The sequence below is a fragment of the Acidobacteriota bacterium genome (assembly GCA_040752915.1).
Lineage (GTDB): Bacteria > Acidobacteriota > UBA4820 > UBA4820 > DSQY01 > JBFLVU01.
The window spans coordinates 1-56,753 of record JBFMHB010000008.1; the positions used below are offsets into that span (position 1 = coordinate 1).

The following is a 56,753-nucleotide window of genomic DNA, read 5'->3' on the forward strand; positions in this document are numbered from 1 at the left end:
GGGGAAGACCACCCTGGTCCTGCAGATTCTCGGGCATCTGGCCCTCGAGCGGGACGTCCTCTACGCGACGGGAGAGGAATCGCTGGAGCAAGTGGCTTCCAGGGCCTCCCGCCTGGGGGTGAGGGCCCCCCGGCTTCACCTGCTGGCCGAAACCTCGGTGGAGGGGGTGCTGGAGGAGGCGGACCGTCTCGCCCCCGCGGTCCTCGGGGTGGACTCCATCCAGACGGCCGCCACCGCCGGCCTGGCCTCGGCCCCCGGGTCCCTTTCCCAGGTGAGGGATTCGGCGGCGCGCCTGATCGAGGCGGGCAAACAGCGGGGAATGCCGGTCCTTCTGGTGGGCCACATCACCAAGGAGGGGCTCATCGCGGGTCCCAAGGCCCTCGAGCACATGGTGGACGCCGTGCTCTACCTGGAAGGAGAACGCTACCGGCACCTCAAGGTGCTGCGGGCCCAGAAGAACCGGTTCGGGGCCACCTCGGAGCTGGCCCTCCTGGAGATGACGGCCTCCGGGCTGGTCGCCGTCGAAAACCCCTCCGCGGCGCTCCTGGCGGACCGGCCCCTGGGCGTCGCGGGGACGGTCATCGGGGTGGCGGTCCAGGGGACGCGGCCCCTTCTCGTGGAGATCCAGGCGCTGACCTCCGCGTCGGCCTTCGGGCTTTCCAAGAGGATGAGCGCGGGCCTCGATCGAAACCGCGTCCAGCTGCTATCGGCCGTGCTCGAACGCGCCCTCCACATCACCCTGGGGGACCGGGACCTCTTCGTCAACGTGGTGGGCGGCATCGAACTCGAGGAGCCGGCCCTCGATCTTCCCCTCTGCCTCGCCGTGGCCTCCGCGTTCTTCGGCAAGCCCCTTCCCCAAGACCTCGCGGCCTTTGGGGAAGTGGGGCTCGCGGGGGAGGTCCGGGGGGTGGGCTCCGTTTCCGAACGGGTCCGGGAGGCCTCGGCCTTGGGATTCTCCCGGGGGATCCTCCCGGCATCGGACCTGGAACGGCTGAAAGAGAAGGTTCCCGGCTCGAAACTCCACCCCGTCCGAAGCCTCGCCGAGGCCGCCGAGATCCTTTTTCCCTGACGGGCGGTCCCGCTCGGTCCCTTAGTTGGAGGGAGACGGGGGCTGAGCCGGGGCCACCGGCGGGTGGCCCGCGGGGAGATCGGCGGGGTCCGAATGGCCGGCGGCCATCCCGTGGGGGTCGGCTCCGGACGCACGCGGGTGACCCCCCGGCATGGAGGCCCCGCCGGACGGCACCGCGCCGTGGCCGGTTCCGTCCGCCGGCCGGGAGGCGGAGACAGCCCACCGCCCGTCCTTCCGGGACAGCGTATAGGCGTAGGTCATGGCGGGGGCGCCCGGGGCCTCCTTCAAGCCGAAGTCCACGACGCACTCCGCCGAATCCCCGTTCACCTTGAGGTCGCGAAGTCCAAGGGTCATCTTGGTCACGTCCATTTGCCGGACCTCCGCCAGGTACGTCCGGACGGCGTCCAACACCGCGGCTTCCTCGGGCGAGGCCTGCGGGCCCGCGGACGCTTTTTCGGGAAGCGGCGCCTGGGCGGCGTCGGCGGTGGGGGAGGTCTGCGGGGACGAGCAGGCCGAGAGAAGAAGGCCCACGGGAAGGACGATCCAGGCCATGTGTCGCATCGAAATCTCCTCGGGATGCGGGGCGCCCTGCTCCTTCAGGGCCGCAGGGTCGCCACGAGCCGGTCAGGATACAGGAAAAGTTCGAGTCCCTCCAGGGGGTCCTTGACAAGGATTCGCGCGGCCTCCAGAGCCTCCCGGGCGCAGCCCTCGGGCCCAAGGACCGCGATTCCCAGGGCGGCGAGCCGGAGCATCGGCGCGTCGTTGACGCCGTTCCCCATGGCGGCGACCCCCTCCGGACCGAGCGACTGGACGGCTTCGGCCTTCCGCGGACCTCCGGGTCGGCCCGCCGGGAGGGTCTCCAGCCGAGCCCCCAAGGCGCGCGCCACCTCCCCGGCCGTGCCGAAGGTGTCGGCCGTGAGCAGGCGCACCTCCAGGACCTCCGCCACCCGGGCCACCGCCTCCGCCACCCCCGGGAGGAGCCGGCCATCCCGGGCGAGGGTGCCGTTCAGGTCAAGAAGAAGGTACCGGAGGTCCAGGCGGCCTCCTCCAGGGAGGGTCAGATGGATTCCCTTCGGTTCCGGCACGGAGTCCCCCTTTCCGCTGAGCAGTATAGACCCCGGGACGCGAGGGGAGGGGCTTGAAACTCCTGGGCGGGGGTTCCCGTCTAACGCTTCGGACGGTCGGCGGAGGTGGCCCATGACGAGACGAGCGGCGGGATTCCTGGCGGCGGCGACCTTGTGCGTGTGGGCCGGTTGCACTCAGGGCATCCTCGGGGCGGCGGCGACGGACCGGGTGGAGAAGACCCTCGCCTTGTCGGACGGGGGGACTCTCCGCCTGGAAAACGTGAACGGATCCGTAAGGGTGACCGAGGGGAAGCCCGGCGAGGTCCGCCTGGTGGCCGAGAAGCAGGTGCGGGCCCTGGAAGACGCCCGGGCGCGCGAGGTCCTGTCGCAAGTCCGTGTGGAGATCGAGGAATCGCCCGGCGAGGTGCGCATCCGGACCGTCTACCCGAAGATGAAGTCCGGGGGCTTCTTGAACCCCGGGGCGTCGGTTTCCGTCACGTACGCGCTCGAGGTCCCGAGGGGAACGGTCCTCGAACTCGCCACCGTCAACGGATCGGTGGACGTGAATGTGGCCGATGCTCGGGTGACGTGCGAAACGACCAACGGATCCATCGGCGTGGACCGGGCCGCCCTTCTCCATGCCGCCACCGTCAACGGCAAGGTCCGCTTCGACGTGGAAGACGTGGGCGAAGTCAGCAGCACCAACGGGGGCCTGACGGGCCGCATCCGCTCCCAGAGGCCCAAGGGGGGCCAGCTGGAGACGGTGAACGGGAGCATCGAGGTCACCCTCTCCGCGGAGGCCGCCTTGCGCGTCGAGGCGGAGAACGTGAACGGGTCCATCCGGTCCGAACTTCCGGGGCTCTCCCGCGCCAAGCACTCGGTGCGCGGGGAACTGAACGGAGGCGGGGGCACCCTGACCGTGGAGACGGTGAACGGGTCCATCGAGCTCCTTCAGAGCGGCCCTGGCCAGGAGAAGGCCGCCGCCTGAGGCGCATGCACGATTGGGAAGCTCGGGGGCGTCCGGCAGGGCGCCCCGTTCTTTCTTCCGGGAACGCCCTCCGCCCTGGGGGCGTTTTGCATTCCGGCCCGTACGGGGCCAGCCGCTAAGATCCCTGGCGTTGGGAGCCAAAACGTGATACATGGGAAGTTTCGGGAGCGCGCGAAGACCATGGACACGATCCGCATCCGGGGCGCCCGGGAGCACAACCTCAAGAACGTCGACCTCTCGCTTCCCAAGAACCGCCTGGTGGTGATCACGGGACTTTCCGGATCGGGCAAGTCCTCCCTCGCCTTCGACACGCTCTACGCCGAGGGCCAGCGGCGGTATGTGGAGTCCCTTTCGGCCTACGCGCGGCAGTTTCTCGACCTCATGCAAAAGCCCGACGTGGACGGAATCGAGGGCCTCTCTCCGGCCATTTCCATCGAACAGAAATCCACCTCCCACAACCCCCGCTCCACGGTCGGGACGGTGACGGAGGTCTACGACTACCTGCGGGTCCTCTTCGCCCGGGTGGGGCGTCCCTACTGCCCCTCCTGCGGGAAGCCCATCGCCAGCCAGACGGTTCAGCAGATGGTGGACCAGATCCTCTCCCTTCCCGAAGGGGAGAGAATCTACGTGCTGGCTCCGGTGGTGCGGGGGAGGAAGGGGGAGTACCGCAAGCTCCTCGCGGACCTTCTGAGGGAGGGATTTGTGAGGGCGCGGGTGAACGGCCAGGTGGTGGAGCTGCAGGACGGTCTTCCCCTGGAGCGCTACAAGGCCCACACCATCGAGGTCGTGGTGGACCGGCTCGTGATCAAGGCTGGGATCCAGGGCCGGCTCACCGAATCGGTGGAGCTGGCCCTTCAGAAGGGCGACGGGCTGGCCATCGTGCACCGGCTCTCGGAGGAGTCGGACCAGCTTTTCTCCGAGCGCCTTTCCTGCCCGGACTGCGGAACCGCGCTGCCCGAGATGGAGCCGCGCCTTTTCTCCTTTAACAGCCCCCACGGGGCGTGTGCGGAATGTTCGGGTTTGGGCGTGAAGATGGAGCTCGACCCGGCCAAGATCGTGCCGAATCCCGCCCTCTCCCTCAACCGGGGGGCCATCGCGCCGTGGCCCGGCGAAGGCGGCTTCTGGTACCGCGAAATGCTCGGCGGTCTGGCCCGGGAGATGGGTTTTTCCATGGACACCCCTTTCGGGAAGCTTCCCGAGGAGGCCCGGAACACGATCCTCTTCGGCACGAACGGCCGCAAGATCGCCTACGACGTGCGCAGGGAGAGGAGCCGGTACCAGTTCGAGCACGCCTTCGAGGGGGTCGTCCCCAACCTCCTGCGGCGGTATCGGGAGACCAAGTCCGAGTCCTCGCGGCAGGAGATCGAGTCCTTCATGTCCACCGCGCCCTGCCCGGCCTGCCACGGCCGCCGCCTGAAGCCCGAGGCCCTGTCCGTTCGCGTGGGGAGCCACACCATCGCCTCCTTCACGGACCTCTCCGTGGACCGGGCTCTGGAGGCGCTGGACACCCTGGAACTCGGGCCGCGGGACCGGGAAATCGCCCGCATGGTCCTGAAGGAGATCCGCAGCCGCCTCACCTTTCTCGCCAACGTGGGACTGGGGTATCTGTCCCTGTCGCGGTCGGCCACCACCCTCTCCGGCGGGGAATCCCAGCGGATCCGCCTGGCCACGCAAGTGGGAAGCCAGCTGACGGGGGTTCTGTACGTTCTGGACGAGCCCTCCATCGGCCTCCACCAGCGGGACAACCGCCGCCTCCTCGACACCCTCCTGGCGATGCGCGACCTGGGAAACACGGTGGTGGTCGTGGAGCACGACGAAGAGACCATCCGGAGCGCGGACCACGTGGTGGATCTGGGCCCCGGAGCGGGCGTCCACGGGGGAGAAGTCGTAGCCCAGGGACAGGTGCCCGATCTCTGCGAGAGCCCCCGGTCGGTGACAGGGGCCTATCTGGCGGGCCGCCGCTCCATCCCCATTCCGGCCAAGCGCCGGGCGCCCCGCGCCCACCTCCGGGTCCTGGGAGCGGAGGAGAACAACCTCAAGAACCTGGACGTCTCCGTTCCGCTGGGCGTCCTCACCGTCGTCGCGGGCGTTTCCGGATCGGGCAAGTCGACTCTCGTCCACGAGGTCCTCTACAAAGGGCTCATGGCGAAGATCTACCACAGCATGGACAAGCCGGGGCGCCACCGGGCCATCGAAGGGTGGGAGCGCCTCGACAAGGTCATCGAGATCGATCAATCCCCCATCGGGCGGACGCCCCGGAGCAATCCCGCCACGTACACCGGCCTGTTCACGCCCATCCGGGACCTCTTCGCACAGGTCCCCGAATCCCGGGCCCGGGGCTACCGTCCCGGCCGCTTTTCCTTCAACGTGAAGGGGGGGCGCTGCGAGGCCTGCCAGGGCGACGGCGTCCTCCAGATCGAGATGCACTTCCTGCCCGACGTGTACGTCACCTGCGACACGTGCAAGGGCAAGCGGTACAACCGCGAAACCCTGGAGGTCCGGTTCAAGGGAAAGACCGTCGCGGAGGTCCTGGACATGACGGTCAGCGAGGCCCTCGAGTTCTTCGAAAAGGTCCCCCTCGTTCACCGGAAGCTCCAGATGCTCGAAGATGTCGGGCTGGGCTACGTCCACCTCGGCCAGCAGGCCACGACGCTGTCCGGGGGCGAGGCTCAGCGCATCAAGCTCGCCCGGGAGCTCAGCCGCCGGGCCACGGGTCAGACCCTCTACGTCCTGGACGAGCCGACCACCGGGCTCCACTTCGAAGACGTGAAGCACCTCCTGGCCGTTCTCCACCGCCTGGTGGAGGCGGGCAACACGGTGGTGGTGATCGAGCACAACCTGGATGTCATCAAGTGCGCCGATTCCATCCTGGAATTGGGCCCCGAGGGGGGCGAGGCCGGGGGGCGCCTGATCGCCCAGGGGACCCCCGAGGAGGTGGCGGGGGTGGAGGCTTCGCCCACGGGCGCGTATCTTAAGAGGGTCCTAGGGGGGTCCCATGCCGACCTGGCCAGAGCCGTACCGGATTAAGATGATCGAGTCCATCCGCCTGCCCGAAAGGGCGGAGCGGGAAGCGCACCTGCAACGCGCCGGGTACAACCTGTTTCTGATCCCCGCCGAGGCGGTTTTCGTGGACTTGCTGACGGATTCGGGGACGGGCGCCATGAGCGACCGCCAGTGGTCGGCGCTCATGCGCGGGGACGAATCGTACGCCCAGGCCCGGTCGTGGTTCCGATTCTACGAAACGGTCAAAGGGATCACGGGCATGGACCACGTGCTGCCCACCCATCAGGGCCGCGCCGCGGAGAACATCCTGTTCTCGGAAGTGTCCCGCCCGGGCCGGATCATTCCCAGCAACAACCACTTCGACACGACGCGGGCCAACATCGAGTACTTCGGGGCCGAGGCTCTCGACCTGGTGATCCCCGAGGGGCGGGACCTGACTTCGCGCCACCCCTTCAAGGGCAACATGGACCTCCACGCCCTCGAGCAGACCCTTGCGCGCTGGGGGCGGGACAAGGTCCCGCTCTGCATGCTGACGATCACCAACAACACGGGTGGAGGACAGCCCGTCTCCCTGGAGAACATCCGGGGCGTCTCCGAAATCTGCCGCCGGGCGGGGGTGCCCTTCTTCCTCGACTGTTGCCGATTCGCGGAGAACGCGTACTTCATCAAGGCCAGGGAGGAGGCGTGCCGCTCCATGACCATCCCCGAGATCGTGCGCGCCATGTTCTCCTGCGCCGACGGGGCCACCATGAGCGCCAAGAAGGACGGGCTCGGCAACATCGGCGGTTTCCTGGCCCTGCGGGACGGGGACCTGGCGGGACGTCTGAAAAACCAGCTCATCCTCCGAGAGGGCTTTCCCACATACGGAGGGCTGGCGGGAAGGGACCTGGAGGCCCTGGCCACCGGCCTGGAAGAGGTGCAGGACGAGGCCTACCTGGAGGCCCGGATCGGCCAGGTCCGCCGTTTCGGTGAGGCCCTCGCGGCCCGCGGGGTGCCCATCCTCGAGCCCGTCGGCGGGCACGCCGTGTACCTGGATGCTCGGCGGGCGCTCCCCCACCTTTCCCCCGAGGAGCTGCCCGCCCAGAGCCTGGCGGTGGCCCTGTACAGGGAGGGGGGGGTCCGGGGCGTGGAAATCGGATCGCTCATGTTCGGAAAGCGGGCCGCCGACGGCACGTTTCTTCCGGCCGCCCTGGAACTCGTGCGGCTGGCCGTCCCGCGCAGGGTGTACACGGACAACCACCTGTCCTACACGGCGGAGGTGGCGGGCGAGGTGCTCCGCGATCCCGGTCGGTGCACCGGGTTCCGTATCGCCCAGGAGCCTCCCTTCCTCCGACACTTCACGGCCCGGCTGGAGCCCCTCCCGGGGCGGGGTTGAGGGGCGCCCGTGGAATCGGATAAGGTGGAGCGGGAGAGCGAGCGGCCATGATCACGGGATTCAACCAGGACGTGGTGTACCAGGGGAAGGTTTACCACGTTCAGACCGAGGACCGCGGGCTCGCCAATCCCATCATCGAGACGCTCATCTACGTCGGCGGGGAGATCCTCGCCTCGAAAAAGACCTCCTACGCCTCCCTGGTGGAATCGGATAAAGACGAGAAGAAGATCGCCGCGCTTCTCGAGCAGCAGCACAAGAAGGTGGTGGTGGACGTGCGTCTGGGCAAGTACGCAAAGGACGCAGGCCCCGCGGCATTTGGGGAGGGGATCATCTCCCCTCGGAGCCTGGACGAGGTGATTCTCGACTACCTGACCAGCGAGAGCGAGGGGGAGCGCCTTTCGGTGGAGGTCCTGGACCAGTCACCCTTTGTGGCCGCCGAGCGCGGGTGGTTCCAGGTGAGGGCCAAGACCGACATCAGCGGAACGCCCCTGAAGGGCGCCGCGGTCTGCGTGGACCTCGTCTCGGCCGATGGGGCTCGCCAACGCCTCTTTTCGGGGACCACCGGTTCGGAGGGCCTCTGCTCGGCCGCCTTTCAGATCCCGGCCGTGTCGGGGAGCGCCGTGGTCCTCCTGGAGGTGAGCCACGAGCGCGGGACCTTCAGCCACAAGGCGCTCGTGACCCGGGGGGGAGGACCGTGACCCTCCTGGTGAACGGCGCCCCGCGTGAAGCGGTGGAGGGGATCACCCTCCGGGAGTTCCTCGAAAGCCTGGGACTGGCCACTTCCCGAGTGGCGGTGGAGCGGAACGGAACCGTGGTCCCGCGGGCCGAGTACGACTCCGAAGTCCTGGTGGAGGGGGACCGCTTGGAGGTGGTCCAACTCGTGGGCGGCGGCTAGGGGCTGCCTCGTGGAGGGCATTCGCCCCATCCCCGCGCCTCGGTTTCCGTCTGGACTGGTGGGCGGTGTCCGGTTCGAACGGACGACATCCTGCGTGTAAGGCAGACGCTCTTCCGCTGAGCTAACCGCCCGGAGGAGAGAGTGTAACGAAATGGTGCGTTTTCGTCAAAGGCGCTTTCACCCGTCGGGCGGCACACCTTGACCCTGTGGAGGCAAGTCTGTTACTCTCTTTCTTCTCGATCGAGCGTCCGATCCTCTCTGGGGGGGAGCACAGGTGCTTGAAGAAATCGCAAGGAACTGGTGGCATATCCCTATCCTCATGGGGATGATCCTGATCTATGGCTGGCTCCTGAACCGGGCCTTCTTCCGGCCGGTCCAGGGTGTGCTCGAAGAGCGAAAGAGAAGGATCCAGGAATCCTCCTCCCTGTCCGCCATGTCCCAGGAGACCCTGAAGGCCCGCTACCTGGAGTACGACCAGGCCGTTCTCGAGGCCCACCGCCGCGCCACGCGGGTGAAGGAAGAAGCCCGGAACCAGGCCCTCCAGACGCGGAGCGAGGTGCTCGGGTCGGTCAAGGCCGAGGTGGACCGGGACCTGCGGCGGCGCGAAGCGGAGCTGAGCGCCAACGTGGCGGAGGTGAAGCGGGCCCTGGAAAAGGAGATCCCCCAGGTGTCGCGGCTCCTGGCCGGGAAGATCCTGGGCAGGGAGGTGGCCCTTTGAAGAACCGAATCGGGCTCGCCATCATGCTTCTGTGGCCGTCCCTGTCCGCGCTGGCGGAGGGGGCGCAGGAAGGCCACGGCGAGGCGGCGGGTTGGGGTGCGCCCATCTGGGGCGTTCCTACCATCGCCTGGCAGATCATCAACACCCTCCTCGTCGTCGTCTTGTTCGTCTTCCTCCTCCGCCGCCCCGCCCCGAAGTTCTTCGCGGGCCGGGCCAAGGAAATCCAGGACCTCCTGGAGAAGGCCCTTCGTGAAAAAGAAGAGGCCACCCGGAGCCTCCGCGAGATCGAGGTGAAGATGTCCCGCCTCGACGAGGAAGTGGCGGCCATCGAGCGCGCCGCCCGCGAGGCCGCCGAGGCGGACAAGGTCCGGCTCCAGCAGGAGGCCGAAGCCGCCAAGGCTCGGATCCAGCAGGAGGCGGGCCTCGAAATGGAGCGACAAATGGTCCAGGCCAAACGGGACCTTCGGGCCTGCGCTGCGGACCTCGCCGTCCAGGCGGCCCGGGAGATCCTCGCCAAGAGCCTCACGCCCGAGGACGAGGCGCGCATCCAGGGACGGTTCCTCAACCTGATGGAGGATCGCCATGAGCGGCGTGGGTAGGCGGTACGCCGGCGCGCTGATGGCCTCCCTCAAGGGGGCCGACCCCGAGGCCGTCCTCCGGGACCTCACGGCCTTCGAAGGCTGGTTGAAAGACGTCAAGGGCCTTCGGGCCGCCTTCGAGAACCCCGGCGTGCCCGCGGGGATCAAGGAGAACCTGGTGCGTGAGCTGGCCGGAAAGGCGGGCTTCCAGGAAGCCAGCGCCCGGTTCATTCTCCTCGTCGTGGAGAAGGGCCGCGTGGGCCAGTGGAGCGACATGGTCAAGGCCTTCGGGGAAACCCTGGACGAGTCCAGAGGGGTCCTGCGCGGGCAAGTCGTGACGGCCCGGCCCCTGGATGGGAAGGAGGCCGAGGCCTTCGCCTCGCGGCTGGGAAAGGTGTTCGGGCGCCCCGTTCGGCTGGATGCCCGCGTGGCCCCGGAGATCCTCGGGGGGGTGCAGGTTCAGGTCGGTTCGACCGTTTACGACGGGTCCGTGGCGGGGGCGCTCAAGGCCCTCCGCGAAGACCTGGCGAAGGGGTAGGCGAGCATGATCAAGACGGAAGAGATCACCAAGATTCTCAAGGCCCAGCTGGAAGGATTCGAGAGCCGGATCGATGTGGCCGAGGTGGGCTACGTCACGTCCGTTGGAGACGGCATCGCCCGCATCTACGGCCTCGAGAAGGCCATGGCCGGTGAGCTCCTCGCCTTCCCCAACGACGTCTACGGCATGGCGCTGAACCTCGAGGAGGACAGCGTCGGCGCCGTGCTCATGGGGGACACGGACAAGATCCGGGAGGGCGACGAGGTCCGTCGCACGAAACAGATCATGTCCGTGCCGGTGAGCGAGGCCATGGTGGGCCGCGTCGTGGATCCCCTCGGCCAGCCTCAGGACGGGCGGGGGCCCATCGAAAGCAAGGAGCGGTACCCCATCGAGCGGATCGCCCCCGGCATCGTCCAGCGCGAGCCCGTCAAGATCCCCCTCCAGACGGGTCTCAAGGCCATCGACGCCATGATCCCCATCGGGCGGGGCCAGCGCGAGCTCATCATCGGCGACCGCCAGACGGGAAAGACCGCCGTGGCCGTCGACACCATCATCAACCAGAAGGGAAAAGGCGTCATCTGCATCTACGTGGCCATCGGGCAGAAGCGCTCCACCATCGCCCAGGTCGTGAAGACCCTCACGGACTACGGCGCCATGGAGCACACCATCGTGGTGGCCGCCTCGGCCTCCGAGCCCGCCTCCCTCCAGTACATCGCCCCCTACTCGGGATGCGCCATGGGCGAGTACTTCATGTACAACGGCGGCCACGCCCTCTGCATCTACGACGACCTCTCCAAGCACGCCGCGGCCTACCGCGAGATTTCCCTCCTCCTGCGCCGCCCTCCGGGACGCGAGGCGTACCCCGGCGACGTCTTCTACCTCCACTCCCGGCTCTTGGAGCGCGCGGCCAAGCTGAACCAGAAGGGGGGAGGCGGGTCCCTCACGGCCCTGCCGGTGATCGAGACCCAGGCCGGTGACGTCTCGGCCTACATCCCCACCAACGTCATCTCGATCACCGACGGGCAGATCTACCTGGAATCGGACCTCTTCTACCAGGGCGTCCGCCCGGCGCTCAACGTCGGCATCTCCGTCAGCCGCGTGGGCGGCAATGCCCAGATCAAGGCCATGAAGGCCGTGGCGGGTACCCTGCGCCTGGAGCTGGCGCAGTACCGGGAGCTGGCCGCCTTCGCGCAGTTCGGATCGGACCTGGACAAGGCCACCCAGGCCCAGCTCCACCGGGGCGTCCGCCTGGTGGAAATCCTCAAGCAGGACCAGTACCAGCCCCTGGACGTCGTGAAGCAGATCGCCATCATCTACGCCGCGACCCACGGGTTCCTCGACGACCTGGAAGTCAAGGAGTGCCGGGTCTTCGAGGCGGGCCTGAACCGCTACCTTGACCTCAATGGCCAGGCCTGGGCCGACGCGCTCATGGAAAAGAAGGTGCTCGACGAGGCCCTCAAGTCCCAGATCGAGGACCTTCTCAAGAGCTTCAAGCACCAGTACCTCAAAGAGCGGGAAGCGAAGTAGGCCATGCCGAACCTGAGGGACATCCGGAGGCGGATCCGCTCCGTCCAGAGCACCCAGCAGATCACCAAGGCCATGAAGATGGTGGCCGCGGCGAAGCTGAGGCGCTCCCAGGAGCGCATGATGTCCGCGCGCCCGTATGCCAACAAGATGCTCGAGGTCCTCAACTCGCTCGCGGCGCGGACGGACCAGACGGCGCACCCCCTTCTCACCATGAGGGAGGAAGGGCGCGTCCGCATCGTCGTCCTCACGGGGGACCGGGGACTGTGCGGTGCCTTCAACACCAACATCCTCCGCTACACCCTCAAGCACGCCTCGGAACTCCAAGCGGAGGGCAAGGCCGTCGTCGTGGACTGCATCGGCCGAAAGGGGCGCGATTTCTTCAAGCGCAGGTCCTTCGAGATGGGCGGCCAGTGGGTGGGGCGCTTCGCCAAAGTCTCCTACGACGACGCCGAAGAGATCTCCAGGGAGCTCACCGAGAAGTTCGTCGGCGGGGAATGCGACGCGGTCTACCTGATCTACAACCATTTCAAGAGCGTGATCACCCAGAAGATCGTGGTGGAGCGGCTCTTGCCCATCCCGCGGATGGAGGTCGAGTCCGAGGAGCCCCTGGTGGATTACCTCTACGAACCCACCCCGAAGGAACTCTTCGGGACGCTGCTGCCGAAACACGTGGGATTCCAGGTGTTCCGCGCCATGCTGGAGTCTGGGGCGGCCGAGCACGCGGCACGCATGACGGCGATGGAGAGCGCCACGAACAATGCCCGGGATATGATCGACCGGCTCACCCTCTACGCGAACCGGGTGCGGCAGGCGGCGATCACCAAAGAAATCATCGAGGTCGTTAGCGGGGCCCAGGCCCTGGGTTGATGGGAGAGGTGCACATGGCAGTCGAAGGAAAAGTCGTAGCGGTCATCGGGCCCGTCGTGGACGTTCAATTCCCGGCGGACCACATCCCCGAGATCTACCACGCCGTGCACATCACCGCCGAAGGGTTCGACGCGACGGTGCCCATCGACGTGACGGCCGAAGTGGCCCAGCACCTCGGCGAGGGCCGGGTTCGCTGCGTGGCCATGGAACCCACGGACGGCATGGTGCGCGGGATGAAGGCCACGGACCTGGGGACCCCGATCATGGTCCCCGTGGGAAAGGAGACCCTGGGGAGGATCCTGAACGTCCTCGGCAAGCCGGTGGACGAGCTGGGTCCGGTGGTCACGGAACAGCAATTCCCCATCCACCGGTCCGCCCCGCCCTTCGCCGACCAGGCCACGTCCGCGGACATGTTCGAGACCGGCATCAAGGTCGTCGACCTCCTCGAGCCCTACCTGAAGGGCGGAAAAACGGGGCTCTTCGGCGGCGCCGGCGTGGGCAAGACGGTCCTCATCATGGAGCTCATCAACAACGTCGCCATGCACCACGGCGGCGTTTCCGTCTTTTCGGGGGTGGGCGAGAGAACCCGCGAGGGGAATGACCTGTGGCTGGAGATGACCGAGTCGGGCGTCATCAGCCCCGGACACCCGGACAAATCCAAGGCCGCGCTGATCTACGGCCAGATGACCGAGCCGCCGGGGGCCCGCCTTCGGGTCGGGCTGACGGGCCTGACGGCCGCGGAGTACTTCCGGGACGTGGAGGGGCAGGACGTTCTTCTGTTCATCGACAACATCTTCCGCTTCACCCAGGCGGGGTCCGAGGTGTCGGCCCTCTTGGGCCGCATGCCCTCGGCCGTCGGCTACCAGCCCAACCTCGCCACCGAGATGGGTGAGTTGCAGGAGCGGATCACCTCCACGAAGAAAGGGTCGGTCACCTCGGTTCAGGCCATTTACGTTCCCGCCGACGACCTGACGGACCCTGCTCCCGCCACCGCCTTCGCCCACCTGGACGCCACCACGGTTCTCTCCCGTCAGCTGACGGAGCTGGGCATCTACCCCGCAGTGGACCCGCTGGCTTCCACGTCTCGGGTTCTCGACCCCCGGATCGTGGGCGAGAGACACTACACCGTGGCCCGTCGGGTTCAGGGCGTGCTGCAGCGGTACAAGGACCTTCAGGACATCATCGCGATCCTGGGAATCGACGAGCTGAGCGAGGACGACAAGCTCATCGTGGCCCGGGCCCGCAAGATGCAGAGGTTCCTGTCCCAGCCGTTCCATGTGGCTGAACAGTTCACGGGCATGAAGGGCAAGTACGTGAAGATCGAAGAGTCGATCCGGGGCTTCGAGGAGATCCTGGACGGCAAGCACGACGGTATGCCGGAGCAGGCGTTCTACATGGTCGGCACCATCGAGGAGGCCATGGAGAAAGCCGAGCGCCTCGCCAAGCAAGGTTGAGCCATGGCGGCGACCTTCGAAATCCCGAAAAAGCTCCTCCTGACCGTGGTCACGCCCGAGCGCCACCTCGTCCACGAACCGGTGGACGAGGTATCCCTGCCGGGCACCGAAGGGTACCTCGGCGCCCTCCCCGGGCACACCCAGCTCTTGACGTCGCTCAAGATTGGTGAGATAAAGTACAGGATCGGGAGCGACTGGCGCTACCTCGCCGTTTCGTGGGGTTTCGTGGAGATCCTTCCCGACAAGGTGACGGTGCTCGCGGACTTGGCCGAGCGGGCCGAAGACATTGACGTGGAGCAGGCCAAGCAGGACGCCGAGTCGGCGAGGGCGCGCCTCCGGCACCCCGACGCCGATTTCGTTCAGGCCCAGATCGCCCTGGAGCAGGCGCTCGTTCGGATGCAGGTGGCCTCCAAAGGCGCGCCGCTCCCCCGGTGAGTGAAGAGGGGCCAGTCAGGAAGGCAGTAGCATGAAACGGACTTTCCAGCCGAACCGGCACCGCAGGGCGAAGACGCACGGATTCAGGGCCCGCATGGCCACGCGCGGCGGGCGAGAGGTGCTCTCGCGGCGGCGGGCGAAGGGTCGCTGGCGCCTGACGCCGGCGTGACCGTTCCCACCGGACCCTTTTCCAAGCAAGACCGGATTCGCTCCCGCGCCGAATACAGAGCCCTGTACGGATCGTGCAAGGCGATGCACGTGGGGTGCCTCGTTTTCTACGCCGCGTCGGGCGACGGGCCGCGTCGCCTGGGCGTCACGGTGCCCAAAAAGGTCGGCGGAGCGGTCGTGCGAAACCGGGTCAAGCGTTTGGTGCGGGAGGCCTTTCGCCAGGAGCGTGGCGGGCTTCCCGACGGGTGCCGGATCGTGGTCAACGCCAGGCATTCGGCGGCTCGGCTTACGCTGGCCGAGGCCATGGGGGCTTTCCGAAAGGTGGCGGAGCGCCTGGCTCGTGAGGGGTATCCGCAATGAGGCGGCTTGCGATCTGGGCCATTCGCGTCTACCAGATGTCCCTCTCGCCCTATCTCGGGGGGGCCTGCCGGTTCGTGCCCTCCTGTTCGCAGTATACCCTGGAGGCCATCGAAAGGTTCGGCGCCCTCCGGGGGACATGGCTGGGGGTGCGGCGCATCGTGCGCTGTCATCCCTTTGCGGAGGGCGGGTACGATCCGTGTCCGCCCGGGCCGCGCTGAGGAGCGGGTGATGGAGCAGCTCGGACAAGAAGATCCCAAGAGCACGCAGCGTTTTGTCGTGGCCATGGTGGTCATGATGGCCCTCATCGGGGTCTGGTCCCTGTTCACGGGAACGCGCCAGGGTTCTCCTCCCGCCCCCGCGCCCGTCCCGGCCGCCCAGGGGGGCGCGAGGCCTCCTGCGGAGTCGCTGGCGGCCCCTTCGGTGGAGGCCGCGGGGCCCGCGGCGAGCGCCTTGACCGTGGCGGATACCGCGGAACGGCAGATCACCTTGGAAAGCGAGGACCTCCGGCTGGTCCTGAGCAACCGTGGCGCCGTTCTCACCCGCGTAGAATTGAAGAAGTACCGGTTGAAGGACGGACCCCTGGACGAGCTCGTCTCACCCCTGTCGGCGGCTTCGGGGCGGTACCCCCTCGCGATCCAGTCGGGGACCAAGGCCTTCGACGATGCCGCCGGACAGGCGTTGTTCCACGTGGAACAACGCACGGGACCGGCGGGGGAGAAGGTGGCCGAATTCTCCTGGTCGGACGGGAAGGGAAACGCGGTCCGGAAGGTCTTTACCCTTCCGGGCGCGGGCTACCTCCTGGGATTCGAGGCCTCGGCCGAGATGGACGGCAAGGCGCTTTCACCGGTTCCGCTGGCCTGGGGACCCGGCTTCGCGGCCCTGAACGCGCAGCAGGCCAAGAACCGGTATTTCCAGCAGGAGTACGTGGGCTTGCTGGAGGCGGGGAGCTTCAAGAAGGTCAAGCGCGCCGACAAGGTGACCGGGGACAAGGCGCCCGTCACCGACTCCTACGGGACGAAGGGTCCCATCGCCTGGGCCGCCATCAGCAACAACTACTTCGCCGCGGCGCTCCTGCCGGATGCCCCGATGCCCTGGGTGCGGGTGGTCACCGAAGCCCTTTCACCCGAGCTGCAAAAGGTCCATCCGGCGGAAAACGACATCACGCTGGTGGCCGGATTTACGGGGAAGGGGAGGCTCTTCCTTGGACCCAAGCAGTGGGGGCTTCTTTCGGGCGTCGCGGACCAGTTCAACCGCCTCACCGACTGGGGATGGCTCACCCCCCTGTGCGGACTTCTCCTGTGGGGCCTGAAGAAGCTTTACTCCTTCGCGGGAAACTACGGGATCGCCATCATCCTCATCACCTTGCTGATCAAGGTCGCGTTCTATCCGTTGACCCAGGGCTCCATGGTGAAAATGAAGCAGATGGGCGACACCATGAAGCGCCTCAAGCCCCAGGTGGACCGGATCAAGGCCAAGTACAAGAAGATGGGAAAGGACATGGCCACCCGGCAGAAAATGAACGAGGAGATGATGGCCCTGTACCAGAAGGAGGGCATCAATCCCCTCGGACAGATGAGCGGGTGCCTCCCGCTCCTCCTGCAGATGCCCATCTTCTTCGCCCTCTTCGAACTCCTCCCCAGGGCGATCGAACTCCGGGGCGCCCCCTTCTTCGGGTGGATCCAGGACCTCTCGATCCCCGACCCCTACTACGTCACGCCGCTTCTGATGGGCGCCACCATGATCGTGTCCACCCGGATGTCGGGTTCCCAGGGCCTGGAGGGGGCTCAAAAACTCATGCTCTGGTTCATGCCCGTCATGTTCACCTGGTTCTGCCTTTGGGCTCCCGCGGGACTGACGGTCTACTGGCTCGCCAACAACGTCCTGACCATGGGGCAACAGGCCCTCATCAACCGTCAGGCGGCGGCCCGGGCCCTCGAGGCCGAGAAGGCCCGAAAGTCCACGCCGAAGGGGCCGTCCCGTCCCTCCCGTGCCTGATCTGGGAGGGACCATCGCGGCGGAGGCCACTCCCCCCGGGAGGGGCGCCGTTCGGGTGGTGAGGATTTCGGGCCCGCTGGCCGGGCCTTTTCTTGAGAGCCACTTCCACCCTGTGGGTCCCCCGCCCTCCGAAGCCCCCCGGCGGTTGTGCCTGGGAGAGTTGCGTCGGGAGGATGGAAGGCCTCTGGACCGCGCCCTGGCGGTCCTTTTCCTGGGGCCCGATTCGCTCACCGGCGAGGACGTTGCGGAAATCCAGGTACACGGGTCTCCGGGGGTGGTTCGAGGGTGCCTGGATCTCTGCTTCCGATTCGGGATCCGGCAGGCGCGCCCCGGGGAGTTCCTCTGGAGGGCCGTGAGCCTGGGTAAGATGAGCCTGACGGAGGCGGAGGCGGTGGACGCCATGGTCGCCGCGGATACCGAGGCCCTCGCCCTGAGGGCGGCCTCGGCGCTGGGCGGGCGCCTCGCCGGGCGCCTGTCGGGCCTGAGCGCGCGGTTGCTGGAGCTCCGGGCGGCCTGGGAGGCCCGGCTCGATTTTCCTGAGGAGCTGGGGGAGGCGGCCTCCCCGCAGGAGACGGCGGAGCTCGAAGGGCTGGCCTCCGGTCTGGCCGCCCTCGCGCGGGAAGGGGAGATCGGGGCCAGGATGAAGCGGGGCTGGAGCGTGGCCATCGTGGGGCCGCCCAATTCCGGCAAATCCTCCCTGTTCAACCGGCTCCTGAGCCGGGAGCGAGCCCTGGTGACGCCCCATCCCGGAACCACCCGCGACGTGCTCGAAGAGACGCTGGAAATCGGCGGCCTTCCCCTCGTCGTGAAGGACACGGCGGGGGTCCGGGAGGCCGTGGGCGAGGTGGAGGGCCTCGGCGTGGAGCGCGGTCTGGAGGCTGCGGCGGCCTCGGATGGCACCCTTCTGGTTTTCGACGCTTCGAAGGGGTGGGGGGAGGAGGAGGAGGCCGTTCTCGCCCGCCTCGAGCGCCCTCCCATCCTTACGCTGGCCAACAAGCGGGACCTGTGCTCCGCTGGGCCGACCCACCCGGGCGCCCTGCCCGTGAGCGCCCTCACGGGGCAGGGCCTGGATGAGCTTGTGGGGGCCCTCAGGGCCTGGATGGGGGAGGTTCCCCCGACGGGAGGGGAAATCCCGCCCGCCGGGGAGAGGCAGGCGCAGGCCGTGTCCAGGGCCGCCGCCGCCGTGGCGGAAGCCCTCCAGGGACATCGTGAAGGCGTGGGGCTCGAAGTCAGTCTGAGCGCCCTTTCCGCGGCCCATCGGTGGCTTCGAGAGGCCCTCTCGGGTGAGGGATCGGACGAGGAGCTCTACGAACGCATCTTCTCCCGCTTCTGCATCGGGAAGTGAGGCGCTCCATGGCGATCCGGCGCGAGACACCCGATGCGGCTCCTTGGGGATCCGCCCGGATTCCGGGGGGGGGCCTTTCATGAGGTCGTGCGACGCCGTGGTCGTAGGGGGCGGCCACGCCGGGGCGGAGGCGGCGAGGGTGCTGGCCCGAAAGGGGCTCGACACGGTCCTCCTCACCGACTCCCTCAAAGCCCTCGCCCTCATGTCCTGCAACCCGGCCATCGGAGGCCTGGGGAAGGGCCACCTCGTCCGCGAAATCGACGCGCTGGGCGGACTCATGGCGCGGGCCGCCGACGACACGGGGATCCACTTCCGTCTCCTGGGGGCCAGCCGGGGTCCCGCCGTGCAGGGGCTGAGGAGCCAGAACGACCGGGAGGCCTACCATCGAGCCGTCCGCGCCATTCTGGAGTCGGTCCCAGGGCTTCGGCTCCTGGAGGGGCGCGCCGTGGGGGTCCTTGTGGAAGGGGGACGGGCCGCCGGGGTGGGGCTCCTTGGAGGCGGAACCCTCCGGTGCCGGGCCGTGATCTTGACGACGGGCACCTTTCTGGGAGGCCTCATGCACCGGGGGGACGAGCGGACCCCGGGCGGGCGGGTGGGGGAGTTTGCGGCGGTCGAGCTTTCCGAGTGCCTCCAGCGCCTGGGTCTTCCCCTATTCCGGCTCAAGACGGGCACTCCGCCCCGATTGAAAAAGGCCAGCGTCCGATGGGACCGCACCACCCCTCAGGAGGGAGACCGTGACCCCGAGCCCTTCTCGGTTCTGAGCCGGCCCTTTCCGCGCCTCCCTCAGGTGTCCTGCCACCTGTCCCGCACCACTCCGGAGACCCGAAAGGTCATCCTCGGGGCCCTTCACCGGTCGCCGCTGTTCACGGGGGCCATCCGCGGCCTGGGTCCGCGGTACTGTCCGTCCATCGAGGACAAGGTGGTTCGCTTTCCCCACAACGAGACCCATCAGGTCTTCCTGGAGCCCGACGGAATCGCGTCGGAGGAGATCTATCCAAACGGGCTGTCCACTTCCCTACCAAGGGATGTCCAGGAGGCGCTCGTCCGGACCGTTCCGGGGTTGGAGGAGGCGGAGTTCGTGCGCTACGGGTACGCCGTGGAGTACGACGCGGTGGACCCCAGGGCCCTGTCCGCCACCCTGGAGGCCAAGCACGTCCCCGGTCTGTACCTGGCGGGACAGGTGGTGGGAACCACGGGGTACGAGGAAGCCGCGGGGCTGGGCTTCTGGGCGGGCCTGAACGCTGCGCGCGCCCTTCGGAAGGAGGCGCCCTTTCTGCTCGGGCGGGAGGAGGCGTACCTGGGCGTGATGGTGGACGACTTGGTCACGCGGGGGGTCCTGGAGCCATACCGAATGTTGACTTCCCGGGCGGAATTCCGCCTCCTCCTGGACCGGCATTCCGCCTACCGGCGCCTGGCGGGGAAGACCGAGGCGGACGGACTTGCGTCCCCCGACGATCTGCGGATCCTGCGGGAGAGGGAGGCCAGGGTGGCCTCGGTCCTGGCGGATCTGGAGCGGATTTCCGCGCGAATCGACGGCGAGGGCGTGTCCCTCGCCAGGCTGTTGAGTCGTCCCGAGGAGTCCCTGGCCTCCGTGGCGCGCCACTTGGAGGCGGTCGCCGCCCTGGATCGACTGGAGGTCCACTACGTGGAGTCGGAGGTCAAGGGCCGGGGATACCGGGACCGCGAAAAGGCCGAGGCGGCAAGGCTGAAGGGCGCGCGTGCCCTGCGGCTTCCCCGGGATCTGGAGTACGGGGCCATCCCGGGACTGAGCCGGGAGGTGGTGGAGCGGCTTACGGCGGTCCGCCCCGAGACGCTGGACCAGGCTTCCAGGATTCCGGGCGTGACGCCCGCGGCGCTCCTGCGGATCCGTTTCGCCCTGCCAAGGAGGGGAAGACTTGAGCGCGGATGACAGGATGGCCCTCTACCTCGAACTCCTCCTTTCCCGAAACGCGGGGGCCGGGCTCACCGCCTTCCGGGACCGGCAGGAGGTCCTTCGCAAGGGCATCGCCCCATCGCTTCAGGGGGAGCCGTTCCTGCCCAGGGGGGCCACCGTTCTGGACGTGGGGAGCGGGGGAGGGATCCCCTCCCTTCCCCTCGCCATCCACCGGCCCGATCTGGGGTTCGTCCTGTGCGAACCTTCGGGGGCCAAGGCGCAGTTTCTCCGGGAGGCCGTGGGCCTGTTGGGCGTGTCGGCCCAGGTGCGGTGCACCACGGTGGAGGAGGAACTTTCGCGCGGCGGGACCTACGGGGCCGTGACCGTGCGCGGGGTTCGCCTGAGGAGGGGACTGCTCAAGCGACTCGCCAAGGCCCTGGAGCCGGGCGGCTCGTTGCTGGTCTGGACGGGCGGGGATCGGGAGGCGCTCTACGCCGCATGGCTGCGGGCGCTCGGAGCGGACGTGCGGCGGATCGACATCCCCGAGGCGGGAATCGCCCTGCTGGCCGCCACTGTTCCACGTGGAACAGTGGCCCCCGGGGACCGGGACCCGCATCTCTGAGCGCCGTCCGGCGGGCTTCCCGGATGGCCGTGTCTGTGGTACAAGAGCGGGGGAGGAATCACGTGGGAGACATCATCGCCGTGGCCAACCAAAAAGGCGGGGTCGGAAAGACTACGACGGTCATCAACCTGGGGGCCTCGCTGGCCGCCGCCGAGCGCCGTGTCCTCCTGGTGGACTTCGATCCCCAGTCCAACTGCACCTCCGGAGTGGGGGCCGCCGCAGAGGACGGCCGCACGGTTTACGCCTGCCTCTCCGGATCTCAGGCGCCCGAGGAGGTCATCGTCTCCTGCGGACTCCCCGGACTGAGCCTCCTTCCGGGATCGGTGTCGCTCGCCGGAGCGGAGGTGGAGCTTGCCGTCGCCCAGGACCGGGAGTTTGTCCTGAAGCGCCTCCTGGAGCCCATCAAGGACCGCTACGACTTCATCCTCGTGGACTGCCCCCCCTCCCTGGGCCTCCTCACCCTCAACGCCCTGGTGGCGGCCGACAGCGTGCTGATCCCCATCCAGGCGGAGTTCTTCGCCATGGAAGGGGTGAGCCAGCTCCTTCGCACCCTCGAGCGGGTCCGGGAGTCCCTGAACCCCGATCTGAAGGTGGCCGGCGTCCTCCTCACCATGGTGGACGAGCGGACGAACCTGTCGAGGCAAGTGTCCTCCGAAGTGCAGCGGTTCTTCGGCGGCCGAGTCTTCCGTGTCGCCATCCCCCGAAACGTGAAGCTGGCCGAAGCGCCCTCCTTCGGACGCCCGGCCCTCCTGTACGACGTGGCCTCCCGGGGAGCGCAGTCGTACCTCTTGATGGCACAGGAGCTGCTCGCCCATGCATCCTAAGAACGTCCTCGGTCGAGGACTGGACGCGCTGATCGCCACGCCCGGCCCGGAGGCCAGGCGGGTCCTGGAGGTGGAGATCCATCGCCTGAGACCCAACCCGCGCCAGCCTCGGGCCCGGTTCCAGGAGGAATCCCTCGAGGATCTGGCCCGGTCCATCTCGTCCAACGGGATCCTCCAGCCGATCCTCGTCCGCCCTTCCGACGGCTCCTACGAGATCATCGCGGGAGAACGGCGCTGGCGGGCGGCCCAGAAGGCGGGGCTCCACCGGGTACCCGTCCTGGTCAAGGAGGCCGCCGACGCGCAGATGCTGGAACTGGCGCTCGTGGAGAACCTCCAACGGGACGACCTCAATCCCGTGGAGGAGGCCCGGGCCTACCGGCTCCTCGTGGAGGATCTGGAGCTCACCCAGGAGGAGGTGGCGCGGCGCGTGGGGAAAGAGCGGGCCACCGTGGCGAACATGCTGCGGTTGCTCCACCTCTCCGAGCCCGCCCTCTCCGCCTTGGAAGAGGGACGGATCAGCGTGGGCCACGCCAAGGCCATCCTTTCCCGGCGCCGCAGGGAGGACCAGGCGGCCCTGCTCGACGCGATCCTCCGCCGCGGCCTATCGGTGCGGGAGGCCGAGGCCTTTCGGGTCAGAGAGCCGCGGGGTCCGGCGAACCCGTCCTTGGACCCTGACACGGAGAAGGCGGCCAGGACGCTGGGGCGCCACCTCGGCCTGCGGGTGGAGATCCAGCGGCGGGGGAAGGGCGGCCGGGTGGTCGTCTCCTTCCGCAATGAGGACGAACTCCAGGCCCTGTACGACCGGCTCCTGGGAGAGAAGGGGAGAAATCCATGATGGGAAAGCGGCCCGGCGAGGTGACCCAGGTGGGGGGGATGCTCGGAGAGGGCGTCGTCATGGAGGGGACCCTCACCTTCACGCAGACCTTCCGCGTGGACGGCGAATTCAAGGGCAAGGTGCTCCGGTCGGATCGGCTCGTGGTGGGGGAGAAGGGAAAGGTGAGCGGCGAGCTGGAGGTGAACTCCCTCGTGGTGTACGGCCGGGTCGAAGGGAAGGCCCTCGTGAAGGGCCCTGTGGAAATCCACCCCAAGGGCCGTCTTCTGGGAGAGCTGGAGATGACCTCCCCGCTCCTGACGGTGATGGACGGGGGTTTCGTGGAGGGCACGCTGCGGCTCGCCTCCGCCCGCGGGGCCGAGGCACCGGCGGAGAAGAAGCCCACTCAGGGCGGCGGCGGGAAATGAGCGCCCGACCGGCGGGGGGACCGACCGTTCGAAGGGCCGACGTACCTCCCCAAGTTACGAAGCGGCGCCGGGAGGAGTGGACCAAGCGCCTTCTGGAGGCGGCGGGTGGCCGACGGGGGGTTGCGATCCTCTTCTCGGGGTCCGAGGCGGGGCTGGAGAGCTTCCGCGTATCTCCGAATTTCTACTACCTGACGGGTCTGGATCTGCCCGGAGCCTCCCTCCTCGTGGTTCTCGAGCGGGACCGGGCGGAGGAGACCCTGCTTCTCCCACCGGCCGACCCGGCGAAGGACCGGTGGAACGGACCCGGGCTGGACCCCGGCGGTCTCACGGCCCAGGCGGCGCCCGATCCCAAGCGCCTGCGAGCGATGAAACAGACGGGTTTCGACAGGATCCTGCTCGCGCACCAGTTGGAGGACGCCCTGGTCCGGCCCCTCCGCCAGGCGGAGGTCCTCTTCCTCGATTTTCCCGTGGACGCTCCCGACCCCAGGCCCGACGATCCCGTGGCCCGACGCCTCCTGGATCGGATGCCGTACCTGGCCGTGCTCCACGCGGGCCGCCTGCTCGGAGATCTTCGGCGGGTGAAGGACCCGGACGAACTCGAGCGAATGGCCCGCGCGGCGGCGGCGACGGACGCGGCCCTGCGCACCGTGCTGGGCCACCTGAGGCCCGGCCTGTACGAATACGAGGTGCAGGCCCTGGTGGAATACGTCTTTACGGCCTCGGGGGCGAGGGAACGGGCCTTCGCCTCCATCGTGGGCTCGGGGCCCAACTCCTGCCTCCTCCATTACGGCCAGAACCGGCGCCGGATGGAGGCCGGGGACCTGGTGATCTGCGACGTGGGAGCCCGGATGGGCGGGTACTGCGCCGACGAAACCCGGACCTTCCCGGTTTCCGGGAGGTTCACCCGACGCCAGGCCGAAGTGTACGACCTCGTTCTCGAGGCCCATGATGCGGCCGTCGCCGCGGTACGGCCGGGAGTCCTGGTTCGCGACGTCCACCAGGCGGCCCTCGAGATCATTCGAAAGGCCGGCCACGAGGCCCATTTCTTCCACGGCACCAGTCATTACCTCGGGCTCGAAGCCCACGACACGGGTTCCTACGACCTGCCGCTCGAGCCGGGCGTTGTCCTTACCGTGGAACCGGGCGTGTACATCGCCGGGGAGAGCCTGGGGGTCCGGATCGAGGATGACGTGGTGGTGACGCCCTCGGGCGCCCGCCTCCTCACATCGGCCCCGCGTACGCGGCGCGACATCGAGCGCCGGCTCGCCGCCCGCCGAAGGCGCTGGATCGTCTGAGGCGATCGGCGGAGGGATCCCTCCCCTCCGCCGCCTACTCCACCGTGACGCTCTTGGCGAGGTTCCTGGGCTGGTCCACGTCGGCCCCCCGCTTGACGGCGATGTGATAGGCCAGGAGTTGAAGGGGGACCACGGTCAGGATCGGCATCAGAAGGGGATCCGTTTCCGGGACCAGGAAGACCTCGTCGGCCAGGCCCCTCAGGCGGGCGTCGGCTTCGTTGCACACGGCGATCACCTTGCCGTCGCGGGCCCTGACCTCTTCCAGGTTGGACAGCAGTTTTCCGTAGACGTCGTCCCGGGGCGCCACCGCCACCACAGGGAGGTTCTCGTCGATGAGGGCGATGGGACCGTGCTTCATTTCGCCCGAAGGGTACCCTTCGGCGTGGATGTAGGAGATCTCCTTCAGCTTCAGGGCTCCCTCCAGGGCGATGGGATACTGGATGCCCCGTCCCAGGTACAGGAAGTCCCGGTAGCGGCTGTATCGGCGAGCCACGTCCTCGATCTGGGGCTCCAGGGCCAGGGCCTGCTCCATGAGCCCGGAGAGGGAGGTGAGGGCCTGCAGCCTCGGGCGCAGATCCTCCGAGGAGAGCACGCCGCGGACCTGGGCCAGGTGAAGCGCCAGAAGGCTCAAGGCGGCGAGCTGGGTCGTGAAGGCCTTGGTGGAGGCCACGCTGATTTCGGGACCGGCGTGGGTGAAGAGCGTGCCGTCCGCCTCCCGGGATAGCATGCTCCCCACGACGTTGCAGATGGCCAGCGTGGGGGCCCCCTTGGACTTGGCCTCCCGAAGGGCGGCGAGGGTGTCCGCCGTCTCCCCTGACTGGGAAATGAACACGCACAGGGTGGACGCATCCACGAGGGGGTCCCGGTACCTGAACTCGGAACTGTAATCCACCTCCGCGTGGAGGCGGGCGAGACCCTCCAGGAGGTACCGCGCGCAGAGGCCCGCGTGCCAGGAGGTCCCACACGCCACCAGGAGGACCCTTCGAACCTCTCGGGCCGTTTCGTCCGACAGCCCCACCTCCTCGAGGAAGACCTGTCCCCGGTCCAGCGAGATTCGTCCCACGAGGGTGTCCGCCACCGCCCGGGGCTGTTCGAAGATCTCCTTCTGCATGAAGTGCTTGAACCCGGCCTTCTCGGCCTGGATGGGGTCCCAGGCGATCCGTGTGGGGGACTTGGTCCGGGGCCGGCCCTCGAAATCCGTGAACCGGATGGACTCTTCCGTCACCACGGCGATCTCGCCATCGTCCAGAAACACCATGTCCCGGGTGTGGCTGAGGATGGCGGGGATGTCACTGGCCACGAAGTTCTCGCCGCGGCCGAGCCCGACGACGAGGGGCGGGCCCATCCGGGCCGCGACGATCCGTCCGGGGTCCCTCGCGCTGGCCGCCGCCAGGGCGAAAATGCCCGCCAGGCGTCGAGCCACGGCGCCCATGGCCGCTTCCAGGTCATCCCCCTGCTCCTCGAGCAGGTGGGCCACCACCTCCGTGTCCGTCTCCGTCCGGAAGGTGTGGCCGCGGCCGATCAGTTCCTCCTTGAGGGCCAGGTAGTTCTCGATGATCCCGTTGTGAACGACCACGAGGCGCCCCGCGCAGTCGGTGTGGGGGTGGGCGTTTTCCTCGGTGGGCCTCCCGTGGGTCGCCCAGCGGGTGTGGCCGAGCCCGTAAGCGCCGCGCAAGGGGTTCAGCCTCAGCTTGTCCTCCAGGTTCACGATCTTCCCGGCGGCGCGCTCGGTCCGGAGGCCGTCCCCTTCGAAGACGGCGATGCCCGCCGAATCGTATCCCCTGTACTCGAGCCGCTTGAGCCCGTCCATCAGGATGGGCACCGGGTCCTTGGGGCCGATGTAGCCCACGATCCCGCACATGACCGCCTCCTGAAACGAGTATACGCCGCCCCCGCGCCGGGCTCCGCCGACGGGGTCAGCAAGGACCGCTCCCCATCGGCCGGCGGATCAGCGGCCTCGCGCCTTCTTCCGTTCGGCCCACCCCTCCACGTTTTTTTGCGGAACCCGCGAGATGGCGAGGGCTCCGGCGGGAACGTCCTTCGTGACCGTGGCGCCCGCGCCGATGTACGCGCCGTCCCCGACCGTGACGGGGGCCACGAGCTGGGTGTCGCTTCCCACGAACACCCCTTCGCCCAGGACCGTCGGATGCTTCATCCGGCCGTCGTAGTTGCAGGTGATGGTTCCCGCGCCGATGTTGGAGCCCGCGCCCACGGTGGCGTCGCCCAGGTAGGAAAGGTGGTTCGCCTTGACCCCCTTGCCGAGGCGGGCCTTCTTGGTCTCCACGAAGTTCCCAAGGTGGACCCCCTCCTCCAGAACCGTCCCCTCCCGGGTGCGGCTGAAGGGGCCCAGGATGCAGCGGGGGCCGACGGCGGTCCTCTCGAGAACGCAATGCTCCTTGATCAGGGTGCCCTCCCCGATCTCGCAGTCGGTCAGGACGCTGAAGCTCCTCACCTCCACCCCCGACTCGAGGCGGGTGGTGCCGCACAGGCGGACGAAGGGATGGAGGACGACCCCCGCGCCGAGCCTCACTCCGGCCTCGATCCAGGTGGAGGGGGGATCCATGACCGTTGCTCCCGCCTCCATCCACCGCCGCACCAGGTCCTCTCGGAGCCGTTGGGTGGTGCGGGCCAGCTCCTCCTGGGTGTTGATTCCGAGCCAGTCCCTCGGGTCAGGGGCGGCGAAGAGGGAGGCGGAACGGCCCTCCCGGTGCAGGAGGGCGAAGAGGTCCGTCAGGTAATACTCTCCCTGGGCGTTGTCCCGGCCCACCCGTTCGAGGAGAGCCCAGAGGCCGGGGGACCGGAAGAAGTAGACCCCCGAGTTCACCTCGGTCAGCGCCCGCTCCTCCGGCTTGGCGTCCCGCTCCTCCACGATCCGGACGAGGGATGCCCCGTCCCGCAGGATCCTGCCGTACCCAAAGGGCCGCTCCAGGCGCAGCGTGACGACGGCGGCCGCCTCTCCCGAGCGGTGGAAGGTGTCCCACATTCCCGCCAATGCGTCGCCCGGAAGAAGGGGGGCGTCGCCGGGCACGAGGAGGACCTCGGCCGGGCCCTCGGCCTCGATGGCGTTCCGGCAAGCCATGAGGGCGTGGCCGGTTCCCAACTGTGGCTCCTGAACGACGCAGGTCACCCCGCAGGAAGAGAGCGCCTCCTGGACGGCTTCGCGCTGGTGGCCCACCACGACGAAGGTGCGGTCCGCCGAGAGGGTTTCCAGGGACGCGAGGGTCTGGATCGCCATGGGCCGGCCGAGGACGGGATGGAGAACCTTGGCCCGAGGGGATTTCATGCGGGTGCCCTGGCCCGCGGCCAGGACGACGACGAGGCGTTTCATGATGTCTCCTTGCTCCACGCGAGCCGGCCCGCGCAGTAGGTGGCGGCGAGCTGGGCCTCCCCGTAAGGGTAGAAGAGGTGAAGGTAGTCCGGGGCGTCCCAGAGGGTGAAATCGGCCCGCTTGCCGGCCTCGAGGGATCCCACATCCTCATGCAGGCGCAAACCGTACGCGGCGTTCAGGGTCACGGCCCACAGGGCCTCCTCGGGGAGCAGCCCCATCCCGAAGACGGCGAGGGCGCAGACGTGAAGGAGGTTGGTCGTGTAGCTGGAGCCGGGGTTGCAGTCCGTCGAGAGGGCGATGGGGCACCCGGCCTCGATGAAGGCGCGGGCGGGGGCATAGGGCTTTCTCAGGTAGAACGAGGTCCCGGGAAGAAAGGTGGCGCACACGCCCGCCCGGGCCATGGCCTCGATTCCCCGAGGGGAAGCGGCCATGAGGTGGTCGGCGCTCACGGCACCCACCTCCGCGGCCAGGGCCGCGCCTCCGGTGTCCACGATTTCGTCGGCGTGGAGCCGGGGAAGAAGCCCCAGCTCCTTGGCGGCCAGCAGGATGCGCCTGGACTGGTCGGGGGTGAAGGCGCCGTCCTCACAGAACACGTCGCAGAATCGCGCAAGCCCCTCCCGCGCCACGCGCGGGAGGAGGCCGTCCACGAGCAGGTCCACGTACTCCGAGGGGGACTCGCGGAACTCGGGAGGAACGAAGTGGGCCCCGAGGAAGGTCGGGGTCACCGTCTGCGGCCCCTCGCCGGCCAGGCGCCGGATGACCTCCAGCTGCTTGATCTCGTCGGTCTCGTTCAGTCCGTATCCGCTCTTGGCTTCGAAGGTCGTGACGCCGTGGCTCAAGAACCGGGCCGCCAGGCGCCGGGCCGAGGCGTGAAGCTCGTCGGCGGAGGCGTGCCTCACGGCGGCCATGGTGCTCAAGATGCCTCCTCCGGCACGGCCGATTTCCATGTAGGTGGCGCCCTCGAGGCGCAACCGGAGCTCGTGGGCCCGGTCCCCCAGGAAGGGAACGTGGGTATGCGGGTCCACGAGACCCGGCAGGAGGGTCCCCTTTGGCAGGGCCACCCGCTCCCGGGCGGAGGCGTCATGCACCTCTTTCCAAGGCCCCGCGAAGGCGACGCGGCCCCCGCGGACGCCCAGGGCCCCGGGGGAGAGGGTGGGAAGGACCTTCAAGGCGGCGCCGAGGCGCGGAGCGGGACCCGCGCAGGGGACCAGGCAGCCGACGGGACCCACGAGAAGGTCGAAATCCGCCGCCATCAGCCCTCCCGCCCCATGGACGCCACGTTGTCCCGGGTCTTGGATTCCTCCAGCGCCTCGACGAGGGCCAGGATCCGGGCCGTGAGGTCCCGCATCCCCTGGAGCATGGATTCGCGCTCCATCCTCAGGTCGAGGATCTGCCGCTCCACGGCGTGGGCCCGGACCTGCGCCTGCTGGACGAGGGCCTGCCCGCGGACCTCCGCCTCCTGGACGGTGCTTTGGGCCTCTCGAAGGGCCTGGGCTTTGATGTCGTCGGAGACCTTCTGAGCCGTGTACAGAGCATCCCGGAGGAGCCCTTCCCGGCGCCGGAATTCGTCGAGGGCGCTCTGGAGGTGCTCCACGTCCTTTTGGAGGCGCTGGTTTTCAAGGGTCAGGGTTTGGTAGGACTCGGCCACGGCCTGGAGGTAAAGATGCACCTCCTCCGGGTCGAATCCCCGGAAGGTCCGGCGGAATACGGCGGTCTGGATTTCGATGGGGGACAGGGGTTTGCGCGTCGTCATCAGGGCCTCCTGGGACCGAAGAGGGCGGTCCCGATGCGCACGAGGGTGCTCCCCTCCTGCACGGCCACGGGAAAATCGTGGCTCATCCCCATGGAGAGCCACCGCATGCATTCCGGTTCCGGGTGGAAGGACCTCAGGCGGCCAAAGAGATCGGCCAATCTGCGAAAATGCGGGCGCGACGCTTCCGGATCTTCCCCCAGGGGGGGGACGCCCATGAGGCCCGTCAGCCGGAGCCCGGGAAGGTCCAGGATCAGGCGGGCCAGGTCCCCCGCCTCCTCCGGAGGCACCCCTCCCTTCTGCGACTCTTCGCCCAGGTTCACTTCGATCATAACCTCCCGGACGAGTCCCTCCTCCTCCGCGATGCGAGAAAGGCGCCGGGCCAGGATCGGGGAATCGACGCTATCCAGGCTGTCAAAGAGCCGGAGGGCCCTCCGGACCTTGTTGGCCTGAAGCCGCCCGATGAAATGGAGCCGCACCCGATCTCTGAGGTCCTCGGGGAGTTCGGCCCAGCGTGCTTCTCCTTCCTGGACGCGGTTCTCTCCGAACATCCGGACCCCGAGGTCCGCCGCGGCGGATACGTGGGCGGCGGGTTGAGTCTTGACCACCGCCATCAGGTGCACCGATCCGGGAGGCCTCCCCGCCCCCGCCGCCGCCGTGTCCAGAGCCCTTTGAACGGCCGCCAAGCGGCCTTTTAGCTGTGTCGCCGGCGTCTCCATGGCCCTACAGTAGGAGACGGGCGCTTGACAAGTCAAGGAATGGGGCGCGCGTCCCCCAAGAAAGGCCTTGTGTTTGAAGGAGTTGCGAAGCAAAGAAAGAAGGCCCTTCCTCCCTCTTGCCCCTTCGCCGTTTGCCCGGAGGGGCCATCTGCCCTATCCTGAAGGGCCGGAGGTTCAGGTGCCCAGCGGATCCACCCTTCGCTACGACGGACTGCTCATGGAGGACTTCCTGGCGGTCTTGAACCATCGGGGCGCCGGCAGCGCGGACGGGCTCCCCCTGCCCCAGCACCTCAAGGAGGCGCGCATCGAGTCCACCTGGACGGCCGGCGTCCTCGGCGCCACGTCCCTGACTCTCTTTCTCCTGCAGGAGCAGGACGCCCTTTCCGGCCGGAGGGAGGTGTTCGTACTCCTCCACGGCGAGGGGAGGGCCTCCCGGCCCCTCCGGGACCTCGCCCTGCATCTGCGGGCCTATCTGAAAACCCGGGGGATCGCCAGCCTTCTCCGGATCGACCCGCGGTACGGCCTTCTCTGCGGGAGCGCCCTGGAACCGCTGGACCCTTCGGTCCAGTGGGACCGTCCCACGGTGTACGCGGCCCTCTACCTCACCGACGATCCCGCCTCTCCCTCGCTCGCCGTCATGGAGTACGTTCCGATCACCCTCCAGGGGACATTCCGGGAGATCTTCCTGAAGTACAACGGAGTGGAGCCGGCACGGTCCGGGATCCTGGCCAGCGCCTTCCGCCGATTCGCGGGGGGAAAGCCGCCCTCCTCCTCTTCCGCCGGGAAGCTCTCCTACGGAATGGTGGCCACCCTGGCGGCCTTTCTGGCCCGGGAAGGCGGCAAGGAGGCGCGCCTGTCCCTCATTTTCAAGGACCTCTCTCCCCTGGACGCGCGCACGTGCCTGCTGGATCCGGACCGGGCCACGTACCACCCATCGGGGAACGACCGTTTCTTCGCCTCCCTCGGGGAACTGGCGTGAAGCGCGCGGTGACACGGGCCGGCATCCTCCTGGCGTGCCTCGGGGCCGTCCCCCTCGGGGCCATGGAGCTCGTGGTCTTTCAATCCGAGCGCTCCCTCGTGGCGGAGAGGGTGGAGCCCTCCGACGGCCTGGTGGTCCTTCACCTGCCCGGCGGCGGGCAGATGGGCGTGCCCGCCGAGTCCATTCTCCGTCGGTACGAGGGCTACGTTCCTCCGCCCAACCTGGAAGACCCCGAGGCCATGCTCCCTGAATCCCTTCCCTTTCGAGATCTCATCGCGCGCTACTGCCAGGAGAACCAGATCGACTGGAAGCTCGTGGCGGCGCTCATCCGCGTGGAGTCGAACTTCAATCCAAGAGCCGTCTCCCCCAAGGGCGCCCAGGGCCTGATGCAACTGATGCCCGGGACCCAGAAGGACCTCGGCGTCCAAGATCCCTTCTCCCCTGAAGAAAACATCCGCGGGGGCGTGGCCTACTTGAAATGGCTGCTGGACACCTTTCAGGGAGACCTCGAGCTCACCCTGGCCGCCTACAACGCCGGCGTGAACCGCGTTCAGAACCTGCAGGCGGTGCCGCCGATTCCCGAGACGCGGGCCTACGTCGCCCGTATCCTGGCCCTGTATCCGACGCTTTGAGGGGGGGCTCCGGTCCGGGGGGAGGAATCGTGGGACCCGTGCTCCATCTGAACACCGAGGCCACTTACCGGGGGGGAGAGGTCCAGACCCTCGGACTTCTGCGGGAACTGGCGAAGGCGGGCGGCCGGGGGTTCCTCGCCGCTCCGGCCGGTGCTCCCCTGGCCCGCAAGGCCGCCGAACTCGGGGTGGAAGTGGCGTCCTGGAACCCACGGGGGGAATGGGATCTCGCGGCGGCTTGGGCCGTCCTGAGGGAGGCTCGGCGATTCGGGGCGCGCATCCTTCATGCGCACACGGCCCACGCCCTCACCCCCGCCCTCGTGGCGGCGGCCCTGGATCCTCGTCTGAAGGTGGTGGCCACCCGCAGGGTTTCCTTCCCCCTCCGCTCGAGACTTTCCCGGATCAAGTACGGGCGGGCCCATGTCGTGGTGGCGGTGAGCGGAACCATCCAGGAAGCGCTGGAGGCCTCCGGAATCGCACCGGATCGGATCCGGGTCATCCACAGCGGCGTCGACTTGGAGCGCTTCCGGGACCTGCCGGGAAGAGACCAAGCGAGGCGATCCCTCCACGTCCCTCAGGGCGCGTTCGTGGTGGGCGTGGCGGCGGCCCTGGCTCCCCACAAGGGCCATGCCCGGTTCCTGTCGGCCCTTTCGCCCCGGCGGGGCGGATTCTCCGACCTCCACCTCCTCCTGGCGGGAGACGGGCCCTGCAGGGGGGACCTCGAGGCGATGTGCGCCCGCGAGGCGCTTCCCGTGAGGTTCCTGGGTCATCTGGACGACCTGCGCGCCTTCTATGGCTCCCTGGACGTTCTGGTTCTGCCCTCCCTGTCCGGCGAGGGGTCGCCGGGCGCGGTGAAGGAGGCCGCCGCCGCCGGCGTGCCCGTCGTGGCCTCGGAAGTGGGCGGCGTGGCGGAAATCCTGCGCCACGAACGCGAAGCCCTGCTGGTCCCCCCCGCGGATTCGGAAGGTCTTTGGGAAGCCGTCCACCGGCTGGCGCGGGATTCTCGCCTGAGGGAGGCCCTCGCGTCCGGAGCGGCCCGGCGGATCCTGGAATTCGGGATGGACCGGATGGCGGGGGCCTACGCCCGGCTGTACGCAGACCTCACGATTCCCGCGCCCGGGGGCGGAGGGCCGTCCACCGGGCGTAGGGAAACAGGCGGCGGAGATACCGGCGGAAGAGGCCCGGGTCCACGGGGTGGGTGAAGACCGCGGAAATGCCCAGGGATTCCAGCGATTCCAAAGTGTCCACGTCCTGGCCCTGCACGAAGGCCGCCAGACGGACCTGCGCCGTCTCGGGCGTACGGGCCAGGCGCCGGAGGGTTTCCATTCCGCCCCAGCGGGCATCGGACAGGTCCATCGCGATCACGTGCGGACGGAAGGTCAGGAGGGCGAGCCCCCCCTCGAAGGCCGACGGCGCCACCTCGACCTCCAAATCGGGGCTCCAAAGGGCCGTCTCCTGGACCACGGGGAGGCTCCCCTCGGAAACCAGGAACAACACCCGCTTGGATCCGATGACGAAGGCCTCCGGCACGGGCATGGCGTGGGCCTCGAGGAAGGAATCCAGGTCGCGGCGGCGGATGCGGTGGTGCCCTCCGGGCGTCTTGAAGGCCTCCAGCTCTCCCGTCCGGATCCAGTTGCGAACCGTGTAGGGGCTGACGTTGCAGTAACGCGCGGCCTGCCACGTGGTGAGCAGCACCCTGGAGGCCATGGCGTCACTCACCGCGGACCGGGGCGGACTCCTCCGTGAGTACCCGCCCCTGGAGCACCCCGCCGTCTTCCACCTGGATGTGGGGGGAGCGAACGTCTCCCGTGATGCGGCCCCCCGCGGCGAGGCGCACGCTCTCGGATCCCCAGATCATCCCCTCCACCGTGCCCTCCACCACCACGTGCCGCGCGCTCACGGGGCCCCGGACCCGGCCCCCGCGCGCGACGCGCACGGAGGCGGTGGATCGGATCTCGCCTTCGAGGGACCCCTCCAAGAGAAGGTCCTCCTCGGTGCGCAAGCGTCCCTTCACCCGGGCCGCGCCATCGATCACGGTTTCCATGCGACCCTCCATCCGGCACTATACCTCGGGCGAGTCTCCCGTAGAAGCGGGCTTGGTGGCCCGGCCGGGCCCGTCTATACTGGTCTCATGCGCAGGGTAGGCAGGGTGCTGATCACGGGGTTTCTCCTCCTTTTGCCGTTCCTACCCGGACGAGCTCAGGAGGCATCGTCCGGAGAGGGGCCGAAGGCGGACCCGATCCTCATCGGGGTCGCCCTCTCGTGGGACCGCGACTTCGACCTCATCTACGACTGGGAGACCCCTCCCGAGCCTGAGCGGGCCGTGGCCGGGCGGCGGAGGGAGGGCTACGAACTGGAACGCAAAGCCCTGGAGGACCGGCTCGCCGACCTCACGGCGCGGATGGCCGCGGTTCAGGGGAGCTACAGCACCGAGGCGCTCCTGAAGGAGATGCTGGCCCAGGACGTGGCGAGCCTCCAAGAGGTCCAGGACAACCTGAGGAAAGAAATGGCCGACACCGAACGGAGGATCAAGGAGGTGGACCAGGTCCTCCGCCGCCTGGCCCAGGAGGCGAAGCCTTGAACCCCCGCGTCCTTCTCGCGGAGGACCGGGCCAGCCTCCGCAGGGCTGTGGCGGAGGTGCTCGTCCGGGAGGGATTCGAAGTGGTGGAGGCGGCGGAGGGGCGCGCCGCCATGGCCATCGTGGAAGAGGGCGGGTACGATCTGGCGCTGCTGGACCTCAAGCTTCCCGTTCACACGGGGCTTGAACTACTTCGGGCCAGCAGGGACCGCTGGCCTCTCGCCCCCGTCGTGCTCCTCACGGCTTACGGATCGGTGGAAACGGCCGTGGAGGCCATGAAGGGGGGCGCCGCCGACTTCCTGAGCAAGCCCGTGGATCCCGACCACCTTCTGCTGGTCGTGCGCAGGGCCCTGGATACGGTGCGGCAGGGCCGCGTCCACGAAGCCCTTTCGGCGGACCTCGACCGCATCGCGGCGTTTCGCCCCATCCGGGGGAAAAGCCGGCTCCTGTTGGAGGCGCAGGAGCAGGCGGCCAGGGTGGCGCCGACGTCCACCACGTGCCTCATCCTCGGGGAGACGGGCGTGGGCAAGGAGCTCTTCGCCCGAGCCATCCACGACGCGGGCCCGAGGCGAAATCAGCCCTTCGTGGCCGTGAATTGCGCGGCTCTTCCCGAGACCCTGCTCGAGAACGAGCTCTTCGGCCACGAAAAGGGGGCCTTTACGGGGGCGCACGCCTCGGCTCTCGGGAAGATCGAATACGCCCACGGCGGCACGCTCTTTCTCGACGAAATCGGGGAGATGGGCCCCGCCCTCCAGGCCAAACTCCTGAGGGTCCTCGAGGACAAGTCCTTCACCCGGGTCGGGGGGACGCGGCCCATTCGGGTGGATGTCCGGGTCCTGTGCGCCACCCACCGGGACCTCTCCCGGATGGTCCGGGACGGTAGCTTCCGGGAGGACCTCTTTTTTCGGGTGAGCGCCTTTCCCATTCGGATTCCCCCCTTGAGGGAACGCCCCGGCGACGTGGAGGACCTGGCCGAGCATTTCCTGGTACACTTCCGGCGGGAGTTGGGCCGCCCGGCCCTCTCCTTCACGCCGGAGGCGATCTCCTGGATGAAGTCCCAGCCTTGGCCGGGAAACGTCCGGGAACTCATGAACCGCGTGGAGAGGGGAGCCATCCTTGCTCCGGCGGACGGCCTCATCGGCCCCGAGATTCTCGCGGGCGGTCGAATGCCCCCACCCGGGGGGACGGACCCGCCGCCCGTGCAGGAGGAAGATCCGGAGGCCTGGCTCGAAGCCGAGGAGCGGTGGAGAGCCCGGGAGGTCCTCCGACGTTGCGGGGGGGACCGGCGCAGGGCCGCGCGGCTGCTGGACTGGACGGGAAGCCGCCTGGAAGCGGCCCTGGCCAAAGAAGAGGCGGGGGGCGAGTGAAACCCCGAGCCCCGCGTACCCGTTTAAACGTGATTGCAGGAGGAGTGTGCCCATGAGCGAGAATCCAACATCCGCCCCCCGACGCGTTCGCTGGGGCCTCATCGTCGCCCTCGTCGTGGTGGTCGGCCTGGTCCTCGCCGTCGTCCTGGCCCTGGCGGGCTTCGCGTCCCTCATGAAGGGACCCGCGGTTTCGGTGAAGCCGGACTCCACGCTGGTCATCGCCTTGGACCGCCCCCTCCAGGAACTTCCGCCCAACCCTCTCTTCACCGAGTTTTTCAAGATCAAGGTGTACTCGGTCCATGAGGTGGTGGCGGCCCTGGACCGGGCGTCCGTGGACGACCGGATCACCGGCGTCCTTCTGGATGTGGGCGCCATCCCTGCCGGTTTCGGCAAGATCCAGGAAATCCGTGCCGCCGTCGAGCGCTTCAAGAAAAGCGGGAAACCGGTGTGGGCCTACTTTGAGAGCGCGGGCAACGGGGGCTACTACCTGGCCTCCTCGGCCGACAAGATCTTCGCGCCGCCTTCGGCCAACCTGATGCTGACGGGCCTGCTGGCGGAGATTCCCTTTTACCGCGGAGTACTGGACAAGATCCGCGTGGAGCCGCAGCTCTACCACATCGGGGATTACAAGTCCTACTCCGACACCTTCATGCGGAAAGACATGACGGAGGCCCAGCGGGAAGCCACGAACGCCATCCTGGACAGCCTGTACGGCCAGATGGTCCGCGGCATCGCGGAGGGGCGGAAGGTGACCCCCGAATCCGTCATGGCGAAGGTGGACCGCGGATTCCTTTGGGGGGCCCAGCTCAAGGAGGAGGGCCTCGTGGATGACCTGCTCTACCGGGACCAGGTGGAGGAGGCCCTGAGGAAGGCGAACGGGAACGAAGAGAAGTGGAACCGTGTGGAGATGGACCAGTACATCAAGGACCACCGGGTGGACCCGTCCTCCAAGGCTCGAAAAACCGTCGCCCTTGTGCTCGCCAGCGGTGGGATCATCTCGGGCGAAGGGGAAGGGTCAGACGGCGGCTCCGGTGGTAACGTGGGCTCCGCCACCCTTGTGAAGTGGTTGAGGAAGGTCGGAGAGGACAAGGGCGTGTCGGCCGTGGTGCTTCGGGTGGACAGCCCTGGCGGATCCGGCCTGGCGTCGGACATCATTTGGCGCCAGGTCCAGGTTCTCAGGAAGTCCAAGCCCGTCGTCGTGTCCATGTCGGATGTGGCCGCCTCCGGGGGCTACTACATCGCCATGGGCTCCGACGGGATCGTGGCCCAGCCGGGAACCATTACGGGTTCCATCGGGGTGGTGTCCGGAAAATTCGTCCTCAAAGGGCTCTACGATTGGATCGATTACAGGGAGGAGATCCTGAAAAGGGGGGCCAACGCCGACATGCTCAGCTCCGGCGTCCGGTTCTCCCCGGAGCAGGAGAAGATCATCGAGGGGCAGATGAGGGCCTTCTACCAGGACTTCGTGGCCAAGGCCGCGGAGGGCCGCAAAATGTCCTACGAGGACGTGGACCGGGTGGCCCAGGGGCGCATCTGGTCGGGTGAGGACGCCCTGAAGATCGGGCTCGTGGACCGCCTGGGCGGGATCCCGGAGGCCATGGACCTGGCCAAGGAGAAGGCGGGGATCCCCAAGGACGAGCGGGTCCGGGTGCGCGTGTACCCGCGCCCCAAGAGTTTCTTCGAGTCCTTCCTGGATGGGGGCGCCGAGGAGGTGGTTCGGGCGAGGCAGATCCGCGCCCTTCCGCCTGAACTGGCCACGGCCTACGCCGAGTACGAGCAACTCAGGCCCCTCGCCTCCGAGCCGTTCGTCCTGGTGGCCCCGGCCGGTTTGCCCGGGGCGCTGGCCGGTCCCGCCCGATGAGGACCTGAGGCCGCCCCGAGGGAATGGAAGGGGCGTCCAGAGGGTTCCCTGATCAGAGCGCCGCAACCAGGCCGTCTTTCTCCAAGATGGAGCGCGGTCCGGCCTTGCCCGGATGGGGATCCTCCGGTGCGGCCCCTTTCATGGAGGTCGGGTTGGCCCGTGGGAGAGGAAGAACCTATATTGGGAGCAGGATGAGACGCGCCTTTCGGGTCATTGAGCGCCTATTGGCGTGCAGCGCCGCCCTGTCGGGGCTGTTCCTCGTGAACGTCTGGAGCAAACCCGCGGGCCATACGGGAGAGGTGGCGGTGCGGGTGAACCGGCCGGCATCCTGCCGCCCCGCACCCTCCCGAACCCCCCTCCTGCTCTCCCGAGCCCTGGTGGACTGCCGCCAGCGGTGGCCCCGTCCCCTTTTCGACCGAACCGCCTCGGCCGTGGACGAAGTTTCCCGAACCCACGGGTATTCGCCCGACTTCGTCCTCAGCGTGATCAAGCACGAGAGCACCTTTCAGGTGGGCGCCGTCTCCCCGAAGGGAGCCGTGGGACTCATGCAGCTGCTTCCCGCGACGGCACGGTCCGTCGCCTCCAAGGAGGGGATCGACCTCGACGGGGCGAGCCTCTTCGACCCCGCGCTCAATATCCGGCTGGGATTCGCGTACCTCAAGTCGCTCGAGGAATCCTATGGGACCGTGGACGCCGCCCTGGTCGTCTACAACGCGGGCCCCCAGGCTCTGAAGCGGGGCGGAGAGGACGGCCTTCCCCGAAAGGCCTACCGCCGCGACATCGAGGAGACGCGAAGGACCTACGCGCTGTGGTTGAAAAGCCCCTGAAATGGAGCGGACCGCCCTCCGGGACTCGCCCCGGAGGATCCTGCGGACTATTCTTAAGGGCTACGAGGAGGCCGTCGCATGTCCGAGACCTTTGAGAGCCGCGTCCGCGAAGTCATCGCTCGAATCCGGCCGGCGTTGCAGATGGACGGTGGAGACATCGAGATCGTGGAGATCCAGGAGCCGAACCTCAAGGTCAGGCTGGTGGGGGCCTGTCACGGCTGTCCAGGAGCCGTCTACACGCTCTATCAAGGGGTCTACGGCGAACTCAAGCGGACCATCCCCGAATTCGGGGAGTTGGTTGCGGTCTGACGCCCCTCCGGCCCCCCTTGGGGCGGAGACCCGCAAGGCCCTGCTGGCCCTTGCCCGAGAGGCCATCCGGGTCTATGTGACGGAGGGCCGGAAGCTCCGGCCCGGACAGGATTTCCCGATCGTGGCCCCCCACCCCCGGGGGGCCTTCGTGACCCTGAAGACCCGGGAGGGAGACCTGCGGGGATGCATCGGCACCGTCCTGCCCGCCGGCTCCCTCGACGCCACCGTCGCCCGCATGGCGGTCAGCGCCGCCGTGGAGGACCCCCGGTTTCCACCGGTAAAGACCCGGGACTTGACACGGATCCGCCTGGAAATCAGCGCGCTCACGGTTCCGGAGCCCGTGCCGGATGAGGAGTCCGTCGAAGTGGGCCGCCACGGCCTCATCGTCCGCCTGGGAAACCGTACTGGCCTTCTTCTCCCCCAGGTGGCCGTCGATTGGGGCTGGAGCCGAGAGGAATTTCTGAGGCAGGTCTGCCTGAAGGCAGGCCTGCCGCCCCGCGCGTGGAGGGCCCCGGGTACGGTCCTGGAGAGGTTCGAGGCCGAGGTCTGGGGGGAGGAGCCCTGATCCGCCTCCTCCCGGCCGAACGCCCTAGCGCGTTGTGGAATCGAGCTTCATCGTATCTTTGCTTTTGACGTCCAGGGCCTTGCCGTCCCCTGAAAGGAACTTTCCCCGCACATCGTTCACGAGGGTCAGGACCCGGTGGGCTCGGATCGAGGAGGCATCCTCGGGCAACCACAGATCCTCCGTGACCTCCGTTCGGATCGTGCCGACGAACTGGGGGACCTTGAGGTCCTTCACGACCAGGGATGCGCGGAGGTGTGAGCAGGGCATCCCGTCCCAGGTTTCCGGACCCAGGTAGGTCATGGTTCCCTCGAAGTTTGTGGGTGCGGGCCCCGCATCGCCCTCGGCTCCGGACGCCAGCATCCGGGCCAGGACCTCCGGTTTCAGGGTCCACGACTCCCCCGGTCTCACGGGCCGTCCGGGGCCGAACGCCTCATCCGGGTGGAGCGCCTTGGGCGGTGCAAAGGCCTGAGAAAGCAACCCTTCGGCCTCTTTGGCCATGACCTTGCCATCCTTGCGCGTGAAGCGAACCTTGCCGGAGGGGAAGGAGATCCCGAGGTCCGCCCCGTCCAGACCCAGCGCCATCTCCTCTCCGTCGAGCAGAAGCCGTGCCTTTGCGACGGACAGAACGAGGAGCGTCGGCTGCCCCATGGAGTCGACGGACACGACCTTGACGGTGCCCGACAGGTCGAGCCCGAACTCCTGACTCTGGCCCGATGTGGATTCCCCGATTCCCGTGGTCCCCTTGCTATGCCCCTCGAGGCGCAGGGCCAACTCGTAGCTCTGTCCCCTCGAAAGCGGTCGGTGGAGGACAAGGACCTTCGCCTCTCCAGACGAAGGTTCCGTACCCTGGGCCCAATGGGCGGCGCCCATCAGGAGGAAGAGAAGCAGCCAGGCAGCGCGTTTCATCGAGTCTCCTTTTCCACTGGGGGGCGCCCGAATGCCTGCCGCCGGCCCCCCCCGGCGGCGGCTTCACCTTTTCAAATTCTGATCCCGGCGTCAAGGCGTGGGAAAGGGAAGAAATCGTCCGGTCCAGGGGTTATCTCATTGCACGTCGGTCAGTATGAATTGGCGAGGTCCGCATCAGTCTTGCTCGAGAAAGAGGAGGGGTGTCGAAAACCATGGCCCAGTTCGCTCCCGACCCCGCGACCGATGCTCCCGAAAGCCTGCTCCTTGGACCCGAGTTCACCCGGACGCTGCTGGGGGCCATTCCTTGCGGCATGCTCCTCATGGACGAGGAAAGGCGCGTTCTCGCGGTCAACGACGTGCTCGAAAAGGCGCTGGGAGTTCCGGCGAACCGACTCCTTGGCATGAGAGGGGGCGGGGCGCTGGGGTGTGTGTACGCTCGCCGTCTCGAGTCGTGCGGAGATGCAGAGGCGTGCAGGTCTTGCGATGTTCTGAGACTCGCCGAAGTGGCGCTCCAGGAAGGGAGGACCCAGCGGACCCGGGCCCGACTTCAGGTGGTCCTCGGTGGAAAGGTCCAAGACCTGGAGCTTCACTTGAGCGCTTCTCCGTTCATCCACCGGAGCCGGAAATACGTCATGGTGCTGATCGAGGACCTCTCCCGGCTGGTGCGATTGAAGCAGGCCCCCAGGGAAGAGGGCTTTCACGGGATGATCGGGAAGGACCCCCAAATGGAGGGCCTGTTCGAGGCCATCCGCGTGGTGGCGCGCCTTCCTGTTCCGGTGCTGGTGCACGGCGAAAGCGGCGTGGGAAAAGAACTTGTGGCGGTGGCCATCCACAAGGAGAGCCCGAGAGCCCTCCGGCACATCGTCCCCGTGAACTGCGGGGTGCTCACCGACGGCCTGCTTGAAAGCGAGCTGTTCGGGCACGTCCGGGGCGCCTTCACGGGAGCCATTCGGGACAAGAAGGGCCGCTTCGAACTGGCCGACGGCGGGACCATCTTCCTCGACGAAATCGGGGAACTCAGTCCGGCCATGCAAGTCAAGCTCTTGCGGGTCCTTCAGGATGGAAGCTTTGAGCGCGTGGGGGGGGAGCACACGACGCGCGTGGACGTCCGCGTCATCTGCGCCACCAACCGCAACTTGGAGCGGGAGGTCGCCCAGGGTCGCTTCCGGGCGGACCTGTACTACCGCCTCGCCGTGGTTCCCATCCAGGTGCCTCCCCTGCGCCACCGCCGGGAGGACATCCCGGTCCTCGCCCGACACTTGCTCGAGAGGATCTGCTCCGAGCACGGCCACCCGCCGGCCAGAATCTCGGCGGAGGCGCTGGATCGTCTGCAGGCCCACGACTGGCCGGGCAACGTGCGGGAGCTGGAAAACGCCCTGCATTTCGCGCTGGTTCAGTCCCGCGGGGCGGACCTTGAAGTCCGCCATCTGCCCGGTACCGTGAGAGGGCCCGCGGAGGTGGAACTCTTGCGCGGGGCGGTGCGGCGCAGAAGGCCGCTGGCCCGCCTGGCGGTTTCGGAGGCCCTGCTCTCGTGCGGTGGGAACAAGGTGCTGGCGGCTCGAAAGCTGGGAGTGAGCCGGGCCACACTCTATCGGTTTCTCGAACGCAACACCTAGGTTGCTGGCTGGGTTGCACTCGAGTCTGTCTCGGTGTCTCGATGTCTCGTCCCCAAGGGATCCAAATGGACACCTTCCAACAATCGGATGGGCCCCGAGGGCTCAGGCCCGAACCCTTATGTGCGGCGGGGATGGATGGCGAACCCGGCGGTTCGGCCATCTGTACGGGCGACGTATCGGCCGTTGGAGCTGAAGATGCGAAGTTCTTGTTTTGCACCCCGTTACGAGGCGCCCTGATTAATGGCAACTAGTTTGCTAAGGATAAGGCCAGGCCTTAGGGAGGGCGGAATGCGATCGGAGTGCAGGCAGCACGTGGAGGCCGTTCTGGAAGTGTCCCGCAGGCTTCTGGAGCTGGCCGACTGGGGCGGGCCCGAAGAAGGGGGCGACGCCTGCCTCGTGTTCGACGCCATCGCCCGAGACTGCGCCTACAAAATCCGCAACGCCGCGGAGGCCTTCATGGCCCGCAGCGACGATTACCAAGTTGAAGCCAGCTAACGCGGCGGCCGCCGAGGATCCGCACGGACTCGCGGCGATGGGGCTCAGCCGCAGGGATGGAGAGGTTGACATGAGCGACCGGCGAATCGGTTTCGAAGCGTTTCGGAAGGTGGCCTGCACGGTGTCCTCCCTTTGCCTGTTTCTGATCGGGGGGCTGGCCGCGTGGGCCCGTGCGCCGCTGACGATCGTGGTGAGGGACCCGGCGGGGAACAACGTGAGCGGGTTCCGCTACCTCATCGAGGAAGACACCACGGAGCATACGGTTCCGGGCCTGCCCGTGACGGACAGCATCGGGACGGTGGTGCACAAGAGCTACGCCCCCGTGGTGGCGAAGGGGACCTCCATTTTCCACACGGTCTCCGTTCCCGGGCTTCCCGACGACATGCGGTTCGTCGTGTCCGTCCTTCCGGCCGCCGACTACAGCATCAGCGGCCAGCTCGTGGACATCGGCCAGAATACCGTCTACGTCACGGTGGAGCCCCTTCCGCTGGAAACGTCCCAGATCTTCCTGTTTTGTTTCGTAGATCACAACACGATCAACAACGTGCCCGACGCCGGCGAGCCGGGCCTGGGGCACTTCAGCGTGGTTCTCGCCGACTACGCCGGCCCCGTGAGCGTGGACGCCTTCGGAAATCCCCTGGGGACCACCTATCAGTACAATCCGGACGGCACCCCCGTGCTGGACGTGGACGGAAACCCGGTGCCGGACCAGATCGGCACGGGGTCCGTCACGACCATCGGCGAGGACGAAGTCAACGATCCCCTCCTGAACCCGTACGGTCTCCAGGTCGGTGAGGCCCTCATCAAGTATCTCCCCCAGGGCAAGTACGGGGTCATCATCATTCCCGAGGACGCCACCAACTGGATTCAGACGGCCACCATCGAAGGAACGCCCACCGTCGACGCCTGGGTGCGGGCGGGAGAGCCCCAGTTCTTCACCGAAGGGTGGGGCCCCGGCTCCTGGCACTGCTTCTTCGGTTTCGTAAACCCGGACGCCACGGGCCCCGTGGAGCCCAAATTGCCCTGGCTGGCGACTCCTCCCGCCGGCACCGGTTCCCTGCACGGTTATCTCCGGTACAACCACTTCGGCGCGCCGCCCTCCAACCAGCAGTTCGCGGTGGGCGAGCCCGTCGGGGAGGCCTGGATCGGCCTGAACGACCCGGCCACCGGTCAGGGCCTGTATGCCGCCCCCTGCAACCCCGACACGGGCGAATTCTCGATCACGGGGATCCCGCCGGGAACCTATCAGCTGGTCTGGTGGGACATCCCCCTCGACGCGCTCTTCGGCTTCCAGTCCGTGGTCGTGCCCGCCGGAGGGGGAGGGACCGGAGAGGCCGTGGAGCTCGGGAACGTGCTCGCCTTCCGGTGGTTCGGCAACTACGAAGGAAGCGTCTTCTGGGACGACGGAGGCCCCACCCACATTCCCGGGCACATCGGAAACGGCTTCCGGGATCCCGAAGAATTGGGCATCGACAACCAGGCGGTCCTCCTGCGCTTTCGCAACGGCATGATCTATCAAGCCCAGGCCACGGATGCCGTCGGCAACTTCCAGTTCTCCGAGGTCTTTCCCTTCTTCAAGTGGCTCGTCGCCGAGGTGGACTACACCCGCTACAAGCCAACAGGGGTGACGAACGTCGTGGACGCCGGAGGCGCCTTCGGTCCCCACCAGGGATGGGATTACCCCTCCTTCGACAAGCTGACGCCCAGGCCTCAGGTCGATCCGCCCAACTGGCCCTACGGTTCGGCTCCTTCCACGGTCCCCGTGAACAACCCGAACACGGGGAACAACCTCTCCACGACGGAAACCGGGCCCGTTCTCACCCAGGCCATCCAGCTTTTCCTGAACCAGTCCAACTACTCCGACTATGGAAAGGTTCTGTACGGACCCGGTGAAAACGGGGGCATCAGCGGCATCGTCTACTACGCAACCACCCGCGCGGAGAACGACCCCCGCTGGGCCGCCGGGGAAGACTGGGAGCCGGGAGTCCCGAGGGTTCAGTTGGCCCTCTACCTGGATGCCAACATCGACGCGGTCATCGACGACTTGAACGGCAGCGGGGCCCCCGACCTGGCCGACGTGGACAATTACCCCTTCGGGTGGGCCGACGGGGGCACCCAGGGCAGCGAGGACGTGGACCGCCACCCGGCCGATCCCCTCTTCAACCCTGGGGACGCCGTCCAGATCGCCACCTCCGATTCCTGGGACGACAACATGCCCACGGGGTGCGGCCAGACGCTGCCCATCATCCACGGGAATCCTGCCCGGGAATGCTTCGACAACTACGGAACGTGGAACCAGATCCGCCCCGGCGTCTTCGACGGCGGATTCGCCTTCGGGGATTACTTCCCCGCCGGCCTGGCCAACGCCCTTCCGGGCGACCAGCCGGTCCCCCTTCCGCGCGGAATGTACATCGTGGAAGCGGCCACCCCTCCGGGGTACACCCTCCTGAAGGAAGAGGACAAGAACGTGGATTACGGGGACAGCTACGTTCCCCCGACGCAGGACCTTGTCCCCGCCATCTGCGTGGGAACCGCGGCCAATCTCCCGAGCTCCTTCGAGGGTCTCTCCATTCCGTACATCGTTCCCCCGGAGCTGGCGCTCTTCCCTGGAATCCCCGCCCCCTACGCGGGCACCGAAAGGCCCCTGTGCAACCTCAAGCAGGTCCGGCTCACCGACGCCTCCAACGCGCCCGTCAACTTCTTCGTCCTGACGGAAGTGCCCAAGGCGGCGCGGGCCGTGGGCTTCGTGAACAACGACCTCACGGCGGAATTCAACGCGGCGAGCCCGAACTTCGGGGAGAAATCGGCGCCCTCCTGGCTGCCCCTCTCCTTCCAGGACTGGAACGGTGTGGAAATCGCCCGGGTTTACACGGACGAGTGGGGCGCCTACAACGCCATGCTCCCCTCCACCTTTACGGTCAACGCGCCCACTCCATCGGGCGTGGCGCCCCACATGGTCACCGTGGTCCTGAACCACCCCCTCATGCAGGATCCGGCTTTTCCGGGTGACCCCACGAAAAAGATCCTGGACCCCCACTGGGACCCCAACTTCGCGCAGGTCTCGTGGACCCTCCACTATTACCCCGGTTCGGTGACCTATCTGGACACCCCCATCGTCCCCATCGCGGCCATGGTCGGCTATCCCTATCGGAACCTCGATGTGGAAGCCCCGGCGGGAACGCCCGGCATCGCCTCGGTGAACGGGGACGCGCCCGGAGGAGGCCCCGTCGTCTGCGACACGGGCGGGACCATCACGGTCGCCTCGAAGGGCCTCGTGAGCGTGCCCAACCCGCTCTACGATCCAAACCTGCCCGCCGGCCCCGGGAACGAGACCACGGTGCAGAGGGACTACGGGTTCGGACCCTACGACCCCGGCTTCAGCCTGATCACTTTGGGCGGGGTGCCCCTGACCGTCGTGAGCTGGACCGATTCGACCATTGAGGCGACGGTCCCGGCCTCTTCGACCACGGGGCAGCTCCTGGTCACTCGGGCCGACACGGGGCGAACCTCCACCACGGGCCTGACCTTGCACGTCATCGACTGCGTGAACGACTGCGTTTTGCGCGTCCCCTCCCAGTACGCCACCATCCAGGCCGCCATCGACGCCGCCGCCGACGGGTGTCTCATCCTCGTGGCGCCCGGCGTGTACAACGAGAATCCCATCGTCTACAAGCCCGTGACGGTCCAGGGCTCGGGGATGGACAATACGATCCTCAACGCCCAGCCCCTTTCCGTGGACGCGCTGACCGCCTGGCACGCCAAGGTGGTCTCCATCCTGGGGGCGGACCCCTTCGTCGCCACGGAGGCCCCGGGTTTCATGGTGTTCGGCAACGCGCCGGGTCATCCCTTCTCGGCCGGGCAGACGGCCCATATCGACGGATTCCAGGTGACGGGCGCCATCACCGGAGGCGGGGTCGCGATCGACACCCTGGCCCATTACACCGAGATCAGCAACATGAAGATCCGCGGGAACCAGGGCATGTTCGCCGGGGGGATCTCCCTCGGCCGCAACGACCAGGTCACCAGCAACACGAACGTGTCCATCCACCACTGCGAGATCGCGAAGAACGGCGGCGTGGACGGAGCGGGCGGCATCGCCATTTTCACCGGACAGGACGGATACTCCATCACCGACAACCTCATCTCCGGCAACCTCTCCCGCTTCAACGGCGGCGGCATCCTCCACGAGGGGCTCAGCGACGGCGGCACCATCGCCCGCAACCGGATCACATTCAACGAGGTCTTTTCCGGCCTCCAGATCGGCGGCGAGGGCGGGGGCCTGTGGCTCGGTGGTCCCGGCGTGGGCGGCGCGCTCGGAACGGGCGCCGGTGACGTGACGGTGGACTCCAACCTCTTCCAGGGGAACATCGCCGGTGCGGGGAAGGGGGGCGCCATCCGCGTCATGGGCTTCAACGGGGCCGACGTGGAGGCCGCGCCGACGACCCCCGGGTCCTGGTACCAGCTCCGGATTCACAACAACATCATCGCCAACAACGTGGCGGCCCACTCCGGCGCGGGGATCATCCTTCAGGACGCGGCCCGGGCGGACCTCACGAACAACACCATCGCCCACAACGACAGCACGGCCACGGCCATCACGGCCTTTGGCGCCGGGCAGACGGTCTCCACCCCCAGGGCATCGGGCCTCGTGGCTGCCTACCACAGCCTGGCCCTGCGAAGCATCCCCGGCTTCACCCAGACCTATTCGAACCCGCTCTTGGAGGACTGCATCCTCTGGGAAAACCGGTCCTGGTACTACGACCCGACGGCCAATGCCGGTGCGGGGGGCCTGCTGGCCAACCCCGCCGGGCTTTACCAGGATCTCTTCGTGGAAGACGCTCCCTCCCCGGAGGTCCTGGATCCTCAGTACTGCGTCCTCACGAGCACCACGGGCTACGCCGCCACGAACACCTCCGGCGATCCCATGTTCGTCACGCCGTACTTCAATGCCCTGGCCGCCGCGGCGGTTCTCGACGAAGGCGGCACGCACATCTCCGTCCGCTTCGACCCCATCTATCCCTCCGCGGGGGACTACCACCTCTCCACCACCGCGTCCTCGGCCTTCAACCTGGGCCGCAGCTCCTCCTGGACCCCCGGGGTGGGCTACTCGGTTCCCGAACTGGCCCAGGACTTCGACGGGCAGGTCCGTCCCCGCTTCTTCTACCCCGATGCGGGAGCAGACGAATTGCATCCCGCCTTCCTCCCGCTGGCCAACCTCCAGGTTTCCCTCACGGCCTTCCCCGATCCCGTGGCCGTGGGCCAGCCCTTGACGCTGACCGTGACCGTCACGAACTCCGGCCCCAATGGCGCCGACGGTGTGGTGGCCGTCACCGAACTTCCCGGCGGGGCGGGCCTGATCCACGCCGCCTCCTCCAAGGGAACCCTCCGGATGGGTTCTGCGGACGGGATCCGCGGACCGCTCGCGCCCGGGGAATCCGTGGTGGCGGCCGACGTGGGCTCCCTGGCCCCCGGCGAGGTGGCGGTAGTGGTCCTTACGATCACCCCTTCGGCCCCCGGACCCGTGCCCACAACGAGCACCGTGGAAGGCGCCGTCCAGGAGGCGGACCCCGTGGACAACACCGCTTCCGCCGCGCCCGAGGCCATGCCGGATGCGGACGGCGACGCGGCCTACGACGCCATCGACTGCCGGCCCGCCGACCCGTCGGTCTGGTCCGCACCGGGTGTGGCGAGGTTCCTCGCCCTGTCCGGTTCGGCCTCCACCGACTTCACCTGGAGCGCCCCTTCGGCGCCGGGATCCGTCGCCGTCACCTACGATCTCGTCCGGAGCCTCACCGCCTCTGACTTCTCATCCGCGGCGTGCGTGGCCTCCGCGCTCACCGCACCCGGTGCCACGATTTCCGAAAGCCCCGCCGCGGGTCAGGTCTTCTACTACGTCGTGAGGACGCGGAACCTCTGCGGACTCGCCCCCAACGTGGGACAGGGCTGTCCGTGAGCGCAGACAAAGCGAGAAAGGGAGAGACCCCCATGCGAGGAAGGAAGATCTGGCTGTCGGCCCTGGTCCTCGGGCTCCTGCTCCTGGCGGGGGCACAGGCGGCCAAGGCCCACGTCTTCGTGCAATGCCCCCCCGATACGGACGGGGTGGACACGGATGGAGACGGCATCGTCAACAACGACTACGTGTGCTACCACCTCTCCGGAGGGGACGGATACGTCCGGATGGCGGACGGGCTGGACATGTACGCCTTCGGCTTTTCCGACCTGACAGGCATCAACGATGATTCGGCCCTCATCGTCGGGAGGCTCGCCGCGGAGACCCCCGCCCCGCCCCTCGTCTTCCGCGAAGGCCAGAAGGTCTTTCTGACCCTGACCAACACGGGGATGTTCATGCGCCCCGACCTCTTCGATCCCCACAGCGTCCACTTCCACGGCTTCCCCAACGCCGCCGTGATTTTCGACGGCGAGCCCATGGCTTCCATCTCCATCAACATGAGCGAGTCCCTGACCTACTACTACAACCTGGTGGAGCCGGGCACCTTCATGTACCACTGCCACGTGGAAGCCACCGAGCACATGCAGATGGGCATGCTGGGCATCCTGTACGTGCGGCCCAGGCAGGACATGCTGCCGGCCGGGACGACCTTCTCCAACGGGTTTGTCCACCAGGCGGGGTACAAGTACGCCTACAACGACGAGGACGGCTCCACCTACTACGACGTGGATTTCCCCATCCAGGTGACCTCATTCGACCCCCGCTTCCACTGGTCCAGCGAAAACGTCCAGCCTCTGGACTTCGCGTACATGCACGACACGTACCCCATGATCAACGGCCGAGGGTATCCGGACACCGTGAACACGGGAAACATCCTCAATAACGCAGGCAGGCCTTCCCAGAAAGTGAACGCCCTGGTGACCGCCACCCAGGGCCAGAAGGTCCTGCTCCGGATCTCCAGCCTGGCCACCGGGGAGTTCTACACGGTCGGCATCGCCGGAATCCCCATGACGGTCGTCGGCCAGGGGGCCAGGCTTCTGCGCGGCCCCGATCCGGACGGCCCGGGGCCCCTTCTCGGCAAGAACCTCTACTACACGACCCAGTCCTTGACCCTCGGTGGGGGCCAATCCGTGGACGTGATCCTGGACACCGCCGGGGTTCCCGCCGGGACCTACTGCCTGTACGGGACCAACCTGAACCAGCTGAGCAACGACAACGAGGACTTCGGCGGAATGATGACCGAGATCCGGATCACGCCGTGAGGCTTGGACGGGCGTCGGATCCCTCGGAAGGGAGCGAAGGACCATGATGAACACGATTACCCATGGAATGCCGAAGCGATCGGGCTTCCGGGCGCTCCGGTGGGCGGCGGCCGTGGCGGCGGTGTGCGGGTACGCCGCCGCCACCCAGGCGGCCATCCCCGGACTCACGGGGCCGAACTTCAGTCTGGCCACCCGGGATGGCTACATCAGCACGGCGGACGGGGGCAGCGTCTACATGTGGGGGTTCGCGCAAAGCGGGGGCGTCATGCAGTTCCCCGGGCCGACCCTCATCGTGGAGCAGGGACAGCTGGTCACCGTGACCCTCGAGAACACGCTGACGGTGCCCACCTCCATCCTCTTTCCGGGGCAGGAAGGCGTGGAGGCCGTCGGGGGCACCCCGGGCCTACTGACCCAGGAGGCCGCCGCTTCGGGAGGGACGGTCACCTACCGATTCGTGGCTTCCCGGCCGGGGACCTACACCTATTACAGCGGGACCAGCCCCGAACTCCAGGTGGAAATGGGGCTCGTGGGCGCGCTCATCGTCCGTCCCCAAGGCCAGCCCAACTGGGCCTATGGCCACCCCGACACGGCCTTCGACCACGAGTACCTTTTCGTCCTGAGCGACATGGATGTGGACGTTCACAACCGGGTCGAGTTCGGGCAAGCCGTGGACAACACCAAATGGTGGCCCGTCTACTGGTTCATCAATGGGCGGACCGGCCCCGACACCATGGCGGCCGACGGGGTTCCGTGGCTTCCTCACCAGCCCTACTCGTGCCTGCCTCGCATGCACCCGGAGGACGTGGTTCTCCTTCGGGTCATCGGGACGGGCCACGACGCCCACCCCTACCACACCCATGGAAACAACCACCTCCTGATCGCCCGGAACGCGCGCCTGTTGGAAAGCGCACCCGGCGCGGGTCCGGATCTCGCCGAATCGAACTTCACCATGTCGGTCCACCCCGGAGAAACCTACGACGCCCTGTTCACCTGGACGGGATACGGACTGGGTTGGGACGTGTACGGCCACACCCTGGGCGTGATCAACCCCGACGCCAACAAGGCGCTTCAAAGCCATGAACTCTACGCCCAATCCGCCCTTGCGGCGCCGTTGGCCTCCGGCGACACCACGATGACCCTCCCCGCCGGGGAAGGCCGCAAATACCCCTACGGATTCCGGGCCATCCTCTGGGATCCGGCCTTTCCCACGCCGGACCACGATCCGAACCGTGAGGTCGTCCTCCTGAGCCACCCGGGGACCTCCGACACCTTCACGATCCTGAGGGCCCAGGAGGGCACGGCGGCTCAGAACTGGGCGGCGGGCACGATCCTCGCCCACACGGATCACGGCGTTCCGGTTCCGGTGGTCCTGCCTGCCCAGCAATCCCTTACCTTCGGCATGTTCTACAGCGGCAGCCCGAACCTCGGCAGCGCCGGCGCCCTTCCACCCGGAGACGGGGGGTTCAACGCAAACGGCGGCCTCTATTTCATGTGGCACTCCCACAACGAGAGGGAGATCGTGAACTTCGACCTCTTCCCGGGAGGCATGCTCACCATGGCCGTGGTGGAGCCCCCCGGCGTGGCCATCCCTTGAGCGGGCGAGAGAAAGGGAGGAGATGAACCCAATGAAGAGAAGGACCCTTTCCCGAACGCTGTCCTGGGCCGCTCTGTTCGCGCTGGCCCTTGTTAGCCAGGCCGCGCGCGCGGAGACCTATTACCTGCGAGCCGCCCAGACCACCCTGAGTCTTCCCGGAGGGGCCACGACCCCCATGTGGGGCTTCGCCCTGGACAGCGGAGCCGCGGTGGACGATGGAACCGTCACCGTTCCCGGCCCGAGGCTCACGGTGTCCCCGGGCCAGTCCCTGACGGTCGTCTTGAAAAACCGCCTGCCCGCCTCCATCCCGGGTGTGACCACCGATGTCTCCATCCTCATCCCCGGGGTTGTTCCGGACGCCGACCTCAATCCCGTAAGAAACGCGGGAGGCCGCATCACGTCCTTCACGCAAGTGACCACCCCCGGCAACAATGGAACCTACACGTGGAGCAACCTGCCCCCCGGCACCTACCTCTACCACAGCGGCACGCACCCCCAGGTCCAGGTCCAGATGGGGCTCTACGGCGCCGTGACAAAGGACAGCGCCGCCGGTGAGGCCTACCCTGGCGTCTTCTATGACCAGGATCTCCTCCTTCTCTTCAGCGAAGTGGATCTGACGCTCCACGCCTCCGTGGACGGAGGCACCTACGGAACGGCGCCGGCTCCCACGAGCACCATGTACTACAAGCCCTCGTATTTCTTGATCAATGGCAAACCCTTTCCGGAAGTCCCTCCCGTTCCGGCCTTCTCGGCGGGGGATCAGGTACTCGTCCGGCTGGTCAACGCCGGTATCGAGACCCACGTTCCGCTCTTCCAGGGCCTTTACGTGCGCCAGGTCGCGGAAACCGGCAACAAGTTGACCTATCCTCGCGATACCTACAGCGTGGTCCTGGGAGCGGGAACGACGGCGGATGCCCTGCTCCTTGGTCCCTCGAGCCAGCTGGGGGGGTGCACCTTCCCGGTTTTCGACCGGGCCATGAACCTGACCAACGCCGCGGCTACGGGGGGCGGGATGCTCACCTACTTGAGCCTGACGGCTGGAGGCCCGCCTCCTCCGCGAGTCGGCGACACCCTCATGGCCGTACAGGGCCCCGGCACGGTCACGCTCACCTGGACGGACATTCCGGAGGCCAACTTCTACAGGGTCTACTCCAGCACCACACCGGGACCGGCTGATTTTACAAACCTCCAAGCCGTTGTCTCGTCCGGGGCCGTGGGTGCCACTCTTTCGCTTCCGCCCGAGCCGCTGGTATTCTTCCAGGTAACGGGATGCGTGACGTGCGGGGCGGAAGGCCCCCAAAAGTAATCCCGACGGAGACCCATGAACCCTACACCCAGAGCTCTTGACCTGGACCGCGGGCCGGAGGAAGTCGGAATCTTCCGGCCCGCCGCGTATTTGCTCTTCCTCCTCGCCCTTGCGGCGGCCCTCGCCTGCGGTGTCCGGAAGCCCCCCGCCGAAGCGCAAGACTACCGGGCACTCCTTGGGATCGAGGTGGAATCCCTGCGCCTGAGCGCCTCGGACATGGTCGTGGACATGCGGTACCGGGTCCTCGACGCCGCCAAGGCCCAGGCCGTGCACAAGAAGGGCCTCACCATTTCCCTCATCGATGAGGCCACCCACTCCGTGCTCAAGGTCCCCAGCCCCGCCTACGTCGGGCCTCTCCGCCAGCGATCCGACAGGATCCAGGAGGGGAAGGTCTACTTCATGCTTTTCGCCAACGGCGGCCGCGTCGTGAAGTCCGGCAACCGCGTGACGCTGGTCCTCGGGGACGTTCGGATTCCGGGCCTGACCGTGGAGTGACGGAAAAGGGGAGCCTTCGAAAACGAGGGGGGCGGCCACCGGCCGCCCCTGTTTCGTTGCAAGAGAAACCCCGCGGGAGCTACTTCCTGCGGTAGGTGATCTCCATCATCCTGAATTCTTTCCCGTCGGGACCGACGTCGTACATTTCCATCACGTGCGTGTCGGCGTCCACGATTTTCAGGACGCTTCGGGTCCGTTTGACCTTGCCCGTCAAGGGGTCGGGATAGGTCTCCACCGAGTTCAGCACTTTCCCCGTGGCGTCGAGGGAAGCTTCGCTGGTCATCATTCCCGTGCTCATGGAGTCGATCCAGAGCCCCGTGAACTTCTGGAAGGTGTTGTCAAATCCGGTCAGGCCCAAGCCCTCGAACGTCTGGCCCATGACCGAGCCCGTAAACTTCTGATGAAGATAGCGCCCCCCGAAGATCATGGTGTTTTCGGAGATTCCCTCGGAAACCTCCGGCTCGCCGGGTCCCATCCAACTCTTTACCGTGGCCTTGAAGGTGCCCACGAGCTGGGCGAGGAAGGCGTGGCCCGGCCCCGGCTGGGCGGCCTTTGCATAGGCCTCCATCATGGCCTGCATCTCCTGGGAGGGCGCGGGTGGCGCTTGACCCTCCTTCTCTTGGGCGCGGGCGGGGGCCGAAACGAGGGCGGCGGCGAGGATCGCGCCGGCGGCGAAGCGGATGACCATAGGTCTCATTGGATTTCTCCTTTGGGCGGCTTGTGCCTGCTCTGTAAAACGGGAAAAACAACGCATTATTCTCCAGTCCCGGAGGCGAATTCCCCGAGGGCGCGAAAGAGAAAGTCGAAGGTCTCTCCATCCACTTGAACGCGCAAGGATGCGCCTCGGGTCACGGCGTATTCGACATAGCCGGGAACCTCACAGGAGCCGTGGCAGTCGGAGGCGTTGGACGGAGACTCGCGGCCGGAGTTCCGGTCGCGCCAGGACAGGCAGGTGCATTCGCCCAGGAGCGATTGGGCCACGGAGCCCGCCAGACGTCGGGCCAGGTCAAAATCGGCTGCCGGCTCCCCGGTCTCGATGCGCATCGTTCGCATGGGGCCCTCCAAAACAGTATGGCGCCGTTCCGCCCCGGGGCGAAAGGGCCCGTTCCACGACGGAGGGGGCCCTCCGGGGAAGAACCAGGGGGGGCTCTACGGTCAAAAAAAGGGGCCCCCGAAGGGGCCCCGTCCAGTCAGAAAGAGGAGGTAAGTTCAGGGCTTCTCGTCGGAGGAGGGGGCGGAAGACGGGGTGGTGTTCCACCAGGTCCCGCCCGGACCGTAGTAGTTGACGAGGTGGTCTGCCAGCTTCACCTCGTCGGCCGTACCGAAGAGGGAGTTGGTCCAGTCGCTGATGACGGGCGTGTCCTGCCAGATCCGGACGTTGCCCCGGTGGCACGCGGTGGCGCAGGCGTTGGGGTTGCCCGTCGCGGTGGCCGAGATCCGCGAGGTCTGGAAGGCGATGGTGTCCTCGGGCCGTGCCGGGTGGAAGCTGTGGTTCACCTGCCGGGCCATGTGGCACGAAACGCAGTTGCCCAGGCCCATATCGCGGTCTTCCATGTACGGGTGGTGGGAATGTTCCTCGGTCTTGGAGCGGATGAGCTCGAAATTCGCGTCGTAGTCCTTGATCATCTGCTTGGTCATGCCGGCGAAGTCGCCGTAACCCGCGTGGCAGGACAGGCAGAAGCTCGGGTTGTGGACGCTGGCGGGGATGTCCGTGACCCCGCTTCGGGTGATCTTGTCGCGGACCTGGGCCGGGTTGCTCGTCTCCGCATGGCTGTTGTGGCAGTCGTTGCACGCAATGCCGTGGCTGCCGGTGTAGTGCGCGCTGCTCATGTACGAATCGATGCGCTCGTACTGGTAGTTGATACCGTCCGGCCACTTGACCGCCTTGGAAAGCTGGTAACTGGAAAGGGCGGCGGGCGGGTTGCTCATGAAGTAGCCCTTATTGTTCACCTCGTCGAAGGGGAATCCCCAGACCTTGTTCGGCGTGGAGGTGACCTGCACGTGGCACTGGAGGCAGGTGGCGCTCCTCTGCTGGTTGTTGGCGATGTCCTTGGGGTTCACGATCTTGGACGGGTCGCCGCCGGCGAGGATGTGGGCCGATCCGGGACCGTGGCAGCTCTCGCAACCGATGTTGGCGAGATCGGGAAGTCCGTCACCATCCAGGTCGGGGTAGTTCGGGCTGTTCTCTGGAACCAAGGAAGCCGGGAAGGGGTTCACGACGTATTCCCCGGCGGCCGTCACCCTGGCCACCCGGACTCCCGTGATGTGGCACCCCGAGCAGTTCTTCAGGTAGTTCTGTCCCTGAAGGGGAACCAGTGCGGCGCTGGTGAGGCCTGGAGCGTACTTGGGGGTGCTCCCGGTGTACCAGTTCGACAGGTTGCTCGAATAAGCCGACCCGGACCAGGAGAAGGGTCCGAAGTAGATGGCGCTGCTAAAACCCGTGGGGCTGTCGCTCACGGGGATGCGGACCATGTACCGCTGTCCGTTCGTGGCGGACATCCCGGCCCACGTGGCCACCACCTGGAGCTGGAGTCCTCCGGGACCGAGCTGGATCCAGTAGGTGTCGTTGGCGGCGTTGTAGGAAAGGATGGGGGCATTGGGTTTGGCGGAATCCAAAGCCGAGGAGATCGCGTTGAAATCGAGCCCCTGCATGAAATCGTCCATGCCGTTCTTGTCGTAGTCGGCGAGGATGCCCTCCCCCGGCTGGAGGGAGTACATGCCCATGGGCTTGCGGAGGGCGTGAGAGTGGTTGGTGTGGCGCCACTCCACCGAATCCCCGTAGGATCCGTGACACGCCAGACAGAACTCCGAGCCCACCATGGTGCCCGCCTGGAGCTGGGCCTTCGTGTAGTACCGAAGGAGGGTCTTCTCGAGGCTCCCATCCCGCTGGGGGGGGACCTGAACGGGACCCGACGCGCCCTTGGCCCGAGAGCCGGCCAGAACGGCCACCGCGGAAGCGGCCACGACGACAGCGATCCAAATGCGGATGTGCTTCATGCAACCCTCCTTACGCTCTAGAAAACCCTGCCCTTCACCGGGTGAGGCGGTCCGGCCGGCGGTCCTGCCCCCGGTCACCTTCAACGCCTACCAAGTTACTTGGCGCAGGGGGCTTCGACAAGGTTTGCTGAGAGCGAAGCGGGCCGTGGGGGGATATCGCGCAGTTTGCCATGATGCGCTAGAGGCTTAAATTCATAGACAACTGGAATCTATGAGTAATTTAGTATAAGAAGGAAGCCTGGAGCACCAGGCGTGCCAATGCGCCATATACCCCTATTGTACCAAGTGATGTAGATGTGGAAGTCGGACCACGGGGGAGGAGCAAGAAGCCTCCCGCGGCGAAAGGGGGAGCCCCGGTTTTCCCTATTCGTCGAACAGCACCGCGCTTCGGTTCGAGCCGTGAACCGCCGTGTGGCAGTTCAGGCAGTTCCGATACCGAGGGCGTGCCAGGTTGTGAAAGGAGGGGACGCGGGTGTGGCACTCCAGACAAAGGTCTGCGGCTTGGCGGCGAAGGAGGAGCCGGGGGTTCGCGGACCCGTGGGGGGTGTGGCAGGAAAGACAGGCGGAGAGGCGCTGGGGCGGATGCGGAAAGACGAAGGGTCCGGCCTTCTCCGAATGGCAATCGAGGCAGACGCCTCCGTCCTGACCCTGGGTCAGGCGTCCCCGTGCCGACAGCCCGTGGACGTCGTGGCAAGCCGTGCAGTCCATAGCCCCGGGACCCTCTCGGTGAGCGTACGGGAGCCGGAAGGCCGCCGCCTCGGCCCGGTGGCAGGAGGCGCACAATTCCCTGGGCGAGGCGGAGAGGAGGGGCTCGGCGGCCGCTGGTTTCATGTGTCCTGCGGCGTGGCAGTCCGAGCAGGCGATGCCCGTCCTCTCGTGGCCGGGTGTCGCGAGGGCTACGGACCCCAGCCGGTCCCCGTGGCAGGTCAGGCAGGCGGACGGACCGGGAACCCTGCGAACGTTCTCGGCGGAAGGTTCTTCGAGGTGG

54 protein-coding genes and 1 tRNA gene (1 of these 55 running past the window's edge) are annotated in these 56,753 nt (G+C 67.5%); 40 read left to right on the forward strand and 15 right to left on the reverse strand.

What is annotated here, in order from left to right; all coding sequences use genetic code 11:
- A partial coding sequence (locus AB1824_02700) for a S16 family serine protease (protein MEW5763863.1) occupies positions 1-1,069 on the forward strand: 1,069 nt, incomplete at its 5' end.
- A 21-nt stretch (positions 1,070-1,090) separates the two neighbouring features.
- Here the strand turns inward: AB1824_02700 and AB1824_02705 are convergent.
- Entirely contained in the window at positions 1,091-1,630 is a 540-nt protein-coding gene (locus AB1824_02705; GenBank protein ID MEW5763864.1) for a hypothetical protein, read from the reverse strand.
- Between the two features lie 35 nt (positions 1,631-1,665).
- Positions 1,666-2,154 carry an HAD family hydrolase gene (locus AB1824_02710; protein ID MEW5763865.1) on the reverse strand — a complete coding sequence of 163 codons (489 nt, stop codon included), beginning with the start codon at positions 2,152-2,154 and terminating at the stop codon, positions 1,666-1,668.
- A 112-nt stretch (positions 2,155-2,266) separates the two neighbouring features.
- On the opposite strand from AB1824_02710, the gene AB1824_02715 reads away from it, so the two are divergent.
- The 5 genes from AB1824_02715 to thiS all read left to right on the forward strand — a co-directional run bounded on the left by AB1824_02715 (position 2,267) and on the right by thiS (position 8,394).
- The gene (locus AB1824_02715) at positions 2,267-3,121 is read left to right on the forward strand and encodes a hypothetical protein (protein MEW5763866.1); all 855 of its coding nucleotides are present in this window, start codon (positions 2,267-2,269) and stop codon (positions 3,119-3,121) included.
- Positions 3,122-3,301: 180 nt separating this feature from the next.
- Positions 3,302-6,148, forward strand: a complete 2,847-nt coding sequence (gene uvrA / locus AB1824_02720; protein ID MEW5763867.1) for an excinuclease ABC subunit UvrA — start codon at positions 3,302-3,304, stop codon at positions 6,146-6,148.
- On the forward strand, positions 6,117-7,499 hold the full coding sequence (locus tag AB1824_02725) for a tryptophanase (GenBank protein MEW5763868.1): 1,383 nt from the start codon (positions 6,117-6,119) through the stop codon (positions 7,497-7,499). The genes uvrA and AB1824_02725 overlap by 32 nt, the downstream gene beginning before the upstream one ends.
- 47 nt (positions 7,500-7,546) lie before the next feature.
- Entirely contained in the window at positions 7,547-8,197 is a 651-nt protein-coding gene (locus AB1824_02730; GenBank protein MEW5763869.1) for a hypothetical protein, read from the forward strand.
- Positions 8,194-8,394, forward strand: a complete 201-nt coding sequence (thiS, locus tag AB1824_02735; protein MEW5763870.1) for a sulfur carrier protein ThiS — start codon at positions 8,194-8,196, stop codon at positions 8,392-8,394. The genes AB1824_02730 and thiS overlap by 4 nt, the downstream gene beginning before the upstream one ends.
- A gap of 56 nt (positions 8,395-8,450) precedes the next feature.
- Here the strand turns inward: thiS and AB1824_02740 are convergent.
- Positions 8,451-8,525: transfer RNA gene (locus AB1824_02740), tRNA-Val, on the reverse strand.
- 143 nt (positions 8,526-8,668) lie between these two features.
- On the opposite strand from AB1824_02740, the gene AB1824_02745 reads away from it, so the two are divergent.
- From AB1824_02745 to AB1824_02830, 18 genes are all read left to right on the forward strand, one after another.
- Positions 8,669-9,112 carry an ATP synthase F0 subunit B gene (locus tag AB1824_02745; protein MEW5763871.1) on the forward strand — a complete coding sequence of 148 codons (444 nt, stop codon included), beginning with the start codon at positions 8,669-8,671 and terminating at the stop codon, positions 9,110-9,112.
- On the forward strand, positions 9,109-9,711 hold the full coding sequence (locus AB1824_02750) for an ATP synthase F0 subunit B (protein ID MEW5763872.1): 603 nt from the start codon (positions 9,109-9,111) through the stop codon (positions 9,709-9,711). The genes AB1824_02745 and AB1824_02750 overlap by 4 nt, the downstream gene beginning before the upstream one ends.
- Positions 9,695-10,228, forward strand: coding sequence for an ATP synthase F1 subunit delta (gene atpH, locus AB1824_02755; protein MEW5763873.1), 534 nt, complete (start codon positions 9,695-9,697; stop codon positions 10,226-10,228). Before AB1824_02750 ends, atpH begins: the two co-directional genes overlap by 17 nt.
- A 6-nt stretch (positions 10,229-10,234) precedes the next feature.
- Entirely contained in the window at positions 10,235-11,755 is a 1,521-nt protein-coding gene (atpA, locus tag AB1824_02760; protein ID MEW5763874.1) for a F0F1 ATP synthase subunit alpha, read from the forward strand.
- 3 nt (positions 11,756-11,758) lie between these two features.
- The gene (gene atpG, locus AB1824_02765; GenBank protein MEW5763875.1) at positions 11,759-12,622 is read left to right on the forward strand and encodes an ATP synthase F1 subunit gamma; all 864 of its coding nucleotides are present in this window, start codon (positions 11,759-11,761) and stop codon (positions 12,620-12,622) included.
- 14 nt (positions 12,623-12,636) lie between these two features.
- Positions 12,637-14,076 (forward strand): F0F1 ATP synthase subunit beta, encoded by a 1,440-nt coding sequence (gene atpD, locus AB1824_02770; protein MEW5763876.1) that lies wholly within the window; start codon positions 12,637-12,639, stop codon positions 14,074-14,076.
- 3 nt (positions 14,077-14,079) lie between these two features.
- Entirely contained in the window at positions 14,080-14,511 is a 432-nt protein-coding gene (locus AB1824_02775) for a F0F1 ATP synthase subunit epsilon (GenBank protein MEW5763877.1), read from the forward strand.
- Between the two features lie 31 nt (positions 14,512-14,542).
- Entirely contained in the window at positions 14,543-14,680 is a 138-nt protein-coding gene (gene rpmH, locus AB1824_02780; GenBank protein MEW5763878.1) for a 50S ribosomal protein L34, read from the forward strand.
- A complete protein-coding gene (gene rnpA / locus AB1824_02785; protein ID MEW5763879.1) occupies positions 14,677-15,039 on the forward strand; it encodes a ribonuclease P protein component in 363 nt (120 codons plus the stop codon). The genes rpmH and rnpA overlap by 4 nt, the downstream gene beginning before the upstream one ends.
- Positions 15,036-15,257: a membrane protein insertion efficiency factor YidD gene (gene yidD, locus AB1824_02790; protein MEW5763880.1), complete on the forward strand. Its 222-nt coding sequence runs from the start codon at positions 15,036-15,038 to the stop codon at positions 15,255-15,257. The genes rnpA and yidD overlap by 4 nt, the downstream gene beginning before the upstream one ends.
- A gap of 10 nt (positions 15,258-15,267) precedes the next feature.
- Positions 15,268-17,034 (forward strand): membrane protein insertase YidC, encoded by a 1,767-nt coding sequence (gene yidC, locus AB1824_02795; GenBank protein ID MEW5763881.1) that lies wholly within the window; start codon positions 15,268-15,270, stop codon positions 17,032-17,034.
- Positions 17,027-18,379, forward strand: coding sequence for a tRNA uridine-5-carboxymethylaminomethyl(34) synthesis GTPase MnmE (gene mnmE / locus AB1824_02800; GenBank protein MEW5763882.1), 1,353 nt, complete (start codon positions 17,027-17,029; stop codon positions 18,377-18,379). The genes yidC and mnmE overlap by 8 nt, the downstream gene beginning before the upstream one ends.
- A 79-nt stretch (positions 18,380-18,458) precedes the next feature.
- Entirely contained in the window at positions 18,459-20,288 is a 1,830-nt protein-coding gene (mnmG, locus tag AB1824_02805) for a tRNA uridine-5-carboxymethylaminomethyl(34) synthesis enzyme MnmG (GenBank protein ID MEW5763883.1), read from the forward strand.
- Positions 20,275-20,874 carry an RsmG family class I SAM-dependent methyltransferase gene (locus tag AB1824_02810; protein ID MEW5763884.1) on the forward strand — a complete coding sequence of 200 codons (600 nt, stop codon included), beginning with the start codon at positions 20,275-20,277 and terminating at the stop codon, positions 20,872-20,874. Before mnmG ends, AB1824_02810 begins: the two co-directional genes overlap by 14 nt.
- A gap of 62 nt (positions 20,875-20,936) precedes the next feature.
- Complete coding sequence (locus AB1824_02815; protein MEW5763885.1) at positions 20,937-21,698, forward strand: AAA family ATPase; 762 nt, start codon at positions 20,937-20,939, stop codon at positions 21,696-21,698.
- Positions 21,688-22,533 carry a ParB/RepB/Spo0J family partition protein gene (locus AB1824_02820; protein ID MEW5763886.1) on the forward strand — a complete coding sequence of 282 codons (846 nt, stop codon included), beginning with the start codon at positions 21,688-21,690 and terminating at the stop codon, positions 22,531-22,533. The genes AB1824_02815 and AB1824_02820 overlap by 11 nt, the downstream gene beginning before the upstream one ends.
- Positions 22,530-22,937, forward strand: a complete 408-nt coding sequence (locus AB1824_02825; GenBank protein MEW5763887.1) for a polymer-forming cytoskeletal protein — start codon at positions 22,530-22,532, stop codon at positions 22,935-22,937. Before AB1824_02820 ends, AB1824_02825 begins: the two co-directional genes overlap by 4 nt.
- The gene (locus AB1824_02830; protein ID MEW5763888.1) at positions 22,934-24,232 is read left to right on the forward strand and encodes a Xaa-Pro peptidase family protein; all 1,299 of its coding nucleotides are present in this window, start codon (positions 22,934-22,936) and stop codon (positions 24,230-24,232) included. Before AB1824_02825 ends, AB1824_02830 begins: the two co-directional genes overlap by 4 nt.
- Positions 24,233-24,266: 34 nt before the next feature.
- Here the strand turns inward: AB1824_02830 and glmS are convergent, their stop codons facing one another.
- The 5 genes from glmS to AB1824_02855 all read right to left on the reverse strand — a co-directional run bounded on the left by glmS (position 24,267) and on the right by AB1824_02855 (position 29,996).
- Positions 24,267-26,093, reverse strand: coding sequence for a glutamine--fructose-6-phosphate transaminase (isomerizing) (glmS, locus tag AB1824_02835; GenBank protein ID MEW5763889.1), 1,827 nt, complete (start codon positions 26,091-26,093; stop codon positions 24,267-24,269).
- A gap of 87 nt (positions 26,094-26,180) precedes the next feature.
- Positions 26,181-27,560: a bifunctional UDP-N-acetylglucosamine diphosphorylase/glucosamine-1-phosphate N-acetyltransferase GlmU gene (glmU, locus tag AB1824_02840; GenBank protein ID MEW5763890.1), complete on the reverse strand. Its 1,380-nt coding sequence runs from the start codon at positions 27,558-27,560 to the stop codon at positions 26,181-26,183.
- Positions 27,557-28,813, reverse strand: a complete 1,257-nt coding sequence (gene hutI / locus AB1824_02845; GenBank protein ID MEW5763891.1) for an imidazolonepropionase — start codon at positions 28,811-28,813, stop codon at positions 27,557-27,559. The genes glmU and hutI overlap by 4 nt, the downstream gene beginning before the upstream one ends.
- On the reverse strand, positions 28,813-29,313 hold the full coding sequence (locus AB1824_02850) for a DivIVA domain-containing protein (protein MEW5763892.1): 501 nt from the start codon (positions 29,311-29,313) through the stop codon (positions 28,813-28,815). Before AB1824_02850 ends, hutI begins: the two co-directional genes overlap by 1 nt.
- Entirely contained in the window at positions 29,313-29,996 is a 684-nt protein-coding gene (locus AB1824_02855; protein ID MEW5763893.1) for a YggS family pyridoxal phosphate-dependent enzyme, read from the reverse strand. The genes AB1824_02850 and AB1824_02855 overlap by 1 nt, the downstream gene beginning before the upstream one ends.
- 211 nt (positions 29,997-30,207) lie before the next feature.
- Here AB1824_02855 and AB1824_02860 point away from each other — a divergent pair, with 211 nt between their 5' ends.
- Genes AB1824_02860 through AB1824_02870 form a run of 3 tightly spaced genes read left to right on the forward strand, consistent with a single transcriptional unit; the run spans position 30,208 to position 32,839 of the window.
- Complete coding sequence (locus AB1824_02860) at positions 30,208-31,008, forward strand: hypothetical protein (GenBank protein MEW5763894.1); 801 nt, start codon at positions 30,208-30,210, stop codon at positions 31,006-31,008.
- The gene (locus tag AB1824_02865) at positions 31,005-31,640 is read left to right on the forward strand and encodes a lytic transglycosylase domain-containing protein (GenBank protein MEW5763895.1); all 636 of its coding nucleotides are present in this window, start codon (positions 31,005-31,007) and stop codon (positions 31,638-31,640) included. The genes AB1824_02860 and AB1824_02865 overlap by 4 nt, the downstream gene beginning before the upstream one ends.
- Before the next feature lie 29 nt (positions 31,641-31,669).
- Complete coding sequence (locus tag AB1824_02870; protein MEW5763896.1) at positions 31,670-32,839, forward strand: glycosyltransferase; 1,170 nt, start codon at positions 31,670-31,672, stop codon at positions 32,837-32,839.
- On the opposite strand, the gene AB1824_02875 is transcribed toward AB1824_02870, so the two are convergent.
- Positions 32,739-33,344, reverse strand: coding sequence for a helix-turn-helix domain-containing protein (locus AB1824_02875; protein MEW5763897.1), 606 nt, complete (start codon positions 33,342-33,344; stop codon positions 32,739-32,741). The genes AB1824_02870 and AB1824_02875 overlap by 101 nt on opposite strands.
- 4 nt (positions 33,345-33,348) lie before the next feature.
- Positions 33,349-33,681, reverse strand: coding sequence for a polymer-forming cytoskeletal protein (locus AB1824_02880; GenBank protein ID MEW5763898.1), 333 nt, complete (start codon positions 33,679-33,681; stop codon positions 33,349-33,351).
- 105 nt (positions 33,682-33,786) lie between these two features.
- Between AB1824_02880 and AB1824_02885 the strand changes: the two genes are divergently transcribed.
- The 6 genes from AB1824_02885 (at position 33,787) to amrA (ending at position 39,144) form a co-directional block, all read left to right on the forward strand.
- Positions 33,787-34,218, forward strand: coding sequence for a hypothetical protein (locus AB1824_02885; protein ID MEW5763899.1), 432 nt, complete (start codon positions 33,787-33,789; stop codon positions 34,216-34,218).
- The gene (locus AB1824_02890) at positions 34,215-35,582 is read left to right on the forward strand and encodes a sigma-54 dependent transcriptional regulator (GenBank protein MEW5763900.1); all 1,368 of its coding nucleotides are present in this window, start codon (positions 34,215-34,217) and stop codon (positions 35,580-35,582) included. The genes AB1824_02885 and AB1824_02890 overlap by 4 nt, the downstream gene beginning before the upstream one ends.
- A 52-nt stretch (positions 35,583-35,634) precedes the next feature.
- The gene (sppA, locus tag AB1824_02895; GenBank protein MEW5763901.1) at positions 35,635-37,443 is read left to right on the forward strand and encodes a signal peptide peptidase SppA; all 1,809 of its coding nucleotides are present in this window, start codon (positions 35,635-35,637) and stop codon (positions 37,441-37,443) included.
- A 191-nt stretch (positions 37,444-37,634) separates the two neighbouring features.
- Positions 37,635-38,270, forward strand: coding sequence for a transglycosylase SLT domain-containing protein (locus AB1824_02900; GenBank protein ID MEW5763902.1), 636 nt, complete (start codon positions 37,635-37,637; stop codon positions 38,268-38,270).
- Between the two features lie 78 nt (positions 38,271-38,348).
- The gene (locus AB1824_02905; GenBank protein ID MEW5763903.1) at positions 38,349-38,579 is read left to right on the forward strand and encodes a NifU family protein; all 231 of its coding nucleotides are present in this window, start codon (positions 38,349-38,351) and stop codon (positions 38,577-38,579) included.
- Positions 38,569-39,144 (forward strand): AmmeMemoRadiSam system protein A, encoded by a 576-nt coding sequence (gene amrA / locus AB1824_02910; protein ID MEW5763904.1) that lies wholly within the window; start codon positions 38,569-38,571, stop codon positions 39,142-39,144. Before AB1824_02905 ends, amrA begins: the two co-directional genes overlap by 11 nt.
- Positions 39,145-39,168: 24 nt before the next feature.
- Here amrA and AB1824_02915 read toward each other — a convergent pair whose 3' ends face one another.
- Positions 39,169-40,050, reverse strand: a complete 882-nt coding sequence (locus AB1824_02915) for a hypothetical protein (GenBank protein MEW5763905.1) — start codon at positions 40,048-40,050, stop codon at positions 39,169-39,171.
- A 212-nt stretch (positions 40,051-40,262) separates the two neighbouring features.
- On the opposite strand from AB1824_02915, the gene AB1824_02920 reads away from it, so the two are divergent.
- From AB1824_02920 to AB1824_02950, 7 genes are all read left to right on the forward strand, one after another.
- The gene (locus tag AB1824_02920) at positions 40,263-41,666 is read left to right on the forward strand and encodes a sigma-54 dependent transcriptional regulator (protein ID MEW5763906.1); all 1,404 of its coding nucleotides are present in this window, start codon (positions 40,263-40,265) and stop codon (positions 41,664-41,666) included.
- Positions 41,667-41,954: 288 nt separating this feature from the next.
- A complete protein-coding gene (locus tag AB1824_02925) occupies positions 41,955-42,161 on the forward strand; it encodes a hypothetical protein (protein MEW5763907.1) in 207 nt (68 codons plus the stop codon).
- Positions 42,162-42,231: 70 nt separating this feature from the next.
- The gene (locus AB1824_02930) at positions 42,232-48,114 is read left to right on the forward strand and encodes a right-handed parallel beta-helix repeat-containing protein (protein MEW5763908.1); all 5,883 of its coding nucleotides are present in this window, start codon (positions 42,232-42,234) and stop codon (positions 48,112-48,114) included.
- A gap of 32 nt (positions 48,115-48,146) precedes the next feature.
- On the forward strand, positions 48,147-49,373 hold the full coding sequence (locus tag AB1824_02935) for a multicopper oxidase domain-containing protein (protein MEW5763909.1): 1,227 nt from the start codon (positions 48,147-48,149) through the stop codon (positions 49,371-49,373).
- Between the two features lie 43 nt (positions 49,374-49,416).
- Positions 49,417-50,967: a multicopper oxidase domain-containing protein gene (locus AB1824_02940; protein MEW5763910.1), complete on the forward strand. Its 1,551-nt coding sequence runs from the start codon at positions 49,417-49,419 to the stop codon at positions 50,965-50,967.
- Positions 50,968-50,998: 31 nt separating this feature from the next.
- Positions 50,999-52,273, forward strand: coding sequence for a multicopper oxidase domain-containing protein (locus AB1824_02945; protein MEW5763911.1), 1,275 nt, complete (start codon positions 50,999-51,001; stop codon positions 52,271-52,273).
- Positions 52,274-52,288: 15 nt separating this feature from the next.
- Positions 52,289-52,768, forward strand: a complete 480-nt coding sequence (locus AB1824_02950) for a hypothetical protein (protein ID MEW5763912.1) — start codon at positions 52,289-52,291, stop codon at positions 52,766-52,768.
- A gap of 79 nt (positions 52,769-52,847) precedes the next feature.
- On the opposite strand, the gene AB1824_02955 is transcribed toward AB1824_02950, so the two are convergent.
- The 4 genes from AB1824_02955 to AB1824_02970 all read right to left on the reverse strand — a co-directional run.
- The gene (locus AB1824_02955) at positions 52,848-53,465 is read right to left on the reverse strand and encodes a DUF1579 domain-containing protein (protein MEW5763913.1); all 618 of its coding nucleotides are present in this window, start codon (positions 53,463-53,465) and stop codon (positions 52,848-52,850) included.
- Between the two features lie 56 nt (positions 53,466-53,521).
- On the reverse strand, positions 53,522-53,821 hold the full coding sequence (locus tag AB1824_02960; GenBank protein MEW5763914.1) for an AF1514 family protein: 300 nt from the start codon (positions 53,819-53,821) through the stop codon (positions 53,522-53,524).
- Between the two features lie 156 nt (positions 53,822-53,977).
- Positions 53,978-55,765 carry a hypothetical protein gene (locus tag AB1824_02965; protein MEW5763915.1) on the reverse strand — a complete coding sequence of 596 codons (1,788 nt, stop codon included), beginning with the start codon at positions 55,763-55,765 and terminating at the stop codon, positions 53,978-53,980.
- 363 nt (positions 55,766-56,128) lie between these two features.
- Positions 56,129-56,753 carry the 3' portion of a cytochrome c3 family protein gene (locus AB1824_02970; protein ID MEW5763916.1) on the reverse strand. It continues 224 nt past the right edge of the window, so only the last 625 of its 849 coding nucleotides appear in the window; its start codon lies beyond the right edge, outside the window; its stop codon occupies positions 56,129-56,131.

What these genes read in the sequence shown, in the direction of transcription:
- yidC (MEW5763881.1), top strand. Translation starts at nt 15,268, where the DNA reads ATGGAGCAGCTCGGACAAGAAGATCCCAAGAGCACGCAGCGTTTTGTC.
- glmU (MEW5763890.1), bottom strand. Translation starts at nt 27,560, where the DNA reads ATGAAACGCCTCGTCGTCGTCCTGGCCGCGGGCCAGGGCACCCGCATG.
- AB1824_02925 (MEW5763907.1), top strand. Translation starts at nt 41,955, where the DNA reads ATGCGATCGGAGTGCAGGCAGCACGTGGAGGCCGTTCTGGAAGTGTCC.
- AB1824_02900 (MEW5763902.1), top strand. Translation starts at nt 37,635, where the DNA reads ATGAGACGCGCCTTTCGGGTCATTGAGCGCCTATTGGCGTGCAGCGCC.
- hutI (MEW5763891.1), bottom strand. Translation starts at nt 28,813, where the DNA reads ATGGCGGCGGATTTCGACCTTCTCGTGGGTCCCGTCGGCTGCCTGGTC.
- AB1824_02875 (MEW5763897.1), bottom strand. Translation starts at nt 33,344, where the DNA reads ATGGCCTCCAGGGTGCTGCTCACCACGTGGCAGGCCGCGCGTTACTGC.
- sppA (MEW5763901.1), top strand. Translation starts at nt 35,635, where the DNA reads ATGAGCGAGAATCCAACATCCGCCCCCCGACGCGTTCGCTGGGGCCTC.
- atpA (MEW5763874.1), top strand. Translation starts at nt 10,235, where the DNA reads ATGATCAAGACGGAAGAGATCACCAAGATTCTCAAGGCCCAGCTGGAA.
- AB1824_02965 (MEW5763915.1), bottom strand. Translation starts at nt 55,765, where the DNA reads ATGAAGCACATCCGCATTTGGATCGCTGTCGTCGTGGCCGCTTCCGCG.
- atpG (MEW5763875.1), top strand. Translation starts at nt 11,759, where the DNA reads ATGCCGAACCTGAGGGACATCCGGAGGCGGATCCGCTCCGTCCAGAGC.
- AB1824_02960 (MEW5763914.1), bottom strand. Translation starts at nt 53,821, where the DNA reads ATGCGAACGATGCGCATCGAGACCGGGGAGCCGGCAGCCGATTTTGAC.
- AB1824_02905 (MEW5763903.1), top strand. Translation starts at nt 38,349, where the DNA reads ATGTCCGAGACCTTTGAGAGCCGCGTCCGCGAAGTCATCGCTCGAATC.
- uvrA (MEW5763867.1), top strand. Translation starts at nt 3,302, where the DNA reads ATGGACACGATCCGCATCCGGGGCGCCCGGGAGCACAACCTCAAGAAC.
- AB1824_02705 (MEW5763864.1), bottom strand. Translation starts at nt 1,630, where the DNA reads ATGCGACACATGGCCTGGATCGTCCTTCCCGTGGGCCTTCTTCTCTCG.
- AB1824_02935 (MEW5763909.1), top strand. Translation starts at nt 48,147, where the DNA reads ATGCGAGGAAGGAAGATCTGGCTGTCGGCCCTGGTCCTCGGGCTCCTG.
- AB1824_02955 (MEW5763913.1), bottom strand. Translation starts at nt 53,465, where the DNA reads ATGAGACCTATGGTCATCCGCTTCGCCGCCGGCGCGATCCTCGCCGCC.
- AB1824_02880 (MEW5763898.1), bottom strand. Translation starts at nt 33,681, where the DNA reads ATGGAAACCGTGATCGATGGCGCGGCCCGGGTGAAGGGACGCTTGCGC.
- AB1824_02920 (MEW5763906.1), top strand. Translation starts at nt 40,263, where the DNA reads ATGGCCCAGTTCGCTCCCGACCCCGCGACCGATGCTCCCGAAAGCCTG.
- yidD (MEW5763880.1), top strand. Translation starts at nt 15,036, where the DNA reads ATGAGGCGGCTTGCGATCTGGGCCATTCGCGTCTACCAGATGTCCCTC.
- AB1824_02715 (MEW5763866.1), top strand. Translation starts at nt 2,267, where the DNA reads ATGACGAGACGAGCGGCGGGATTCCTGGCGGCGGCGACCTTGTGCGTG.
- AB1824_02915 (MEW5763905.1), bottom strand. Translation starts at nt 40,050, where the DNA reads ATGAAACGCGCTGCCTGGCTGCTTCTCTTCCTCCTGATGGGCGCCGCC.
- AB1824_02830 (MEW5763888.1), top strand. Translation starts at nt 22,934, where the DNA reads ATGAGCGCCCGACCGGCGGGGGGACCGACCGTTCGAAGGGCCGACGTA.
- AB1824_02945 (MEW5763911.1), top strand. Translation starts at nt 50,999, where the DNA reads ATGAAGAGAAGGACCCTTTCCCGAACGCTGTCCTGGGCCGCTCTGTTC.
- AB1824_02775 (MEW5763877.1), top strand. Translation starts at nt 14,080, where the DNA reads ATGGCGGCGACCTTCGAAATCCCGAAAAAGCTCCTCCTGACCGTGGTC.
- atpD (MEW5763876.1), top strand. Translation starts at nt 12,637, where the DNA reads ATGGCAGTCGAAGGAAAAGTCGTAGCGGTCATCGGGCCCGTCGTGGAC.
- AB1824_02850 (MEW5763892.1), bottom strand. Translation starts at nt 29,313, where the DNA reads ATGACGACGCGCAAACCCCTGTCCCCCATCGAAATCCAGACCGCCGTA.
- rpmH (MEW5763878.1), top strand. Translation starts at nt 14,543, where the DNA reads ATGAAACGGACTTTCCAGCCGAACCGGCACCGCAGGGCGAAGACGCAC.
- AB1824_02950 (MEW5763912.1), top strand. Translation starts at nt 52,289, where the DNA reads ATGAACCCTACACCCAGAGCTCTTGACCTGGACCGCGGGCCGGAGGAA.
- AB1824_02940 (MEW5763910.1), top strand. Translation starts at nt 49,417, where the DNA reads ATGATGAACACGATTACCCATGGAATGCCGAAGCGATCGGGCTTCCGG.
- AB1824_02820 (MEW5763886.1), top strand. Translation starts at nt 21,688, where the DNA reads ATGCATCCTAAGAACGTCCTCGGTCGAGGACTGGACGCGCTGATCGCC.
- AB1824_02930 (MEW5763908.1), top strand. Translation starts at nt 42,232, where the DNA reads ATGAGCGACCGGCGAATCGGTTTCGAAGCGTTTCGGAAGGTGGCCTGC.
- AB1824_02730 (MEW5763869.1), top strand. Translation starts at nt 7,547, where the DNA reads ATGATCACGGGATTCAACCAGGACGTGGTGTACCAGGGGAAGGTTTAC.
- AB1824_02725 (MEW5763868.1), top strand. Translation starts at nt 6,117, where the DNA reads ATGCCGACCTGGCCAGAGCCGTACCGGATTAAGATGATCGAGTCCATC.
- atpH (MEW5763873.1), top strand. Translation starts at nt 9,695, where the DNA reads ATGAGCGGCGTGGGTAGGCGGTACGCCGGCGCGCTGATGGCCTCCCTC.
- AB1824_02825 (MEW5763887.1), top strand. Translation starts at nt 22,530, where the DNA reads ATGATGGGAAAGCGGCCCGGCGAGGTGACCCAGGTGGGGGGGATGCTC.
- glmS (MEW5763889.1), bottom strand. Translation starts at nt 26,093, where the DNA reads ATGTGCGGGATCGTGGGCTACATCGGCCCCAAGGACCCGGTGCCCATC.
- mnmG (MEW5763883.1), top strand. Translation starts at nt 18,459, where the DNA reads ATGAGGTCGTGCGACGCCGTGGTCGTAGGGGGCGGCCACGCCGGGGCG.